Source organism: Mycolicibacter senuensis (genome assembly GCF_003284925.1).
Classification (GTDB): Bacteria; Actinomycetota; Actinomycetes; order Mycobacteriales; family Mycobacteriaceae; genus Mycobacterium; species Mycobacterium algericum_A.
The window spans coordinates 1-55,397 of record NZ_QMEX01000006.1; the positions used below are offsets into that span (position 1 = coordinate 1).

The following is a 55,397-nucleotide window of genomic DNA, read 5'->3' on the forward strand; positions in this document are numbered from 1 at the left end:
GCCCAGCCGGCTGGCCGTCGAGGCGCCGCGCGACACGGTTCAGCGATGGTCGACCGATCCGCGCTCCCGGGTGCCGGCGCTGCCGGTCCTGGAACCGGGCGACTCACCGCTGTGTCGGCGTACCGTGCACCGGGGCGTGGTGCTGCATGGCTGAGACCACCGCCCCTCCCGACACCGTGGTCGCTGCCGGCCCGAAGCGGTTGGAGCGCCTCGGTATCGCGGCAGCCGACCGCTGGGCCCAACTGGCGGCGTCGGTGTTCGCCGGGATGCTGCTTCGGGCCAGCTTCCCGCCGCTGAACTGGTGGTGGGCGGCGATCCTGGCCTTCGGACTGCTGAGTTGGGTGCTGATCCGCCGCGAGACCACCCTTGCCGGCGGTTTCGGTTACGGCCTGCTGTGCGGCCTGGCGTTCTATCTGCCGCTGCTGCCGTGGGTGGGCGGGCTGGTCGGTGCGCTGCCCTGGCTGATGCTGGCGGTGATGTGCGCGCTGTTTCCCGCCGTGTTCGGGGCGGCGGCGGTGGCGGTGCGCAATCTGGCGGGCTGGCCGGTGTGGTTCGCGCTGCTGTGGGCCGCGCAGGAATGGGCGAAGTCGGTGATCCCCTTCGGCGGATTCCCTTGGGGGGCTGTCGGATACGGCCAGACGGCGGGACCGCTGCTGCCGCTGGTCGCGCTGGGCGGGGTGCCGCTGCTGTCGCTAGCGGTGGCGCTAACCGGCGCTGCCGGGACCGCGCTTACCGTTGAGATCATCCGGTGGCTGCGGTCGGATACACCGCCGACAGCGGACAACGGCCGGCCGCCGGCGGTGCTGCTACCCGGCTTGTGCATCTGTCTGGTGCTGTTGTCGGCGGTCGCGGTGTGGCCCGGGGTGCGCCGCTCCGGCGCGGGCGCCGGTGACGACCCGGCGATCACGGTGGCGGCGGTGCAGGGCAACGTGCCGCGGCTCGGACTGGACTTCAACGCGCAGCGCCGCCAGGTGCTCGACTATCACGTCCGGGAAACGCTGCGGTTGGCCGACGACGTCGAGGCCGGGCGGGTGGCCGCGCCGCTGTTCGTGATCTGGCCGGAGAACGCGTCCGATATCGATCCGATGGCGAACGCCGATGCCGCGCGGGAGATCACCATGGCCGCCCAGGCGATCGATGCCCCAATCCTGGTGGGCACCGTCCGCGCGGCACCCGGCTGGACCCGGGAGAAGCCGGTGGCGACGAACTCGGTGCTGGTGTGGGATCCGCGGACCGGTCCGGGGGAGAGCCACGACAAGCGGATCGTGCAGCCGTTCGGGGAGTACCTGCCATGGCGCGGGTTCTTCCGTCACCTGTCCGGCTACGCCGACCGGGCAGGCTATTTCGTGCCGGGCGACGGCGACGGCGTGGTGCATGTCGCGGGCGTTCCGGTCGGCGTGGCCACCTGCTGGGAGGTGATCTTCGACCGGGCCCCCCGGGAATCGGTGTTGGCCGGTGCCCAGCTGCTGGCCGTGCCGTCGAACAACGCCACGTTCGACGAGGCCATGAGCGAGCAGCAGCTGGCGTTCGCCAAGGTGCGCGCGGTCGAGCATGACCGCTACGTCGTCGTCGCGGGAACCACCGGGATCAGCGCGGTGATCGCTCCCGACGGGCGCGAACTGGCCCGCACGGCATTCTTCGAGCCCGCCTACCTGGACACCCACGTGCGGCTCAAGACCGCGCTGACCCCGGCCACCCGGTGGGCGCCGATCCTGCAGTGGGTGCTGCTCGGCGCGGCTGTTGCGGGCCTGCTGGCGGCAGTACGGCAAAATAGTCGCTTCACATGGTTCAAGCGTCGTAGCACCGGCGCCGATGTTGACTCCGAGGAGCGGCGCCGATGAGTGATCGTCCCAGCCTGCACACGCTGGTGGTGGTTCCCACCTACAACGAGCTGGAGAATCTGCCGATCATCCTCGGCCGGCTGCAGCAGGCCCGCCCGGACGTGCACGTCCTGGTCGTCGACGACGGCAGCCCCGACGGCACCGGCCAGCTGGCCGACGAGCTGGCCGCCGCCGACCCGGACCGCATCCACGTGATGCACCGCACCGCCAAGGCCGGCCTGGGCGCGGCCTACCTCGCCGGTTTCGCCTGGGGGCTGTCCCGCCATTACGAGGTGATCGTCGAGATGGACGCCGACGGCAGCCATGCCCCCGAGCAGCTCTACCGGCTGCTGGAAGCGATCGATGCGGGAGCCGACGTGGCAATCGGTTCGCGCTACGTCGACGGCGGCGCGGTGCGCAACTGGCCGGTGCGCCGCCTGGTGCTGTCCAAGACCGCCAACACCTATGCCCGGCTACTGCTGGGGGTGGGTATCCACGACATCACCGCCGGGTACCGGGCCTACCGTCGCGGGGTGCTGGACAGGATCGGCCTGGACGCGGTGGACTCGAAGGGCTACTGCTTCCAGGTCGACCTCACCTGGCGGGCGGTCAACAACGGTTTCACCATCACCGAGGTGCCGATCACCTTTACCGAGCGCGAACTGGGCGTCTCCAAGATGAGCGGCTCCAACATCCGCGAAGCGATGGTCAAGGTCGCCCGCTGGGGTATCGGCGGCCGGATCAACCGGCTCCGGGGCCGGCGCGGCTGAGAAAACCCGCGAGTCAGCCGCGACGGCGGCTCTTGATCAGGTCCAGGCGCTCCTTGAGCAGCTCTTCGAGGTCCTCGATCGAACGGCGCTCCAACAGCATGTCCCAGTGCGTGCGCGGCGGCTTGACCTTCTTCGGCTCGGGCACGTCGCCCTCGAGCAGGGTGCCCTCCAGGCCGTTGCGGCACATCCAGGTGCCCGGGATCTCCGCGTCGTCGGCGAACGGAACCTCGAACTCTTCACCGTTTTCGGTGCGGTACCGCGCCATCCGGCGCGGCGCCAAGTCATGGTTGCGGTCGGTCTCGTAGCTCACGGCGCCCAGCCGACTGCCCCGCAGTACACGATCAGCCATGACCCACACTCCTTAGAACCTGTTTGTCTTCGAATTCGTCTCGCATTGACAACGCGAGCGGGCCCTGTGCAGTTCCCGGCGCACGCGGCACAGCCCCTAATGATACCGGGATCGGCGCAACGGCCGGACTAAGGTGTTCAGGCGTGCCGCGCAGTCCCCGCCCCCAACCTTGTCGATGGTGCGGCCGCGACGTGGGCGACGCCGGGATCGGCCGGCGCCGACAGTACTGCCGACAATCCTGCCGGCAGCGCGCCTACGAGCAGCGTGCCCTGATCAGCAGCGGTAAGACGACAGCGCTGGCGTCTGATTCGGTGGTGCTCTCCGCCGAGGAGGCGACGGCCTTATCCGACCGGGTGTATCAGGTGCGGTGCGCGGCCGAGGACATCGCGACCGCCCTGGCCGAGGGCGCGCCACGCGATGAGCTGCAGCAGCTGTGCGAGGCGTTGCTGCAGGCCGTCGAATCCGCCGACCGGTGGCGCTGAGGCGTCAGCTGGCGCAGCTGTACAGCTTGCCGGCGTCGGCGGGCGGCGGCACCGGACGCAGGCAGCCGAACACGCCGATGTCTTCCGGGCTGAACCGCACCGCCGAGCGGTGCGCGTAGTTGACGCAGAACAACCCAGCCCGGTCCGCGCGGCAGCGGTAGTCGCCGAACGACAGCACCGCTCCGTCGGGCAGTTCGGCCCCCTGCCCGTGCAGGAACCGGCCCGGGTCGCCGTGAGCCGACCCGACACGCAGCGTGTTGCCGGCGTAGTCGACCCGGCCGCCCTGCCACTGCCCGTAGATCTCCTCGGGCTGCCCCGGCGGGTTCACCAGATCCACCACGCAGGCCAGCGGGCTGTCGGGGGAGTCGGAATCGGTCATGCAATTGGTGGCCTGCCGCGGCGCGGCCGAGACGGTGAACGCGACTTCCTCGATCAGGTCGGTGGTGGCGCCGTCGCGGGACGCGCTGTGATAGCCGGCGGCGTCCACGGGCCGGCCGGCCTCGATCCAGGCGATGACATCGGCGATCGGCGCGCCGGGGGAGGGAGCGGCCGCCGGCTTCGGCGACGTCGAGGCCGGCGAAGGCGCGGATGACGGCGCGGTGGTAGCCGTGGCACTCGACCCGCTCGGGGCCGGCTCCGGCTCATCGACCGTCGCGCGGGAGCATCCGGCGAGCAACAGCAACACGACGATGAGGCCGGTGAGACGCATGCCGTTAGGCTAACCGCCGTGTTCAGGCGGCGGTCCAGCCTCACCTCTCCTTCGTCGAGGTTCGCTAACCGCCGTGCGGTTCGTTACCGTTCGGCTCATGCATGACAACCCTGTGCAGGCCAGTATCGCCACCGGCGTCGTGGAGGGTTTCGCCCGCGACGGGGTGCGCCGGTGGCGTTCCATCCCGTATGCCCGGCCGCCGGTGGGCCCGCTCCGCTTTCGGGCGCCCGAGCCTGCTGAGCCGTGGTCGGGGGTACGTCACTGCCACGGGTTCACCAACTGCGCACCCCAGGCGCGGATGTACACCATGCTGGGCCCGGGCCGCTTCCAGCCGACCAGTGAGGACTGCCTGACCCTCAACGTGGTGGCCCCCGAGGAAGCCGGTGACGGCCCGCTGCCGGTCATGGTGTTCATCCACGGTGGTGGCTACATCCTGGGCAGCTCGGCCACCCCGATCTACGACGGGGCGGCGCTGGCTCGCCGCGGCTGCGTGTACGTGTCGGTCAACTACCGGCTCGGTGCGCTCGGCTGCCTGGATCTGTCGTCGCTGTCGACCTCCGCGGTCACCGTGGACAGCAACCTGTATCTGCGTGATCTGGTGTTGGCGCTGCGCTGGGTCCGCGAGAACATCGCGGCGTTCGGCGGCGACCCCGACAATGTCACCATTTTCGGCGAGAGCGCCGGTGCGCACACCGTCGCCACGCTCCTGGCGGTGCCGCAAGCCGAGGGCCTGTTCGCCCGGGCGATCGCCGAGAGCCCGGCCGCCGGCATGGTTCGCAGTCCCGAGGTTGCCGCGGAGTTCGCCGACCGGTTCGCCGCGCTGCTGGGTGTGCGTTCCCCCGACGCCGCGCACACCCTGCTGCGGGTGTCGCCGGCCGAGCTGCTGGCGGCCCAGGACCGGTTGCTCGCCGACGGCACCCGCGACATGCTCGGCGCGTTCCCGATCGGGCCGATGTTCGGCGACGACCTGTTGCCGCTGGACCCGGTCGAGGCGATGCGGCGCGGTTCGGCCCACCGGGTACCGCTCATCGTCGGCAGCAACGCACACGAGGGCCGGTTGTTCACCCGGTTCTTGAAGATGTTGCCGACGACCGAGCCGATGGTCGAGGCGGTGCTGGCCAACACCGAGGCGGGCGTGCGCGACCGCATCATCGCCGCCTACCCCGATTACCCCGACCGGAAGGCCTGCATCCGCCTGGGCGGCGACTTCGCGTTCAATGCGGCGGTGTGGGAGATCGCCGAAGCGCACGGGGGGCATGCACCCACCTACGTCTACCGCTACGACTACGCGCCGCGGATGCTGCGCTGGTCGGGGATGGGCGCCACGCATGCCACCGAACTGTTCGCCGTGTTCGACGTCTACCGCAGCGGCGGCTTGGGCCGGCTGCTCACCGCTGGCGCGGACCGTCGGGCGGCGATCCGGGTCAGTGGCCAGGTGCAGCGGCGCTGGCTGGCGTTCAGCCGGGACGGGGTGCCCGGCGACGACTGGCCGGCCTACGACCGGTCCGACCGCGCCGTCATGGTGTTCGACCACACGACGCGGGTGGAGTTCGACCCGTCGCCGGAGCGCCGGATGGCCTGGGCGGGGTTCACCTTGGCGCGCTAGCGATCGGGCGCGTCGGCGATCAGGTGCGGATCACCCGGGTGCCGCCGGCCAACTCGTCGTGCTTGCCCTGCTTGGTCGCGCTGCCGCTGATCGTCAGCGCGATCACGACATAGGCGACGAAAGCCAGCAGCGGACCGAGGTAGGGCAGTACCGCCAGCAGCGTGAAGGCGTTGCGGACGGCCGATTGCCCCAGCGTGGGCTTGGACGCACCGTCGGGCCCGCGCACCGCCAGCCCGAGCAACCGTTTGGCCGGGGTGGACCCCTGGGTGACCTCGAACAAGATGAAGTAGCCGTAGGTCAGCACACCGGAGAACAGGCCGGTCACCAGGAACGGATAGTCGTCGGCGAACACGAACAGCGACAGCGCGAAGACCACGATGCTGACCAGCACACCGTCGATGAGCCGGGCCCAGAAGCGCCTGCCCAGTCCACCCGGCTTGTGCCCCCATGCGGGCTGCTGTCCCCAGCCCTGCGGGGGCGGATAGGAGCCGGGCTGGCCATAGCCGGGGCCGTTCGGGCCGAAATCGCCGGTTGCCATCAGATACGCTCCTGACCACGTTGGATGTCCGCCAATGTACCGTGGCGGACCGGGACGATACGGGATTCTGCGGACGGCGAAACGGCATGTACCAAACCGCGGTGGTGGTCATTGTCGCGCTGCACCTGGGGTTCGTCTGCTACGTCGCGGTCGGCGGTTTCCTGGCGGTGCGGTGGCCGCGCAGCATCTGGCTGCACGGCGCGGCGGTGCTGTGGGCGGTGCTCATCGTTGTCGCCCAGCTGGACTGCCCGCTGACCTGGCTGGAGCGTTACGCCCGCGCCCGGGCGGGAATGACACCGCTGCCTCCGGAGGGATTCATCGCCCACTATCTGACCGGCGTGCTCTACCCGGCCGGCTGGAGCGCAGCCATCGAGGCGGCGGTGCTGGCGGCAGTCGGCGTGTCGTGGGTGATCTACGGCCGCGCCGTGCCGCGGCGCCGGCGATACGGTGGTGATCATGCGGGCGCTGATCATCGTCGACGTGCAGAACGACTTCTGTGACGGCGGCGCGCTGCCGGTGACCGGCGCTGTCGAGGTCGCCCGCGACATCACCCGATACCTCGACAGCGAAACCGCACGCGACCACTACCACTACGTCGTGGCGACCAAAGACTGGCACATCGACCCCGGTGGGCACTTCTCGCAGCGTCCGGACTACGTGACGTCGTGGCCGCCGCATTGCCGCGCCGGAACACCCGGTGCGGATCTTCATCCCGCGCTACCCACCGACCGGATCGACGCCGTCTTCACCAAAGGTGACTACGACGCCGGCTACAGCGGATTCGGCGGCGTCGACGACACCGGCACCGCACTGGGCGACTGGCTGCACCGGCGCAACGTGGACCGTGTCGATGTGGTCGGCGTCGCGACCGACTACTGTGTGCGCCGCACCGCCGAGGACGCGGTCCGCGCCGGGTTCGCCACCGCGGTGCTGCCGCAACTGACCGCGGGGGTGGCCGTCGACTCGGCGGCAGCTGCGCTGACGGCGATGCGCAGCGCCGGTATCACCGTGGTGGAGGAAGCCTGATGACGGACGCGATAGCGCAACATCTGCTGGCCACCGTCGAGCAGTCGCCGGCCGCGGCCGCCGCCCACGACCGGGCCGGCTGGGTGGGTCTGTTCAGCGCCGAGGGCCAGGTGGAGGACCCGGTGGGCTCCCGCCCGCACGTCGGTGCCGAACAGATCGGCCGGTTCTACGACACGTTCATCGGTCCGCGCGACATCACCTTCCACCGCGACCTGGACATCGTGCGGGGCACGACGGTGGTGCGCGATCTGGAACTCGAGGTCGCAATGGGGCCGTCGGTGATCATGCACATCCCGGCGATCCTGCGCTATGACCTGACCGAAGATGACCTGACCGAAGACGACCTGACCGAAGACGACCTGACCAGTGCCGGCCGCCGATGGAAGCTGCGGCGGTTGCGCGCCTACTGGGAGCTGCCGGCGATGATGCGCCGGTTCCTCGGCAACGGTGTTGCGGCGGCGCCCGCCACGGTCCAGCTGTCGCGATCACTGCTGCGCAACCAACGCCTCGCCGGGGCCGCCGGGTTCGCCGCCGGATTTCGCCGGCCGGCCGGCCGGGGCAAAAGGCCGGTGCGGGCCTTCCTTGCCGCCGTCTCCTCCGGCGAGTTGTCCACTGTCACTGCGGCGCTATCACCCGCTGTGACAATGACTTATGGCGATGACACCGCCATCGATCTCGCCGAGCTCGCCGCCCGGCTGGTGGGCGCCCGCCCAACGAAGCTGCTGGCGGCCGGCCGCACCGTGGCGGTTTCCCTCAGCGCTGCGCAGCAGCGCGGGGTGCTGTTCGCCGACGTGGACCGCGGGGGCCGGGCGATCACCACGATCCGGTACTTCGCAGAAGACTGAGTCACCGGTCGGGGCGAGGATAAGCTCAACGGCGTGCCAAGCTTTCGAATCGCCGAAGTCGCCGAATTGCTCGGGGTCAGCGACGATACCGTGCGGCGCTGGATCGACTCCGGTCGCCTGTCGGCGTCCACGGGCAGTGGACCTCGGGTGGTCGACGGAGCCGAGCTGGCGCAGTTCGCCCAGGAGCGCGCGTCGGTGGAGCCGGTGTCGCGCAATCCGGTGGTGGGCCAGTCCGCCCGCAACCGGCTGGTCGGGCTGGTCACCAACGTGACTCGTGACACGGTGATGGCGCAGGTCGATGTGCAGGCCGGTCCCTTCCGGCTGGTGTCGCTGGTCAGCCGGGAGGCCGCCGACGAACTGCGGTTGCAGCCCGGCAGCCTGGTCGTCGCCTCGGTCAAAGCCACCAACGTCGTGCTGGAACTGCCGCGCCGGGCTGGTTCCGCCGGTCACACCGATCCGGCGGCCGAGTTCGGATAGCTCAGGCCAGCAGCATCACCAGCGACGCCGTCGACAGCAGTAGGTACACGGCGGGAAAGCCGATGTTGTACCACACGCCGGCCCGCATATGCGTCACGACGGCCCCGATGAAGAAGGCGACCAGCCCGGCCGCGGCGGCCGGACCGATGAGCGGGACGCCCGCCAGTCCGATGAGCAGACCGGCGCCGCCGGCCAGCTTCAGCCCGCCCAGCATCGGCAGCCACGATCGCGGCACCCCGACCTGGGCCGAATTGGCCAGAACGAACGGTGCCGGAATGAAGTCGGCGACGGCGATGGCGATCGTGATGACGGCCGTCACGGTGATGGTCACCAGGTAGAGGGTCGATACGCTCATGATGTTGGTCTTCCTTTCGTCGGCGGATGTGGCTATCCCTGTTCAAATGACGACTCCCGGCCGGCAAAGGTGACCCATGAGCGATGTGAAAGTCCTGGCGGAGCAGTTCGAAGACCTTCGCCACCGCCTGCACGCGGTGGCATTCCACCTGCTCGGATCGAGCGCCGACGCTGACGACGCCGTTCAGTCGGCCTGGCTGAAGGCCAGCGGCGCCGACTTCACCGCGGTGGACAACCTGCCCGGCTGGCTCACCACGATCACCGCCCGCACCGCGATGGACCAGGTGCGGGCGCGTGCCCGGCGCGGCGAGCGACCGTTGTCCGACGCACTCGGCACCGCCGCCGTTCCGGCCGCCGACGAAGCGGTATTGCGCTCCGATGCCGTCAGCCGGGCGCTGCTGGTGGTGCTGGATCGGTTGTCGCCGGCGCAGCGGGTCGCCTTCGTGTTGCACGACGTGTTCGACATACCGTTCGAGCAGATCGGTGAAGTGCTGGATCGGTCGGCGGATGCGGCCAAGAAGCTGGCCAGTCGGGCACGGGCACGATTACATGCCGGGCCGGCCGCCGAACCGCGGCGCCGTGCCGAGCACCTGCGGGTGGTGTCGGCCTTTTTGGCGGCCTCGCGCGGTGGCGACGTCCCGGCGCTGCTCGAGTTGCTGGCACCCGAGGCGGTGCGCCGGGTCGACCCGCTGCTGGTGCCCGCCGACGTGCCCGTCGAGCTGCGTGGTGCCGCCGACATCGCCACCGAGACCCGCCGCTTCACCCACCGGGCCCGCGCCGGTGCGGTGCTGTTGGTCGACGACGCACCCGGCATCGCGATCGCGCCCGGGGGCCGGCTGCTGGCCGTGCTGCGCATCGGCATCGGTGACGACGGGCGCATCGACGCCATCGACATCGTCGGCGATCCCGACCGGCTGCGCCCCTTGACGCTGCGGCTACCGGGAACCGGCCGGGCGTGAACTCCCGCGACGGCTCATCGCCGCGGCCCGGTTCTGCTTGGATGGGTCACGCGAACCGATTCGGCCGTCAATAGGGGGCATCCCATGCCAGAGGAAGTGAAGGCTCCGGCGGAAGCGAAGGCTCCCGCGGAGGCGCCGGTGGCGGTCAAGGCACGCGGCATCACCATGACCGGCCCGTGGGGGCGGGTTTTCGGCCCGCTCGACCTGGACGTCGCGGCCGGCGGGGTCAGCTTGCTGATCGGACCGCCCGGATCGGGACGCACCGCGTTGCTGATGAACCTGGCGGGCCGGATGAAGCCCTCGGCGGGATCGGTCACGGTGTTCGGGCACAGCAAGGCCCGCGACATCTTCGATGTCGCCGCCCTGGCCGGCGTGGAACACCTCGACGCGATCTTCGAGTCGGTCACGGTCCGCGACCTGATTACCGAGCAGATCCGCTGGGACGCAGCCTGGTACCGGCTGGTGCGGCGCGCCGGCGAAGCCGAACGCGACGCCGTGTGCGGGCCGGTCTTCGGTGACCTGCCGCCGCCCCGGCTGGACGACTACGTCGAGCAACTCGACGAACTGACCGGTCTGTTGTTGCGCATCGCGCTGGCCAATACCGCGCGTCCGCCGCTGCTGGTGGTCGGCAGCATCGACCAGGTCACCAGCGACCGCGACCGCCAGGTGCTGGTCGGCCGACTGGTCGAGTTGGGGGAACGCCAGACCGTGATCACCGCCTCGGCCAACGAGCTCCCGGAGGGCTCGGGGGTCGCCGCGCAGATCCACGTCGAACACCTGGGACCGGCCGAAGTCACTGGTCACGGCAGACACGAGAAGAGGGACTCCTGATCATGCTCGCCGGAATGTCGTTGGGCACCGACCTGAAACGCTATTCACGCGGCACCATGCCGCGGGTGGCGCTGCTCACCATCATCGTGCTGCCACTGCTCTACGGCGCCATGTACTTGTGGGCGTTCTGGAATCCATTCGCCGCCATCGACAAGATCCCGGTCGCGCTGGTCAACTCCGACACCGGCGCCACCGTCGAGGGACAGCAGCTGCGGGCCGGCGACGAGGTGACCCGCGGGTTGGTCGACTCCGGCCAGCTCGACCTACACGAGGTGTCGGAAAGTGAAGCCGCCAAAGGGGTTTCCGACGGCACCTATTACTTCTCGATCACGCTGCCGCCAGACTTCAGCGCGGCGGTGGTCTCACCGGCGGGCCCGCACCCGCAGAAGGCGCAGATCCAGTTCCGGTTCAACGACGCCAACAACTACCTGGCATCGGTCATGGGGCAGAACGCCGCCCGCGAGGTGCTCAACCAGGTCGGCGCCAAGGTCGGCCAGCAGGTGATCGGGACCGCGCTGACCCAGGTGACCGACGAGGTCAAACAGGCAGCCGACGGCGCCGGCCGGCTGTCGGAGGGCTCGAAGACGTTGGCCGACAATCTCGGTACGGCACGCGACGGATCTGCCGCGCTCGCCGATGGCAGCCGGCGGTTGTCGGCGGGCATCCAGCAGGCCACTGATCCACTGCTGAAGCTGACCGACGACCTCGACGCCATGGGCTTCGACCCTAACGCCGCCGGAGCCGCCGCGACCGCGTTGAGCGGCAACATCAAAACGGTGTCCGACCGGATCGCCTCGCTCAACGTCAACTACCAGCAGGCCGCCGGGATCGTCAACCAGGTGATGGACGCGTTGCGCGCCAACCCCGACCCGGCGGTGCGCGGGCTCGGGGACACCCTGGCCGGCGCTCAGCGGCTGCTCGCCGTCAAGGGGCTCGACCCGGCCACCGACGAGGGGCTGAACCAGTTGCGCGGCAACGCCCAGCAGCTGGCGGGCGACCTGGCCGACCCGGGTAGCGGGCTGCGCACGTTCATCACCCACGCCCTCGACGGCGGACTCAAGAACGATCTGGTCGCGCTGCGTGACGGCGCAACCGACCTCGACGCCGGGGCGCACCAGCTCAGCGATGGCCTGGTCCAACTCGCCGACGGCAGCAACCGACTCGAGGACGGTGCCAGGCAGTTGGCCGACGGGCTGGGACAGGCGGATCAGCGCGCCTCGACGATCACCGACCAGCAGCGCGTGGAGGTGTCGCAGATCCTGGCCAGCCCCGTCGGTGTCGACATGGACTTCACCCATCACGCCGCCACCTTCGGCACCGGATTCGCCCCGTTCTTTCTGCCGCTGGCATTGTTCATCGGTTCACTAATCATTTGGATGTTGCTGACTCCGTTGCAGACTCGTGCCATCGTCAATGGTCTCGGCGCGGTGCGGGTGGTGCTGGCCTCCTATTGGCCTGCGCTGCTGCTGGGTGTCTGCCAGGTGGTGCTGATGTATGCGGTGGTGCATTTCGGGGTCGGACTGCAGGCGAGCTACGCCGCGGGCACCGTCGCCTTCCTGGCGTTGATCGCCGCGTCGTTCCTGGCGATGATCCAGGCCTTCAACTCGGTGCTCGGCGTCGCGGTCGGTCGGGTGGTCGCGTTGGCGTTCCTGATGTTCCAGCTGGTGTCCTCCGGCGGGGTCTATCCCGTGGAGACGACTGCCAGGCCGTTCCAGATCCTGCACCCCTACGATCCGATGACATACGCCGTCAACGGTTTACGGCAGTTGACCGTCGGCGGTATCGACTCCAGGTTGTGGACGTCGGTGGCGGTGCTGGCCGGCATCCTCGTCGTATCACTGGCCGCCAGCGCCTGGGCCGCGCGCCGAGATCGCCAGTTCACCCTCGAACGTCTCTACCCGCCGATCGAAGTGTGACGGTCGCGCCGGTGCAGCCTTGGAGCGCAACACCGTTGCGGCGCCGCACCGTGCTTCGCGGCGCCGCGGCGCTGGGGCTGGCCGCCGCGGCGCCGTGGCCGTCGGCGTGCGGAGCCGATGACGACGCACTGCGGTTCTTCTTCGCGGCCAACCCGGAGGAGGCCGACGCCCGGATGCGCATCGTGGACGCCTTCCAGCGCCGGCACCCCGACATCCGGGTGCGCACCGTGCTGGCCGGGGGAGACCCCACCCAGCAGATCTCGACGTTCTGCGCCGGCGGCAGATGCCCGGATGTGCTGATGGCCTGGGAGTTCAACTACGCCGAGCTGGCCCAACGCGGCGTGCTGGCGGACCTGAACACGCTGCTGGACACCGACCGCGAGTTCGCCGCGGCGTTGCGCGCCGACAGCATCCCGGCACTGTATGAGACGTTCGGATTCAACGGCGGCCAGTACGCCTTTCCGGAGCAGTGGTCGGGGGCGTTCCTGTTCTACAACACCGCGATCTTCGCCGAGGCCGGCGTCCCGCCGCCGCCGGGACGCTGGGATGAGCCGTGGTCCTTCGGGGAATTCCTGGACACCGCAACCGCACTGACCCGGCGCGCCGCCAACGGCAGAGTCACCCGTTGGGGGTTCGTCGACACCTGGTCACCGCCGTATTCGGCGGCGTTGTTCGGCATGAACAACGGCACGCCCTGGGCGGTGCCGCGGTTCAACCCCACCCACCTCAATTACGACGACGACGGCTTCCTCGCCGGCATCCAGTTCTACGCCGACCTGGCAAACGTGCATCGCGTGGCGCCGGCCGCCTCCGACACCCAGGCGATGTCCACCATGGGCTTATTCACCGCGGGCAAGGCGGCGATGGCGCTGGGCGGGCATTGGCGCTACCAGACTTTCGCCCGGGCCGAGGATCTCCAGTTCGATGTGGCGGTGCTGCCGACGGGGCCGGCCGCGGCCGCCAAGGGCCTGGCCGCCCGCTCGGCCATCGGCAGCACCGGCCTGGCGATCGCCGCCGCCAGCCGCCACCGCCGGCAGGCGTGGGAGTTCGTCAAGTTCGCCGCGGGCCCGGTGGGCCAATCGCTGATCGGGGAGTCCGGGCTGTTCGTGCCGGTGCTGCGATCCGCGATCGCCGCGCCCGGGTTCACCGCCGCCCACCGCGGGATCACCAATCTGGCCGTGCTCACCGGCGGCCCGGCCCACTCCGAGGGACTGCCGGTCTCGCCGGACTGGCAGCGGGTACATGCCTTGATGGACCGCGCGATCGGGCCGGTGCTGCGCGGAAAGCGCCCGGCCGCCACCCTCAAGACCGGTCTGTCACCCCAGATCGACGAATTGTTGGCGTCCCAATGAATCCCACACGAGCATGAACCCGACACGCAGGCGGGCACGGGCGGGCCGGTGGTTCATCGCCCCGAATCTGGCGGCGGTCACGGTGTTCATGGCGTTTCCGCTGGCGTTCTCCCTCTATATGAGCTTTCAGCAGTGGGATCTGTTCACGCCACCGAAGTTCGTCGGCGTAACGAACTACTCCGATCTGTTGACCGGGGACCCGCTGTTCGGCATCGCGGTCCGCAACACCACGGTCTTCACCGTCGGCACGGTGGTGCCGACGGTGGTCATCAGTCTGGCGGTGGCCGGATTGCTGAACCGGGCGGTCAGGGGCATCGGGTTGTTCCGCGCGATCGCCTTCCTGCCGTTGGCGGTGTCCTCGGTGGTGATCGCGGTGGTGTGGCAGTTCGTGTTCAACACCGACAGTGGCCTGCTCAACATCATGCTCGGCTGGTCCGGTGTTTCGCCGGTGCCGTGGCTCACCGAGCCGCACTGGGCGATGGCATCGCTGTGCCTGGTCAGCGTGTGGAAGAGCGTGCCGTTCGCGACGGTGATCCTGTTGGCGGCCATGCAGGGTGTTCCCGAGTCGCTGCACGAGGCGGCCCGCATCGACGGCGCCGGGGAGGTCCGGCGCTTCGTGTCGATCACGGTGCCGATGATCCGGGGCGCACTCTGGTTCGTGGTGGTGATCTCGGTCATCAACGCATTTCAGGCGTTCGACCTGGTCTATGTGCTCACCGGCAGCAGCGGCGGCCCGGAGACCGGCACCTATGTGTTGGCCATCATGCTGTTTCAGCACGCGTTCGCGTTCCTGGACTTCGGTTACGCATCCGCGCTGGCGTGGCTGATGTTCGCCGTGCTGCTGGTGTTGACGATCATCCAACTGCGGTTGTCGCGGCTAAACACGGTGGACCAGTGACGGGGCGGCCGGTGCGGCACCGCATCACCGGACTGCTGGGCGTGTACGCCGGGTTGGCCGGCGTCGCGGCATGTGCGCTGTTCCCGATCCTGTGGGCACTGTCGGGGTCACTGAAACGCCAGGCCGAGATCAGCCTGCCGACGCTGTTGCCGGCGCATCCGCAGTGGTCGAACTACCTCGAGGTGTTCGCCCGGATGCCGTTCTGGCGGATGTTTTTCAACACCGTGCTCTACGCCGGTTGTGTGACGGTAGGGCAGGTCTTCTTCTGCTCGCTGGCCGGCTATGCCTTCGCCCGGCTGCCGTTCACCGGTCGCGACACCCTGTTTGTGCTGTACCTGGCCACGTTGATGGTGCCGCTGACGGTCACGGTGATTCCGCAGTTCATCTTGATGCGCGTGTTCGGCTGGACCGACACCGTGTGGGCGATGATCATCCCCGGACTGTTCGGCAGCGCGTTCGGCACCTATCTGATGCGGCAGTTCTTCGCGACGCTGCCCGTCGACCTCGAGGAGGCGGCCATTCTCGACGGCTGTTCGCCGTGGGGCGTCTACTGGCGGATTCTGCTGCCGCACGCCAAACCGGCGGTGATGGTGTTGGCGGTACTGACCTGGATCAACGTCTGGAACGATTTCTTGTGGCCGCTGTTGATGATCCAACGCGAGGAGATCGCCACCCTTACCCTCGGACTGGTGTGGATGCAGGGGGAGTACGTCGCGGAATGGCCGGTGCTGATGGCAGCGTCCATGCTGATGTTGGCGCCGTTGATCCTGATCTACGCCGTGGCGCAGCGCGCCTTCATCAGCGGGATCGCCGCCACCGGATTCGGTGGGCGGTAGCGCAGTGGCGGCGGTGACTTTCGATTCGGTGACCCGGCGCTATCCCGGTGCCGACCGGCCCGCGCTGGACAAGCTGAACCTATCGGTCGAGGACGGCGAGTTCATGGTGCTCGTCGGGCCGTCCGGCTGCGGCAAGACGACCACGCTGCGGGTGCTCGCCGGCCTGGAACCCGTTGACGCCGGCCATATCTTCATCGGCGACGACGAGGTGACCGAAACCGACCCCGGCCATCGCGACATCGCCATGGTGTTCCAGAACTACGCGCTGTATCCGCACATGACGGTGGCGCAGAACATGGGTTTTGCGCTCAAGGTAGCCAGGACCCCGAAAGCCGAGATCCGCGCCCGGGTGCTCGAGGTGGCCCGGCTGTTGGGGCTGCAGGACCACCTGCAGCGCAAGCCCAAGGACCTGTCCGGGGGTGAACGCCAGCGGGTCGCGATGGGCCGGGCGATCGTGCGGCGCCCGCAGGTGTTCCTGATGGACGAGCCGCTGTCGAATCTGGATGCCATGCTGCGGGTGCAGACCCGCAATCAGGTCGCCGAACTCCAACGCCGGCTGGGCATCACCACCGTCTACGTCACCCACGACCAGGTGGAGGCGATGACGATGGGTGACCGGGTGGCGGTGTTGCGCGGCGGGGTGCTGCAGCAGTGCGCAACGCCACGCGAGCTGTACCGCAAGCCGGCCAACGTGTTCGTCGCCGGATTCATCGGCTCGCCGGCGATGAACCTGTTCACCGTCCCGGTTGTCGAGGGCGGGTTCGCGCTGGGCGGCCACACCGTGGCTCTGCCGCGCGAAAGCGGTTCGGCCGCAGCCGACCTGATTGTCGGTGTCCGGCCGGAGCAGCTGCACCTCGCCGATCGTGGGATCGGGGTCGAGGTCGACTTCGTCGAGGAACTGGGTGCCGACGCCTACCTGTACGGTCGGACCGTCGGCCCGCAGCCACCACAGTCGGTGGTGGCCCGGGTTCCGGGCGGCACCGATGTGGGCCGGGGCTCCCGGTTGTCGCTGCAGCTCGACGTGGCGGACCTGCACTTGTTCACCGCCGACGGCGCCCGGCTGGATTAATGCGAGCCTGATCCGCGCCTGCGGCTAGCGTGCCCGCTTGGGCGCTTCGGGGACCAGCGTCACCGCGAGGTGGTGCAGCATCAGGACAAACGTTATGGCCCAGGCGGCCAGCGCGATCCAGCTCTGCACCGAGCCGATGTAATAGACGATCGGCAGGTGGTCGGCCTGCCCGAGATAGTGGCTGCCCACCCCGTACATTCCCAACGGGAAGATCACGCTCCACCACGGGGCCTCGTAGCGCAGGGAGATGCGGTGCACCACATGCCGCCATACGCCGGCGGCGATCAACGGCGGGATCAGCCAGGTGCCGAAGGCCCAGAACATCACCGACGTTCCGGCGATGAGGCCGCGGGTCGCGGTGACCATCGGCGCCTCGGCCATCTCGACGATCCGTGCGCCTGCCAGGACGGTGATCGCGGTGGCGCCCATCGCCACCCAGTACTGCGGGATGAGATCCCGTGGCAACAGCGGATAGAGCAGCAGGCGCAGCGCCACGAAGATCCCGGCGGCGCCGTAGAGGAACACCCCGATCGACCACGAGACCACCGCCAGCAGCGCCAGACTCTGACGCCAGGGCTCATCGATCTCCACCTCGAGGACCGCGGCCAGCACCGCGACGGATTGGCTGGCGACCACCCAGATGAACCAGGTGCCGTTGGCGCGCCGCACGACCGGCCGCTCCGAGGTGCCCAGCACGGCGGTCCAGGGAATGAGATAGCCGAGCACCAGCCAGGCCAGCGTGCTGACCGACAGCAGGCCGACCGCAACACCGGTGTGACCGTCGATGACGAGCCGGGCCCCCAGCACGTTGGTCGCCGACACGAAGGTGAACAACCCGAACGCGCGACCGGAGTCCGACAGGTCGGCCCGGAATTCGTGGCGAAAGGCGATGAGCCGCACCGCCGATACCGCCACCAGCACCAGATAGGACAGCACCGTCACCCACAGCAGCGGGACCGACAACCAGTAGGCGTCCTGGTGGTACATGGCCATCGACACCATTCCACTGGCCATCACCAGCGCGAAATAGCCCGGGTTGAGGGTCCGTACCGCCTCCCGGGTGCCGGCCGTCGGCCCTGTCATCGTTGCGCCCACCCGGCTCCCGCCCCTTTCCTCGCGTAGTGAAAGCGTGTCTGGGTATACCACCGGGCCGCATTCCGCGATGGCGGGTTAGGGGCAATCGACACCGATCTCTACGCTGTCGCCCACCCCGCCGGAAGTAGATCGCGCAACGATGTTCTTGCGATTCAGTCGAGCAGCTGCCGCAGCACGTACTGCATGATGCCGCCGTGCCGGTAGTAGTCGGCCTCACCGGGGGTGTCGATGCGCACCTTGGCGTCGAACTCCACCGATCCCGCCTTCACGTGCACCGTGTCGGGGATGGCGTCGTCCAGGGCGGTCACGCCGGTGATGTCGAAGGTCTCCTCACCGGTCAGGCCGAGCGAGTCGGCGTCGGCGCCGTCGGGGAACTGCAGCGGCAGGACCCCCATCCCGATCAGGTTGGAGCGGTGGATGCGCTCGTAGGACACCGCCAGCACCGCTCGCACGCCAAGCAGCACGGTGCCCTTGGCGGCCCAGTCGCGGGACGAGCCGGACCCGTATTCCTTGCCGGCCAGGATCACCAACGGCACCCCGGCGTCGAGGTAGTTGACCGACGCGTCGTAGATGGTGCTGACCGGAGCGTCCGGTTGGGTGAAGTCGCGGGTGAAGCCGCCCTCGGTGCCGGGCGCCAGCTCGTTGCGCAGCCGGACGTTAGCGAACGTGCCGCGGATCATCACCTCGTGATTGCCGCGCCGGGAGCCGTAGGAGTTGAAATCCTTGCGCTCAATACCGTGCGCGGACAAGTACTTTCCCGCGGGTGAGTCATACCGGATCGACCCGGCCGGGCTGATGTGGTCGGTGGTGACCGAGTCGCCGAGTTTGGCCAGCACCCGGGCCCCGGTGATGTCGGTGACGGGTTGCGGTTCGCGGGTCATGCCGTCGAAGTACGGCGGCTGGCGCACATAGGTGGAGTCGGGATCCCAGGAGAACGTGTCGCCCTCCGGCACCGTCATTCCGCGCCAGCGCTCGTCGCCGGTGAAGACATCGGCGTAGCTGGCGGTGAACATCTCGGCCTGCAGATTGTCGTCCACCACCGCGGCGATCTCCTCGGTGGTGGGCCAGATGTCACGCAGATACACCGGCTCGCCGTCGCTGCCGGTTCCGATCGGGTCGGTGAGCAGATTGATCCGCAGCGTGCCGGCCAGTGCATAGGCGACCACCAGCGGCGGCGAAGCCAGGAAGTTCATCCGGGTGTCCGGGTGGATACGGCCCTCGAAGTTTCGGTTGCCGGACAGCACCGAACACACGGTCAGATCGTTGTCGACGACGGCCTTGCCCACCTCGGGGATCAGCGGGCCGGAGTTGCCGATGCAGGTGGTGCAGCCGTAGCCGACCAGGTTGAAGCCCAGCTTGTCCAGGTACGGGGTCAGGCCGGCGCGGTCGTAGTAGTCGGTTACCACCCGCGATCCGGGTGCCAGGGTGGTCTTCACCCACGGCTTGCGCGACAGCCCCTTCTCGACGGCGTTGCGCGCCAGCAGCGCCGCACCCACCATCACCGACGGGTTGGAAGTATTGGTGCACGAGGTGATGGCGGCGATCACCACATCGCCGTTGCCGATGTCGGTGCGGGTGCCGTCGGCGAGCTCGACGGCCACCGACTCCGACGGCCAGTCCAGGGCGGCGCAGTCGCTGTCAGGCAGGCGTGGTTTGCCCTCGGGCTGCGACCGGTCACCGAAGGCGATGGGGTCGCTGGCGGGGAATGAGTCCGCGGACGCTTCGTCGAGGTCTGACAGCGCCTGTTCGGTGGTTTCGGTGCCGCCGAGCAGTGCGCAGACCGTCTGCGGAGCCAACCGCAGCGGGATGCGGTCCTGCGGACGTTTGGGCCCGGCGATCGACGGCTCGACGGTGCTGAGGTCCAGCTCCAGGATCTGCGAGTAGGTGGGCTCACGGTCGGGCTCGTGCCACATGCCCTGTTCTTTGGCGTAGGCCTCGACCAGCTTGATCTGGTGCTCCGAGCGCCCGGTCAGGCGCAGGTAGTCGCAGGTAACGCCGTCGATCGGGAAGATCGCGCAGGTAGCCCCGTACTCCGGGCTCATGTTGCCGATGGTGGCCCGGTTCGCCAACGGCACATTGGCCACGCCGGGGCCGAAGAACTCGACGAACTTGCCCACCACGCCGGTGCGCCGCAACAGTTCGGCGACGGTAAGTACCAGGTCGGTGGCGGTGGTGCCGGGCTGCAGTTCGCCGCTGAGCTTCAGACCGACCACCTGGGGGATCAGCATGCTCATCGGTTGCCCCAGCATGGCCGCCTCGGCTTCGATGCCGCCGACACCCCAGCCCAGCACGCCGAGGCCGTTGATCATCGGGGTGTGCGAGTCGGTGCCGACCAGCGTGTCCGGGTAGGCCTGCGGCCCTTCGTCGGTGTCACGGGTGAACACCACGCGGGCCAGGTATTCCAGGTTGACCTGGTGGCAGATGCCGGTGTCGGGCGGCACCACCGAGAAGTCGTCGAAGGCCTGCTGGCCCCAGCGCAGCAGTTGGTAACGCTCGGCGTTGCGCTCGAACTCCAGTTCGGCGTTGATGGCGAACGCGTCGGCGCGGCCGAAGACGTCGGCGATCACCGAGTGGTCGATCACCAGCTCGGTCGGGCACAGCGGGTTGATGCGTTTGGTGTCGCCGCCCAGCTCCGCGATCGCGTCGCGCATCGCCACCAGGTCGACGACGCACGGGACGCCGGTGAAGTCCTGCATCAGCACGCGGGCCGGGGTGTAGGCGATCTCCCGGCCGTGCTCGGCTTTCGGGTCCCAGGCGGCCAGCGCGTTGATCTGATCGGCGGTCACCAGCCGGCCGTCCTCGTTGCGCAGCAGATCCTCCAGCAGCACCTTGAGGCTGTAGGGCAATCGCGCCGAGCCGTCGATGCGGTCGAGCCGCCGAATCTGATAGCTGGTGTCGTCGACGGACAGCTGGTCTTTGGTTCCGAAGCTGTCCAGAATGGTCTGCGCGGCCATGGTGGCCCCTCTCGCTGGGCGAATCGGGATACCACCGACCTTAGTCCGCATCAGCGGCGCGGCCAGCAGAAAATCGGCTCTACTATTTGTGGACGGCGAAATGGGTGATCGCGCCGGAACATTCGAGCTCGTCGATCGTAAGACCGGCGTCGGTGAACCACCGCCGGGCGTCGGCCAGGGTGCCGCCGGGCCCGAAGGTGCCGCTGGCCCGCATCAGCACCATGTAGGCGTCAGCGCGGGGAACCTGCCCGCGGGTGGCGAAATCGCCGACCAGCCGGCCGCCCGGTTTGAGGCAACGGGCGATCTCGCGGATGGCGGCGGCCGGGTCGGGTAGACAGTGCAGCCCGTTGAAGCTCACGCACAGGTCGAATTCGTCGTCGGCGAACGGGATCGCCTCGATGCTCGCCTCGACGAATTCGACGGGGCTATGCGGCAGTCGCCGGCGGGCGAGGTCGAGCATGCCCGCCGAGATGTCCATCGCCACGTAGCGCACGTGTTTGCCGGGAACCAGGCGGGCGATGGTGATGCCGCCGCCGCAGGGCACATCGAGTACAGCTGAGCCGTCAGGCAGCTCCGCGACGACGTCCATGGCCTGATAGATGCGGTCGACGTCGGTGCCGAAGAGCAGCCGGCCGAAGACGCGGGCCAACGCGGGGCGTTCGATCGCGCGGGCATAGGCCGCGCCCACGGTCGCGGCGAAGAGCCTGTTCTGCCAGAGCCGGCTGACGTTCATCAGCCTTGCTGGGCGGCGGCCTGTTCCAGCACCGGCCGCTTGTCCGGGCAGTAGGTGTGGATGGCCGCGCCCAGGAACTGCCAGACCTGCGGCTGGGTGGTGCCCTTCTGCAGGTTCGGGGTGATGAAGCGGACCGACTTGGCCGCGTCGCCGTCCACGCCCTTGTCGAGGCGCTCGCAGACGATCTTGCCCAGCCACGCGTTGTAGTCCCGCGGGCCGTAGATGCCGTAGGTGTGCAGTTCGTGGGCGAAATCAATGTCGGGGTCGGCCTGCGCCGGTGCGGCCAGCGCCACCGCCAAGCCCAGCACCGCCGCGGCGATGGTCGTCGACTTCATGAGTTGCAGTGTAGACCCGGCTGGTTAGGTGGGCTTCCTTTGCGGTCACCGGTGCGCTCGGGCACGCCGCGCCCACCTGGGTGAATGGCGAATTCGGGGCGGCGGGAAACCCATTCCGGTGTGACGAGTCAGACATAAGGAATTTATGAGGTTTATAAATTTGTGACTATTAGCCGAATTTCTCGTATCCTGGCTTCCCGTGGGCCGACATGAGTTAGCCAGGAAGCGCCAACGGTCATCGGTTTGGATGGCTGCGCTCATCGCACCAGCAGCAATGTTCTTTGCTGTGGGAGGCAGCGCCAATACTACGGTCGCGAAAGACGCCGATCCGGTGGTTGCTGTGGACGATTCACCGGGCGGATTGCAGTTGGTTGCGGCTCCGGCCGATTACCTGCGGCAGGGCAGTCCGGAAGGCGTTGCCGCGGCCTCGCGAATGCGGATGGTGTCGCGCTTTCTGCCCGCCGGCGTCGCCTCCGAACGCGGCCTCCAGGTCAAGACGATCCTGGCCGCCCGCAGCATCAGTGACGCCTTTCCGCAGATTCACCAGATCGGTGGTGTGCGCGCCGACGCCTTGCGCTGGCACCCCAATGGCCTGGCGCTCGATGTCATGATCCCCAACCCCGGCAGCGCCGACGGCATCGCGCTCGGCGACGCGATCGTGGCCTACGTGATGGAGAACGCCGATCGGTTCGGCCTGCAGGACGCCATCTGGCGGGGGATGTACTACACGCCCGGCGGCGGGGCGCAGCGCGGCGGCTACGGCCACTACGACCATGTCCACGTCACCACCACCGGTGGCGGATATCCCAGCGGCAGCGAGGTCTACCTGCGCTGAGGCTGCCGGTCGACGAAGAAATCCATCAGCGGCTCGGGCCCGCCGCCGTAAACCGAGAAATCCGTCACGCCGGCCTCGGCCAGCACATCGGCATCGATGAAGCACTGTCCGCTGGCTTCTGCGGCCGAGCGGCGCAGGATCGCCACGGCGGCGTCCGCCATGATCTGTGGGCTGCGTGCCTTCTCCAGCAGCTCGCCGCCGTCGGGGGAGTTGGCCACCGCCGATGTCGCGATGTAGGTCTCCGGCCACAGGCAGTTGGCCGCGATGCCGGCGTCGGCGTATTCAGCAGCCCAGCCCAGGGTCAACAACGTCATGCCGTACTTGGACAGCGTGTAGGACGGATGCACGCCCAGCCAGTACGGGTTCATGTTGATCGGGGGAGCGATCGTCAACACGTGCGGTGCAGCAGAGCGCTGCAGGTGCGGCAGGCACGCCTTGGTCAGTAGGAACGTCCCGCGGACGTTGATGTCCTGCATCAGGTCGAACTTCTTGGCGGACAGCTTGTCCGTCGGTTCGGTGGCGATCGAGCTGGCGTTGTTCACGCAGACGTCGATGCCGCCGAACCGGTCCACTGCGGCATCGACGGCGCGCTGCACGTCCTCTTCGCTGCGCACGTCTCCGACGACGGCCAGGGCTTTGCCGCCGGCCGCTTCGATCTCGGCCGCGGCGGTGTGCACCGTGCCGGGCAGTCGCGGGTGCGGTTGGGCGGTCTTGGCCAACAGCACCACGTTGGCGCCCAACCGAGCGGCGCCCAAACCGATCGCCAATCCGATACCACGGCTGCCGCCGGACACCACCATGGTGCGGCCGGAGAATTCGCTGCCTGCCACCCGCTGACTCCTCGCTTGTCGATGCATTGCCGCAGGGTTTATCCGAGCGGATTCGCCCGCCCCGCGCCCGACCGCAAGAGTGACAGTTTGGTGCGAAATTGTAAAGTTCGTCAGCTGTCTGCCGCAGCCTTGAGCACGGCGACCGACACCCGGTTGCGCGCCGGGCCGGTGCTCACCAGATCAGTCCTTTGACCATGGCGACCTGGGGGATGTCCTCGACGGCGATCAGCCCGGCCGGAGCATCACAGACCCAGTCGATCACGTTGACGATGCGCGCCGCCGTGGAGATACAGCCGGCGTCGGTCGGGTCGTAGGCGGGGTGCGAGAGCGCGGTGTTGATCTCCACCCGCGGCTCACCTTCGACGACGACCCGGTGTACTCCGATCTGGCCGTCCGGTGGGTACTCCCAGTCGGGCGCCGACGCCGGAGTGAGGCGGGTGATGTGCTCCATGGTGATGACCGGTGCACCGTTGATCACTCCCTCGACGGCGAACCGGGCGGCGGCCAGCTGCCCGGGCTCCACCGTGGTCATGGCGCATTCGATGCGATCGGTGGCGTACCAGGCATCGGCGCGTTGCCGCACCTCGTCCAGCTCGATTCCCAGATGTCGGGCAAGATTTCGCACCGGACCACCCCACATGGAGGTGATCACGCCGGGTAAGAACAGTGCCGGCGTCGCATCGCTGTCGCGGGGCAGTCCGAAACCCATGGTCTTTCCGGTGAATTCGAAGTCGTCGTAGTTGCCGTAGTCGAAGATCTCTTGCACCGTCACGGATGTGATGCGGGTGGCCAAGCTCATGGCCGCCAGCGCCTCGGTGTCGCCGGAATACCCGGGATCCACTCCGTTGACGTAGAGGGAGGAGTTTCCGGCCTTGCAGGCCTGCGCCAGCGGTTCGCGCAGCCAGTCGTCGGCCTCGTGCGGCGTGACCATCCAGACCAGCGACGAGGCGACGACGTTGACGCCGGCGGACAAGAACGCCGCCAGCTGTTCGATCGCTTCGAGCGGACGCGTCTCGGCCTGCGCCGTGTACACCACGCAGTCGGCGCCGAGCGCCAGCAGCGCATCGATGTCGTCGGTGGCGAGCACACCGGTGGGTTCACGGCGGCCGCAGAGTTCGGCCGCATCGCGACCGATCTTGTCCGGACTCGAGGCGTGCACGCCCACCAGCTCCAGATCCGGCCGGCCGATGATCGCCCACAACGAATGGCGTCCGACGTTGCCGGTGGAGAACTGAACTACTCTGCGCATCCTCAGTCCGTTCAATTCGGGGGCCCGGATGATGGACGGTAACCAGGTTGACTGACTTGAGTCAACAAATGCGCGGCCGCCCCGACTCCCGCGCCGGATCGGTACTGACCGGTACCGACGGTTGGTCGGTGGTCGGCGGTCTCACGACCTCTATCCTCGGCGGAGTGCCCGAGCCCTCCGTAGCAGCCTTGCGCAGCCGGCTCGACGGGCTGACCATTCGCGACGCCGCGCATTTCGGCAGGCGCCTCAAGCAGCTGCGTGATGGCCGGCCGCAGCAGCTGCGGCAACTGGGCGAGCAGCTCACCGCCGCCGAAGCAGTCGTCGCCGCACGGCGAGCCGCCGTACCGGCGATCAGCTATCCCGACCTGCCGGTCAGCGACCGGCGCGACGAGATCGCCGAGGCGATCCGGGCGCACCAAGTGGTGGTGGTGGCCGGGGCAACCGGGTCGGGCAAGACGACGCAGCTCCCCAAGATCTGCCTCGAGATCGGCCGGGGCATCCGCGGCATGATCGGCCACACCCAGCCGCGCCGGCTCGCCGCACGCACGGTCGGCCAGCGCATCGCCGACGAACTGTCGGTGCCGCTCGGCGACGCCGTCGGATACAGCGTGCGTTTCACCGACCGAGTCAGTGACCGCACCCTGGTCAAGCTGATGACCGACGGAATCCTGCTCGCCGAGATCCAGCGGGATCGGCGGTTGCTGCGCTACGACACAGTGATTCTCGACGAGGCCCACGAACGCAGCCTCAACATCGACTTCCTGCTCGGCTACCTGCGACAGCTGCTGCCCCGGCGACCCGACCTGAAACTGATCATCACCTCGGCGACCATCGAGCCGCAGCGCTTCGCGGCGCACTTCGGGGACGGGGCCCCCATCATCGAGGTGTCCGGCCGGACCTATCCGGTGGAGATCCGTTACCGCCCACTGGAAATCGCGGTCACGACGAACGCAGCCGATGATCCTGACGATCCCGATCAGGAGATCGTACGCACCGAGACGCGCGACGAGATCGAGGCGATCGTCGACGCGATCGGGGAGCTCACGGCGGAGCCGCCCGGCGACATCCTGGTTTTTTTATCCGGTGAACGCGAAATCCGCGATACCGCCGACGCATTGCAAGGACTGCGTCCGGGCGGCCACCCCCTTGAGGTATTGCCGCTGTATGCCCGGCTGCCGACCGCCGAACAACAGAAGGTGTTCAACCGGCGGGCCGCATCGAACATCACCCGGCGCGTGGTCCTGGCCACCAATGTGGCCGAGACCTCGCTCACCGTACCCGGCATCCGCTATGTCATCGACCCGGGCAACGCCCGCATCTCGCGCTACAGCAGGCGATTGAAGGTGCAGCGGCTGCCGATCGAGCCGATCTCGCAGGCGTCGGCCGCCCAGCGGTCCGGACGCTGTGGACGCACCGCCCCGGGGGTGTGTATCCGGCTGTACTCGCAGGCCGACTTCGAGGCCCGGCCGGCCTACACCAACCCGGAGGTGCTGCGCACCAATCTCGCCGCGGTGCTGCTGCAGATGGCGGCGCTGCGACTCGGCGAGGTGGCGGACTTCCCGTTTCTGGATCCACCGGATGCGCGCAGCATCCGCGACGGGGTGGCGCTGCTGGTCGAACTCGGCGCGTTCGACGCGCACGGGCAGATCACCGATCTGGGTCGCCGGTTGGCCCGACTGCCCGTCGACCCGCGGCTGGGCCGGATGATCCTGGCGGCCGGCGCCGAGGGGTGTGTGCGCGAGGTGTTGGTGGTAGCGGCGGCGCTGACGATCCCCGATCCGCGGGAACGCCCCACCGACCGGCAGGAGGCCGCCCGCGCCCAGCACGCCCGCTTTGCCGATGACGAATCGGACTTCATGTCCTACCTGAATCTGTGGCGGTATCTCAATGAACAGCGAAAGGCGCTGAGCGGCAGTGCGTTCCGGAGGATGTGCCGGAACGAGTTCCTGCATTATCTGCGCATCCGCGAGTGGCAGGATCTGGTGGGGCAGCTGCGCAGCGTCGCGCGGGATCTGGGCCTGGATGAATCCGGGGTCGATGTCGACGAGCCGGCCGGCCGGGCCCGGGTACACGCGGCACTGCTGGCCGGGTTGCTGTCGCACGTGGGTATGCGCCGCGTGGACGGGCGCGACTATCTGGGGGCGCGCAACTCCCGGTTCGTGTTGGCGCCCGGATCGGTGCTGGCCAAACGACCACCGCGGTGGGTGGTGGTGGCCGAGCTGGTTGAGACCAGCCGGCTCTACGGCCGCACCGCGGCGCGCATCCAGCCCGACGTCATCGAGCGGGTGGCGGGGGAGTTGGTGCAGCGCAGCTACAGCGAACCGCACTGGGATGCGCAGCGCGGTGAGGTACTGGCCTACGAACGGGTGACGCTGTACGGCTTGCCGCTGGTGGCGCGGCGCCGGGTCGGCTATTCCCGGGTCGAGCCGGCCCTGGCGCGCGAGCTGTTCATCCGGCACGCGCTGGTGGAGGACGACTGGCAGAGCCGCCACGGTTTCTCGGCCGACAATGCGCGGCTGCGCGCCGAGCTCGACGAGTTGCAGGACCGGGCCCGCCGTCGCGATCTGATCGTCGACGACGACGAGATCTACGCGTTCTATGATGCCCGGATACCGGCCGATGTCGTCTCCGCCCGGCACTTCGACGGCTGGTGGAAGAAGCAACGGCGTCAGACCCCGGACCTGTTGACGTTGCGCCGTGACGACCTACTGCGTGCCGATAGCGAGGTTGTCGCCGGCCGGCCCGACAGCTGGCAGACCGGTGATGCCAGTCTGCCGCTGAGCTACCGGTTCGAGCCCGACGCCGCCGACGACGGTGTCACGGTGCACGTGCCGATCGACGTGCTGGCCCGGCTCGGCGGTGACGCCTTCACCTGGCAGGTGCCGGCGCTGCGCGAGGAGTTGGTGACCGCGCTGATCCGCTCGTTGCCGAAGGAGCTGCGGCGGAACTTCGTGCCCGCTCCCGACACCGCCCGCGCGGTGCTGCCGGCGCTCGATCCCGACAGCGGCTCGCTGCTGGTCGCGCTGCAACGCGAGCTGCGCCGGCGTACCGGTGTCCTGGTGCCGATCGAGTCGTTCGATCTGACCAGGCTGCCCGCCCATCTGCGGGTGACGTTCAGCGTTGAAGCTGCCGACGGCTCGGAGTTGGCACGCGGGGAGAACCTGGGCGCCCTGCAGGAGCGCTTCGCCGCGTCGGCGCGGGACGCCGTTGCCGGAGTGGTCGCCGGTGAGCTGCAGCGGAGCGGACTGCGCGACTGGCCCGCCGACCTCGAGGAATTGCCGCGGGTGGTCGAACACGTGGTGGACGGGCGCGTGGTCCGCGGCTATCCGGCGTTCGTCGACACCGGAGCCGCCACCGACCTACGAGTCTTCGCCACCGCGGGCGAACAGGCTGCGGCCATGACGGCCGGCATCAGGCGGCTGCTGCGCTGCTGCGTCCCATCTCCGGTCAAAGCGATCGAGCGGCAGCTGGATGCGGGCACCCGGTTGGCGCTGAAGGCCAATCCGGACGGGTCACTGACCGCCCTGCTCGATGACTGCACCGACGCGGCGGTCGAGTCGCTGATGAACGGTCCGGTGTGGACGCGCGAGGCGTTCGCCACGCTGCGGGCCGCGGTGGGCGAAGCCCTGATGACAACGACGCAGGACATCCTGCGGCGTGTCGAGAAGCTGCTCGCCGCCGCGCGCGACGTCGATCTGCTGGTGCCCGCGCAGCCGCCGGCTGCCCATCGCGACGCCGTCACCGATATTCGCGACCAGGTGCACCGGCTGTTGGCGCCCGGCTTCGTCACCGCCACGGGTCGCGCACGACTGGCCGACCTCACCCGCTATCTGGCCGCGATCCGGCGGCGCCTGGACCAGCTGCCGCACGCCGGCAGCGCCGACCGGCAGCGGATGGCCCAGGTACACGCCGTGCAGGACGCTTATGAGGAACTGCTCGCCGGCTTGACCCCGGCTCGCCGCACCGCCGCCGATGTGCGCGACATCGGTTGGCAGATCGAAGAACTGCGCGTCAGCCTGTGGGCGCAACAGCTCGGCACTCCGCGTCCGGTGAGTCAGCAGCGGATCTACCGGGCGATTGATGCCGCCGGCGGCACCGGTTGAGCTGTGACCGGGACAGTCCTGCGGTTATGGTGCTAGCTGTGAGCACCGTCGCGCTTCCTCCGCCGCTCGTCGACCGCCACGACATGAGCGCAGAATGGTTCACCCAGGTACTGCGACACTGCGGGGCCCTAACCGATGCCACGGTGACCGCCGTGACCGCCGCGCCGATCGGCACCGGCCAGGTCGCGGACACCTTGGTGTTCGCCCTCAGCTACGACCGCGCCGATTCGGACGGGCCGGCCAGTGTGGTGGCCAAACTACCGGCCGAGGACCCCAACAGCCGCCAGGCCGCCGTTATGCAGCGACTCTACGAACGTGAGGTGCGCTTCTACCAGCACCTGCGCGACCGGACCACCGTGGCGACACCGGGCTACCTCTACAGTGACATCGACCCCACCACAGGCCAGTTCGTGTTGCTGCTGGAGAACATGACGCCGGTGGCCGCGGTCGACCAGCTCAGCGGATTCACCGTCGAGCACGCCCGCTGCGCGCTGGCTCAGGCGGCGGCATTGCACGCGCCGTTCTGGGGTCGCTCGGAGTTCGACAACCACGACTGGCTCAACCACGGCCGCAACACAGCCGATATCCTCGCCGAGGTCGTTCCGCTGTTGATCGAGCAGTTCTGCGAGCGCTACGCCGCCGAACTGGGACCCGACATCACCGGGCGGATGCGCCGGCTCAGCGTCCACGCGCAACAACCCGCCGAACCGCAAGGCCCGGTCACCGTCGTACACGGCGACTTCCGAACCGACAACATGCTCTTCGACGCCAAGGGCGGCGAGGTGCCGGTGGCGGTAGTCGATTGGCAGACCATCGACCGGGGCAACGGATTGATCGATGTGGCGTTCCTGCTGGGCACCGCACTGGATCCGGAACTGCGGGCGGCCCACGAGCAGGAACTGGTCCGCTGCTACTTCGACGCGCTGACCGCCGCGGGCGTGTCCGGCTACGACTGGACGCAGTGCTGGAACGACTATCGACGCCAGGCAGCCTACGCGGTGTTCTTCCTGGCGCCGGCCGCCATGCTGGTCGAACGCACCGAGCGTGGCGACCAGATGTTCCTGACGATGATTCGCCGGGCCTGTGCGCAGATCAGTGATCTGGACACCGAGGCACTGCTGGACGGCTAGGACACCGCCGTGTTGACACCGTTCGACGACTACCCCGTCCATCAGACACCGGTGGCGCTGGCACACGCCGGCGACGGCAACCCCGACCACTACGACAGGTTCTGGTTCAACGGCTACACCGAAGACTTCTATTTCGCTGTGGCACTGGGTATCTACCCAAATCGAGGCGTCATCGACGCCGCACTCAGTGTGGTCAGCGACGGGGTGCAGCGCTCGGTGTTCGCCTCGGGCCGTGCGCCGTTGGATCGGACCCGGACGGCGATCGGGCCCATCAGAATCGAGATCGTCGAACCGATGCGCATCAGCCGTGTTGTCGTCGACGCGCCCGAGTACGGGCTGGGCGCCGATATGACGTTCACGGCGCGCACCGCCGGTTACGAGGAACCGCGCCAGACCCGTTATGTGGGCACGCGGTTGGCCATCGACATGACCCGTGCCTCCCAGCTGGGCCGGTGGTCGGGATCGGTGACCGTCGATGGCGCCACCAATGACTTCGACACCCAGACCGTCTACGGCACCAAGGACCGCTCCTGGGGTCTGCGTCCGGTGGGGCTGCCGGCGTCGGCGGCGCCCGAACCGTCGGCGGGCCAGATATTTTTTCTCTGGGCCCCGTTGAATTTCGACGACGTCGCGTTGCACTACCTGACCTTCGAAGATCAGACCGGGGCATCGTGGGCTCAAAGCGGAGCCGTGTTGCCCATTCTGCGGCCCGGTGATCCGGTCTACGGCCCCCAGGACCGAGTGGAGCACCTCGATATCAGCCACACCATCGATTGGGCGCCCGGGCTGCGCCGCTCTCGGGGGGCGCGCCTGGACTTCCGCCGCGGTGAGGCCGCGGAAAGCGTTGAGCTACAGCCGTTGCTGACCTTCCGGATGAAGGGCGCAGGATATTTCCATCCACGGTGGTCGCACGGCCGGTGGCACGAGGAGCTGGCCGTCGGCGGCGAGCAGACCCCGGTCGCCGAGCTCGACAACCTCGCACTGGACAACATCCACGTCCAGCAGGTGATGCGGGCGCGATGGGGGGAGCGGACCGGGATCGGGGTGCTCGAGCAACTGGCGATCGGGCCGCACGATCCCAGCGGGTTCACCGGCCTGGTGGATGTGCCCGCGGTCGGGTGATCCGCCGTCCAGCGTGGGCGGTCAAAGGCCGGCCAGCAGTGCGCCGATTTCACGCGTCTGCCACAGGTTGAGCACGTTGACCAACATCTGCAGCGGGGCGCGGACGCTTTCGTCGTGTTTGATTGGTGCGTCGTACCTGGTCATCGCCCGGGCTGATTCGCCCAGGCGAGAGGAGATCAGTGCCGGCACGTCAAGCAGCCAGCTGACCCCCATGATGCCCGCATAGATCAGGACCTGGCGGGTCAGTTCGCCCGGGTCGATCAGCGGGCCACCGGCTGCGGCCAACTCGGTGACGAACAGCGTCACCAGTGCATCGAAATGTTCATTCCATAAGGTGATCTCGGCCGCCGACATCGCACCCCACAGCGCCATCGCCACATTCATCTGACTGACGCATCCCCAGTCCATCAAGCCGCACTGCAGAACATCGTCGGCGTCACGCCAGAACCACGCGTTATCGACGTTGGCGTTCCAATGGCACAGCGCGATGTGGTTCGGATCAGCTGCCAGGTGCCGCCACACCGCCGCTTCGGCCTGAACGATCATCGGTACCTGCTCGGCGAAGTCGGACAGGAAGTGCGAGGCGCGGACCCCGGCCGGGAACAGCCCGGGATGGGTGCTGGTGAAGTCGGTGAGGCGTGCCAGCTGCCGCGCCAATCTGTTTTCGCTGAGCGGACGCCGCTCACCGACGGTGGCCGCCTGAAGATCGACGGGGAAGGCGTCGATCGCACCGCCGGCGGCACCGCTACGGTGCCAGCCGGCCAGCCTGGCCAGCGAGACCGTCATGGCCCGGTAGTGATCCAGCGGATCGGGCATCTCATAGTCCAGGCACTTGTGGTGTTGTTGTTCGATTCCGTTGTCACCAAACATGATCCGCTCGCTGATCAGCAGCCCGGTGCCGGACTCGCCGTGATAGTCGGCGAACAGTGTGGCCGGCACGGTGATCGGAAATCCGGGTGTGCGCGCCAACTCGGCAAAGCGAACCTCGGCCTTCATCTGGGTTCTGCCGACATCGCGAACGGGGTCATCGAGGTCGCGGGAGAACTTCACGAACAGTTCGGTGGGCAGCTGGGGATCACAACCGGCGTACTCGATCGACAGCCGGGCCTTGCGGCCGGTGCTTCCGCCGCCGACCTCCGCGAAATCGGTGATGTTCGCTACCGCACTGTCGGCCGCCAGAGTTCCGTACCCGCGCAGCGCGCGGGTGAGAAATCCGCTCCCACGGCTCAACATCTCTTCGGGATCGACCGGCAACGCGATGCCGGTGTCATCGCCGGGTACCGCGCTAACACCGGTGGCCGATACCGGGCGAGAAGGTGTCATGGCTGGTGACCGCGAGTCCTCTTGCATCGAGCGAAATCAACCCGTCCATCGTTTCACACGGCGCCATGGTGGCGTGCCCAGCGTGCCGCACAGCGACTGTCACGTGCCCTGCTTCGGGGCTTCAATTCGTCACCGTGACGTATCAGTGTCCCGCCGCACCCGGTGGAATTCGTGATTGCGCCTCCGCCGGAGGGGGTAGTGCTAATGAATCGACATCCAGATCGGGGATCTGGACACTTCCGAGGGGAGGCAATCATGGGAAAGTTCGTTTTTCGCATGGCATGCGCCGCGGCCGTGGCGTTCGCACCGGGCGTGTATGTGGCAGCGGTAGCGCCCAGCGTTGGCTCGGCTCAACCGCCTGATTGCGGACCGGGCAACTTCTGGAACCCGGGTGCCAATGCCTGCCAGCCGTCAGCGCCGCCCAATTGCGGTCCTGGCAACTGGTGGAACCCGGGCGCCAATGCATGTCAGCCGGTAGCGCCGCCGCCGCCGCAGCGGTAAAGCGGTGGCGCTGCAGCGTCGACGACGCTGAGCATGACGGGTTGGCCGCGATATGGAGCGGATCGCGGCGACCCGTCACGCTCACGCAGGCATACTGAGCAGCGTGCCAACAATCACCGCGGTCCACGGCGACATCACCGAGCAGCAAGTCGACGCCGTAGTCAACCCAGCCAACACCGCTATGCGCGGCGGTGGCGGCGCGGATGGCGCGATCCATCGCGCCGGTGGCGCCGCCATTCTGCGCGACTGCATCAACAAGTTCCCCAACGGACTGGCCACCGGTGACGCAGGATGGACGACCGCAGGCGACCTGCCTGCCCGGTGGGTCATTCACACGGTCGGCCCGAATTTCAACGCCGGCCAGACAGACCGTTCACTGCTGGAGTCCTGCTACCGACGGGCGTTGGAGGTTGCCGACGAACTCGGCGCGCGAGTCATCGCCTTTCCGCTCATCAGCGCCGGCGCCTACGGCTGGCCGGAGCACGACGCCATCGCCGCCGCCATCGACACCATTGCCGCCGTCGACACTCGCGTCGACGAGGTGCGACTGGTGGCTTTCGACGCCGGGATGCACAAGCAGGTGCTGGCGCAGTTGGCTACCCCGGACTGATCCGCAGCGCCAGAACGATGTCGGCGGATCTTCGGAGTGCGGCTTCCTGTTCTTCGGAAGCCGCACGCGGGGAAGATAACTCGTCACCGCACAGTTGGCCGTGGGGCGACACCCGAACAGTTCGTCGCCGTGACGTATATCAGGCAGGCGCAACGCCGGTACCGGTGCGTGCTCGACAGGTGATCTGAGGGCAAGTATCCGACATCGTCTTGACTATCGACCAAAGCCGCAGCTTCAAAAGCCCGCCACGCCTACATGATTCGTCACCGTGACGTATTACGGGCGGCCCTGCGGCAGGGTGGCGCGGGTGATGGGACTGCCGGCTACGGCGCCAGGCGGCCGGGGCTCGCTCATGATTTCACCGAACACCGAATTATTCGCTAAGCGATTGCAGGATGCGTCAACCTACCGCAGCGGCTCGTTCGCGACCGGAGACGTCGGACCAGTGCCGAGAAGTGCGCACCAATCATCACGGGCGCGAGCACATTCATCTGATGCAACTCGCAACAGTTTGCTGGTGCCGGTGAGTGCTCGACAGGTGCGGGTTGCCGCGGGTGGCGGCGCGAGGAACATAGGCTTTAATTCAAGCCGATCCTCGGCCGTGATTTCGGCTAATATAAGTGACATGCGGATAGTGGCCATCTCGAAGATGAAGGACAAGCTCAACGAGTACGTCGATGCGGTCGCCCACACGCAGGATCAGATCACGATCACCAAGAACGGTGCACCGGCGGCGGTGCTCGTCGGCGCCGACGAGTGGGAATCGCTGCAGGAGACGCTCTATTGGCTTTCCCAGCCCAGGATCCAGGAATCGATTGCTGAGGCCGACGCCGATATTGACGCTGGGCGCACGTACGGCGAGGACGAAATTCGCACCGAATTCGGTGCACCTCGGCGTGCCGGCTAACGTAGCCGATGGGTTACACGGTTAGGTTCACCGGCACCGCGCGACGCGACCTGCGCAAGCTGCCGCCGCGGGTGCTCTCGGCCGTGATTGAGTTCGCGTTCGGCGACCTGGCACATGAACCGCACCGCGTTGGCAAGCCGCTCCGGCGCGAACTGACCGGGCTGTATAGCGCCCGGCGCGGACCGTACCGCCTGTTGTACCGGATCGACGAGGTTTGCTCACTGGTGCTGATTCAGCGTGTCGATCATCGCGCGGATGTTTACCGACGCTGAAGATCGCAGCCCCGCACAACTGGTCGGATCTCACGGACACAACTCGAACGAAAAGCCATGCACTGCAAGCGCCACTCGTATTGGTTTAACGCCGATAACGTACATTATGTCAACTGAAGTACGCCGTATTGCACTGTCGGGCAACGGCTCTCGCCTACCGCGCAAGGCCGAGGAATGCCATCATCGCTCGCTCGACCTCGACGAGTTGTTCAGCGGTCAACCGACCGACTCGGGCGTGGACACTCGATCTTTTGACGGTTGTGAGCTTGTCGATCATGACGTCACTGTCGTGCTCAAGTCCGGACAACAGTCCGTCTCCGCCGGCTATCCGGATGCGCATCAACGGCGCATCCAACAGCGTGCTGGACATCGGAGCAACGGTCACTGAACTCGTGGCATCAAAGAGATCGTCCTGAACAATCACTGCTGGACGCGGTTTGGTCGCGTACACACCCCCCGCTACGGTCCAGACCTCCCCCCTGTTCACTCCTCGTCCCATGGCGTCGAGATGGCCTCAATGAAGTCCTGGTCATCGGCGTTTTCGTCCGCTCGTGCGACCAACGAAGCCTGACGATGCGCCTCGGCGGCAAAACTCTCAGTGCGCACATCAGGCACCCAGACCTGCAGCGGTCGCAGGCCCCGCTCGCGCATCCGCCGCCGGTACTCACTGACCCTTTCCCGCACTGCCATGCCAGTATGTTACATGTAACGCTGAGTCTGCGCAGCCGGCGGTCGGACCGACCCTGACTCCATCTTGCGCCCCGGCAAGAATACGGCGGAATCGAATATGGCGGGTTACCAGTAAAGCTCGTCGTATTACACCTCGCCTTATACCTCGCCCCAACGGTTTCCATCCCCGTCGGTGAAGGGATTCACAACTTCATCGCCGGCGCTCGTCCTCGGCGGCAGCGCGACGCGCGGCCTCGATCACCTCAGGCGGTACTGGCCTACGCAACCACGCCCGCAGTCGCATCAGCCCGCCGGCGACTGTCCCGATAGCGAGCATGGCAACGATGATCCAGAGCGCGGTCGACATGTGGCAATTCTCCCCGTGTCCAGGCGGCATGAGGCCATATTCCCAGCTCTAATGTTGTGCGGCCCGGGCGGTGATCCTTTCAACCTGACCGGTGGCGCGACCCCCGTAAGCTCACCGCATGCCCAAAGCGACACTGGCCGGCACCGGGGAAGCGGTGATGCTGACAGTGGGACTGTCGGCCTATGCGGCGTTGACCCTCGCCAGCATCGCGGTGGCGATCGGCAGCGCCCACCGACGCCGGCGACGCCGCGCGATCTGTGCCTCGGTGATGGTCGGGGTGCTGATCCTGGGCGGGCTCGTTGCGGCGATTTGCAGCAGCGTCGCGTGAACCCTCACAAAGCGGGAGGGGCAACACAGGATGATTGGCGACGTCGGCTCAGCGCCTCTCCCTGGCGGGATCGAATACGGCGAGTTACCAGTAAAGGTTTGAGGCGGTCCGCCCACAGCAAGAGTCAGCAACACCGATCAGAAGCGGGCGGTTGCTAGCCTCGGCTTATGACCGACAGTGACACTCAGCAGCAGCGGATCATCGAAGACCTGGAGACCGTCTCCGCCTTCGACGCCGCCCGCGAGACCGAGCGTCGCATCCGGTTCCTCGCGGAGTACGTCCTCCACACCGGCACCCAGGGCTTGGTGCTCGGCATCTCCGGTGGCGTCGACTCCACGGTGGCTGGGCGCCTGTGCCAGCTGGCGTGCGAGCGGGTGCGGGCCGAGGGCGGCGATGCCGCGTTCGTGGCGATCCGACTGCCCTACGGCGTCCAGAAGGACGAGGCGGACGCCATCCGAGCCGTGGCGGCGATCGGGGCGGACGAGGTGTACACGGTCAACATCAAAGACGCGGTCGACGGCATGTGGGATGCCTGCCTCGCGGCCGGCATCTCGATCGCCGACGCGCGGGCCGACTTCGTCAAGGGCAACGTCAAGGCGCGCGAGCGGATGATCGCCCAGTACACCGTCGCCGGGGCCCGCAACATGCTCGTCGTCGGCACGGACCAGGCGGCAGAGGCGGTCGTCGGCTTCTTCACCAAGCACGGCGACGGCGCCGCCGACCTCACGCCGCTGTACGGCCTCCCGAAGCGCCGCGTCCGCGAGATCGGCCGACATCTCGGCATGCCGGAGAACCTCATCGAGAAGGTGCCCACCGCCGATCTGGAAGAGGACAAGCCGCTCATCTCCGACGAGGTGGCCCTCGGCGTTCGCTACGCCGTCATCGACGACTACCTCGAGGGCGGCGACGTCTCCCCTGCCGACGAGGCGACGATCCTGGGCTGGTACCGGCGCACCGGCCACAAGCGCGCGCTGCCCGTCACCCCGGCGGGCTGGGATGCCTCACGCGGCGCCTGATGCGACGTCGCTGAAGAAAAACAGCTCCCGACTCACTCGATATTCGTCTCGCTGTCTCCCAACTGAACGGCTGAACACCGGACCTCAAAGCGACACCCCTGACCCAGCGTTACAGCCCGGCGGGTACGGCCTTCCCGTTGACCGTCACCTCGACCTGGCCGGTCTTGGTGTCGTAGGCGATCTTTCCGTGCTCGAACGTCGACACCAGCTGATCGCCCACGGCGGTCTGGTCACTGGTTGGGACACCTAACGGAAGCCGCCTTCACCACGGCATGCCACCGCTCTCCGGCCCAGCGCATGTAGCCATCGCGCCGACCGTGACCGGCCTTAATACCCGTGGACGACTTTGCTTCTGCGCAACAACTTTGAGTGCCCCAACGGTCGAGTCCAACCCACCCGGTCTGCCTAACCGGCGACGCTACCCCGCAGCCAGCGACACGGTGTCGGTGTAGAACTGCAGGCGTTCGCGCAGCGCCCGCGGGTCGATCCCGAAGTCGGCGGCCACGTACCGGTGTTGACCCTTTCCGTGGCGGGGTTGGGCACTGTGGTGCTCAGCGATCATCGCCGTGGTGTCCGGGGCGTCCAGGTCGGCGGCGGCGTAGATCCGGCGCAGCGTCGCGTCCGGATCGGACACCAGATCCGGGTAGTGGATGTCCAGCCATGTAACATTCTGTGCCGCTGAGGATTTGCGAACTGTGACCGCGCGCCGCAGCCACAGCTCGGTCTGCTCGGTCTGGAACCGCCCGACATCGTGACCGTCGACATCATCGCTGTAGGTGGACCGGTAGGTGGCGAACAAACTCGCACCGGAGGCCACCGTCTCGACGATGTCGCGGTGTAACCAGATCACGCAGGCACCGGGATAGGTGGCGATCAGATGTTCGAGCTCGGCGGTGTGTGCCGGCGCCTTGAGGACCCATCGTCGTCCGTCGTCGGCATCGAGAATCTGCAAGATGCGCCGGTGCTGACGGTATTCCGTGGCAAACGACTCCCCGGCCAGCCAGCGGGCATACCCGTCCAGCCGGGTGGTGGCGGTGAAGCCCCAGTTACGCAGGGTGGTGCCCATCGCCAGGACGCATTCTTCGGCCAGGTCCGGACCGGAATCGTGGACGGCCGCCATGGTCGGGTTCAAGATGTGCAGCATCTGATGGCCGGACTCAGCGGCAGCCAATCGTTCTGTTCGCTGCTGCGGCTCCAGATCGCCGGCCAGCAGCCAGGGCGCGCCGAGTTCGGCGGGCAGCGGTGCCCGCAGTCGGGAGTCGCGACCCAGCAGCCGGAACAAGAAGGTAGTCCCGGTGCGCCAGCCGCCGGTAATGATGACCGGTGCGCTCAGCGGCCGCTGCGCCAGGTCGGGACGCTCGCCCAGGTAGGTGTCGATCGCCGCTCGGGCACGTAGCCGTCCCACCGCGGTGCTCTGCGCGTTCTTGGCGCCCAGGGCGTTGAGCCGACCGTCTTCGGCCGCCGACCCCAGATAGTGCTCCAGGCCGGGTTTCCAGTCCGCCACCTCGCCGAACAATGCATCGCCACGTCCCCGCGAGGCCCGGTCGATCACCAGGTCTACGGCGTCGACGCCGAGCCGATACCGCTCGGGCCGCACGGCCCGGTCCTCTTCGGCCGACCGGTAGATCTGCTGCGCCGCGGCAGTCCGCTCCGGCGCATGCCACAGGGTCATCGTCGCGCCCGGATGTCGCTGCGCCGCAAACGCGTGACGGTGGGAAGCTGCGGCGTGCGGGCAGGCTGCAAGAACCGGATCACCACGATGCCCTCCGGCCGGCCCTCGGTGTCGATCCAGTCGGCGTCACTTAATTCGGGATCCTCGGTAGCCAGCACGAACCGATACCGGTTGCCGACGACGGTGGCGGTGGCTCCGGTGTAGGAGACGCGGCGATGACGGTGGTCGAGGGAATTGAGAAATCGGCTGTAGGCCAGAATGTTCCAGTAGCGACAGTCCACCGCCTCCCCCTCGATCAACAGTGCCTCGTCTGGTGCCAGTTGCCATCCCCCGCGCAGGTAATGGATGTCGGGCTCGGTGTACACCGCCCCGCCGGTCATCTCCTCCCAGTGCCGCACCTGGTTGGGTTGGGCAAGGTCTGCCGCGGTGGCGGCGGCCCAGATTTGGGGCAGATACGTTGTCGCCGTTGCGAGTTTGGTCAGCTGGCGGGAGAACCTCTCCGGGTCGATCGGCGCCGGTACCGGAGGTTGGGCGGCCGGTTCGATGGCACACCATCCGATGGCGTCCTGATGGACGTCATTGTGAAAGTGCCGGACCCACACCACGGTGGCGCCCGCGGGTAGATCCAGCCAATCCCCCGTCGTCGGCCGCTGACCGCCGAGACTGACCTGATAGCCGCCGGCTTCATCGAAAGTCAAGGCATCACTGTCTATCCGCGCGGCGGCCTGGGCATCGGTACCGCCGGCACCGGCATAGACCGTGATCGAGACATAGGCGGCGTCGCCACGGTTCCCGCGAATCCGGTACCGCCCGCCGGAGCGGATGTCGGCGACCCAGTAGCGAAAATCCGGGTTGTCCATCAGGAACTTCTGCCGCCACCCGTTGAACGCGACCAACTCTGGTTTGTCCCGGTCGACCTCGAAGCGGCCCAATTGATTCGCGAACGACCGCAACAGCGCCCGGAGTCCGTCGGCGCGCTCTACCCGAGATAGCCCCGCGGTATCGGCGACCACCTGCTCCCCCGCAGCACGCATGGCGTCGACCAGGCGGCGCCAGGCGACGGCCTCGGGGCTTGGCGGTTCGGTAAGTCCGTCGTGCGCTGACGCGCGGGCTTCATCGCCTGACACCGTGAAACACTATCGTGCTGGAGTGTCACCGGCGCCATGTTTCAGACCACAGCGCTATCGCGCCCCTCGGCACCGCCGGAGCCGGCTCACTGTGGCTGACACTTGGTCAGCACCAGTACGGCCTCGTTGTACGGGAACAGCAGGTATAGCGGCCGCGAAAGCGGTTTGACGGTGTGAGCGGCTTGGGCCTTGCTGAGTATGCGCGGCTTGGCGACCTGGTGGGTGCGGCCGTGCTTCCGGATGGCGGCCGAGCCATGGACCAGAACGTTGCGGACCCAGTGCGTCGTAGGTCCGTAGCCGATGAGCAGGGCGTACCCGTCGGCGGTATCGAAAACGAGCAGCGGTGTGCGGTAACGGTTTCCGGTTCGATGCCCGGTATGTTCCAGTATTCCCAGGGCGGGCATGCGACCTACGACACGCAGCGCCGCCCGGTTGGTGAAGCGGCGATTGAATCGAGCAACCGAGCGCCCAACGCGCATCGTCACCTCCTGTTCGGCCGGTCAGTGGCGCGGTGAGCGCACAACCCAGACCCCATCAGCGTGCCCGCAGGCCATCCAGCAGTGCGTTCAATGCCTTGGCGCCTTCGTCGCGTGCGCCGCGCTGATCGGTTGCGTTGGCGACGAACAGTGCCGTCTCGTTGGCGGCGACCAGCAGGATGTGAGCCAAAACCGCTACCGGTAGGCCCGCTGTCAGCTCACCTTCGTCGATCGCGCGTTCGAGCATCATGCGGAGCGCCCCGACACCGTAGCGATTTTCCAGCTCCCGCCACCTGGCCCAGCCCAGCACAGCCGGACCATCGATCAGCAGGATGCGTTGCACGTGCGGAGCCAAGGATGCGTCCAGGAACCCGGCCAGTCCCTGGCGCAGCTGGTTCAACACCCCGTCAGCAGGGTCGTTCAGGCTGGTGGCGCCCGCCAACACCAGCTCCTCCTCGACGGCGATGAACACCGCCTCGAACAGCGCCCGTTTGTCGGCGAAATGGTGGTACAGGGCACCCCGGGTGCCCACACCGGCAGCGTGCGCGATCTCCTCGGTGCCGGTTCGGTGATAGCCCTTCTCGACGAACAACTGCCGAGCGGCATCCACGAGCGCCGCGCGGGTCGCCTCGGCTTGCGCCGCACGTCGTGCCTTGGAATCCAATGGTTCCCGCTCGTGCACGGCCCACATCCTATTGCACACCGCCAACCGGTGACCTACAGTCTGCATGTCACATGCAGCTGTATGTGACGGTGCCGAGCGCTACCGGTAGATCCCTTGGAGGTCCACGATGCCCCGGCCTTGCGATGTGGTCCGCGACATCAATTGCTTTCAACGCCACGGTATTTCCGCATTCATACCCGCTCCACCCGTCGCACAATGAGCTCACCGACCACGACACGCGGCGATCAGAAACCGCCGGTCTCCCCCGATCGCCCGGATCCGCCCCCGGCCATCTCGAGGCGGGCCCGGCTTTGGCTGCTGACCGTCTGCTGCCTGGGCGTGCTCATGGTCATGTCGTCGATGGTGGCCCTCAACGCCGCGCTCGGCGCCATCGCGACCGAGACCATGGCCACGCAACACCAACTCACCTGGATCGTCGACGCCTACACCCTGGTGATGGCATGCCTGCTGCTGCCGGCCGGCGCACTGGGCGACCGGTACGGGCGTCGTGGCGCACTGCTCATCGGCTTGGCGATCTTCGGCACAGCCTCGCTGGCACCGATCTTCATCGACACCCCCACCGCACTGATCGCCGCCCGGGCGGTCACCGGAGTCGGCGCCGCAGCCATCCTCCCCGCCACATTGTCACTACTGACCTCGGCGTACCCGGCCGACGAACGCAACAAGGCGATCGGTATCTGGGCCGGCGCATGCGCAGCCAGTGCGCTGGTCGGAGTCACGGGCTGCGATCCTCACCCAGTTCGGGCCCTGGCAGCTCATCTTCTGGTCCTTCGTCGGAGCCTCGGCGCTGCTGTTCGTGCTTGGTTTCACGATCACATCCTCCAAGGACGCCGAGTCGACGCCGCTCGACTACCGGGGCGCGGTTCTCATCGCCACCGCGGTGGCGGCGTTTGTCTATGGCGTGATCGAGGCCCCACTTTTGGGCTGGGGCCACCCGCTGGTCTCCTGCTGCCTGGGCGGCGGCGTTGTGCTGGCACTGCTCTTCGGCGTAGTCGAACTGCGCCGGCCGCACCCGCTGCTCGACATCCGAGTGTTCGTACGGCCCGAAATGCTCACCGGCTCAATCACAATGACCACACTGTTCTTTGCGATCTTCGGCTTCTTCTTCCTGTCCATGCAACATCTACAACTCGTCATGGGCTACAGCCCGCTGCGCACCGCGATGGCGTTGACTCCCCTGGCCGTACCGCTGCTCACCCTTTCGGTGCTGACAAGCTGGTACCTGCCCCGGCTCGGGCTACGGGTGTCGCTCGCGGGCGGCCTGGCGATCCTGGGTTTCGGGCTGCTGTCCATGCGCAACCTCGAAGTCGGATCACCCTACGTCGACCTGGCCTGGCCGATATGCGTCATCGCCACCGGCCTGGGCCTGTGCAACGCCCCCGGGACCTCCGCGATCACCGGCTCCGTCCCGCTGAACAAGCAAGGCGTCGCCTCAGCTATCAACGACACCACCCGCGAGCTCGGCGGGGCGCTCGGCATCGCGCTGGCAGGCTCAGTGCTGGCAGCCGGATACAGCAGCGCACTGGCACCCAGCACCGTGGCGCTGCCACCGCGCATCAGCGAGTCCGCCGGCGGTTCGCTGGCCCAGGCTCTGGTCATCGCCGAACAGCTCGGGCCCGCCGGACGCGACCTGGCAACCCACGCCAAGATCGCCTTCCTGCACGCCATGGACGCCTCCCTACTCATGCTCGGCATCGTCGTGCTGATCGTCGCATCCTTCACCGCCATCTGGGCACCCGGTCGCGATGGACGGCAACTCGCCGCACTTCGCCCGACAACCGGTAGACACCGGCTCAAGTCGAACCACCGGTGTAGGTGACGACGCCCAGCGGTTTCAGTGTGCGCCAAGCGGTTCCGCTGCCGCGGGGATGGCGTTGTCGATGAGGACAGCGGCGATGGCGGCAGCAGTGGCGAAGCTCTCGGAGTTGAGGACGCGGTTGCGTGCTGAGGCGCCGTCGAGCAGCAGTGCCAGCTGCTCGCCGAGTTGGTCGGGGTCGGTGGCGCCGGCCTCGCGCGCGGTTTCGCTGAGCCGAGCGGCAAAGGGTTTCTTGTAGTCGCGGGCGTGCAGGCGGGCCGGGTGATCGGCCGGAACGTGACCGGCGGGTGTTTTTGTCGGCCCCGCCATGAATGCAGTCGACGAAGTACTCCAAGGTTTCGCGATGTGGGGCGAACGCGGTCATGAATCCTCCTGGGAATAGGTGTGATCGGCCGCGCGGCTATGCCGTCAGCCGGCCGGGGAAGTAGTTCCCGTTGTCCAGATCGGCGAGCAGCCTGCGTTGAGTGGGTTCCCAGCCGAGGGTTCGGCGCGTAATGAGGTTGGAGGCCGGAAGGTCCAGTGTGACCAGATTCGTGAACGTGCCGAAGTATCCCGGCAGCATCAGTTCATCCACCGGAACGCTCACGACGGGCAGGCCCAGCCGGCCGCCAATGGCCTCGGCAATCTCCCGGAACGGGATACCCGCGTCTTCCACCGCGTGCCAGTAGCTGCCGGCCGGGCCCTTTTCCAGCGCCAAGCGGAACAGGCTGGCGACGTCGCAGATATGCACGGCCCCCCAGAGGTTCTCGCCGTCGCCGGGGTAGCCGACGATGCCCTTCTCTTTCGCGAGCGCGATCACCCCCGGCAGGAAGCCGGAGCGATCTGTCGTGCTGTGCGCGATGGTGGGCAATCGCACGATCGAAGACCTCACTCCCCGATCGGCGAGGCCGATTACGGCAAGTTCCACAGCGTTGCGGAAACGCAGGGTGCCGCGGTATTCGTCCCCACCGGGTAAGGCCGGGTCCGCCTCGGTGGCCGGACGCCCCAGGTGCCCGGGCGAAGCCATGCTGCCCGCCGCGACCAGTGGCTTCCCGGTTCCCGCAAGTGCCTCGCCGTAGGCGAGGATGACCGGTACCTCCGCGGCGGTCACGGCGTCGATCCCGCCGAACGGCAGCAGGTCTTGGCGGTGCGCGACGTGGATCACCCCGTCGGAGCTCGCGGCCGCCTCCTTGAGCCCGTCGAGATCTTCAAGGCTGCCGCGGCGGACCTTCGCGCCGAGCGCGGTCAGGGCCGCGGCTGCCGTGTCCGACCGGGCCAGGCCGGTGACCTCGTGCCCGGCGGCGACGAGTTCGGGGATGATGTACGAACCGGAGTGGCCGGTCCCGCCGGCGACGAAAATACGCATGTGACTGTCCTTTTCAATGGAGGTGCAAGGGGTGGTTGTGCTCGGGCGGTCGCTCAGCTGAGAACGTTGGCGCCGACGAAGAAGTCGGTGTGCTTGATGGAGTGGTTGAGAAGGCTTAGCTCCAGCAGGCCGACATTCTCAAGTGCCCGCGCCATCGACAGCGGCCCGGCGTCCAGCGGACGCAGTCCCAGGCTCTCGATGAAGTCCGACACGCGCGCCTTGGCCGACGCGTCGTCGCCGGCAATGAACACGTCAGCCCGGCGACCGTGAGCTGGGCTGTCCGCCACAACGTTGGCGAACAAAGTGTTGAACGCCTTGACGACATCCGCGCCGGCGGGGGCGGCCTCGGCGATCTCCTGCGCGCCGGAACTGCCTTCGGGGGTGACAAAGCCCGTCAGATCGGGGGTGACGGGGTTGGTGATGTCGACGACGACCTTGCCGCGCAAAGCATCCCCGTACTCGCTGACCACCGCTGCTGCGCTGGCGTACGGCACGGCCAGGATGACGATATCGCCGGCCGGGGCGGTCGCAGCCGTCCCGACGGTGGCGCCGAGCGCGGCGGCCAATTCCTTGGTTTTGACCGGGTCGCGGCCGATGATCTCGACTTCGTTGCCGCCGGCGAGCGCCCGGCCGGCCAGCGCGCCGGCCATGTTCCCCAGGCCGATGATGCTGATGCTGTTCATGAGATATCCCGTCTTGGCCGACGAATCAAAAGGTTGATTCATCAACTTTAGACGCACTTTGGATGATTCGTCAACCAACTGGGGTAGCATCTGTGGATGGAACCGAACTGGCTGAAACCTCGTGAAAGCCGCGCCTGGCGAGCGTTCATAGACGCCAACCAACAGATCGAAGCCCACTTGAGCCGGCGCTTGCTGGAGGCCGGCCTGTCCGGGGCCGACTACTCGGTCCTGGCGGCGCTCTCTGCTGTCGACGAAGATCGCATGTCCGCCCGCCAGTTGAGCCAGACGCTGGGCTGGGAGAAGAGCCGTCTCTCCCATCAGGTACGGCGCATGCAGAAAGACGGGCTGGTCGGCCGCGAGCCCAACCCCGACGACGCCCGCAGCACCATGGTCTGTCTGCTGCCGGCCGGCCGCGCCGCGATCGAGAAGGCCGCACCCGGACACGTGCACGACGTCCGCCGGAACTTCATCGACCTGTTCACCCCGGCTGAGCTCGACACGCTCGCCGCCCTCAACGAACGAATCCTGCACCACCTGGCCACACACCGCGACTCCCCCATCGCCGCGAAGCCTTCATAAGTCCTGCCGATGGCGGCCCTGCATCTGGGCCCCGCGCTGTCAGCCTCCGAGCGGCAGTACCTGACGTGCGACGCCACCTGTGAGGTCTGGTTCGAACGCGAGGGTGAGGTCATCGGTTGCGGTCGCTCGACCCGCACCGTCGGCCGACGGCTCCGCCGCGCCCTGGAGCACCGTCACCGCACGTGCGCTGTTCCTGGTTGTGGCGCCGGCCGCGGTCTGCACGCCCATCACATCCGGCACTGGGAGGACGGTGGCGCGACCGAACTGAGCAACCTGGTGCCGCAGGCGCCACCGACGGTCAACTGAAGTCCGGCTACCGACGGGACCTGATCCGGCCGTCACCCGCGACATCAACTGCACAGATATTGTCTGTTGAGCACACAGTTCACCGGTGGCGAGTACGTCCCGGACAGCACACCCCGGAAACCACCGGTGGCCGAACCACCCGGCGCGATGATGCGATTCCAATTGGCGGGGCCGACAACATAGTGCGTACCCGAGCGTGCAAAGGTGCTGCTCCAGCTGTGCGAGATGGACTGTCCCACCGGCAGGTCGAATTCAAGCCGCCAATCGGCGAGCGGCGCGGCGCTCCTGTTCGTGATGACGAAGCGGGCAATGAAACCGGTCTGCCACGTCGAGGTCACCGACAGCGTCGCGCTGGCGGCGGCCGCATGCGCCACAGCGGTGGCGGCCAGTCCCAGGATGACAACCAGCAATACCGACGCGCCGACGTGAAGCGCAGTACGTAAGCGCTTCGTGCGCCTGTCCAGCCGGCCCATAGCAGCAGACCGTAGATCCGCACAGCCGATCTCGGCCGTCGCGGCACGGCGAAGCTGCCGGACGTTATCTGAACCGACATCGTCACGAAATCTTCGCCCCATAGCCGGCAACTGGTCTGACCACTTGACCTCTGGCCAACAATCGGGCAAGTTGGCGGTATGGCTCTGCGGCAGGTGACTCGACGCTCGGTACCCGAACACGTCTTCGAGCAGATCATGTCCGAGGTGCTCAGCGGCGAAATGGCGCCCGGCGAGGTGCTGCCCAACGAGCGCCGGCTCGCCGAAGTGCTCGGCGTGTCCCGGCCGGCCGTTCGGGAGGCACTCACTCGGCTCAACGCTGCCGGCCTGATCGAGGTCCGGCACGGCGACGCCACCACCGTGCGGGACTATCGCCATCACGCGGGCCTGGACCTGCTGCCCCGCCTGCTGCTCCGCGGTGAGGAACTGGACCTGGAGGTCGTGCGCAGCATCTTGGAGGCCCGGCTGCACAACGGGCCCAAAGTCGCCGAGTTGGCGGCCCAACGCAGCGGCCCGCAGGCCGCCGCGGTGCTCGACGGCGCCGTGGACGCCCTTGCCGCCGAGGCCGACCCGGTGCAGCGCCAGCGTGCCGCACTGACGTTCTGGGACCACGTCGTCGACGCCGCCGACTCCATCGTCTTCCGGCTGATGTTCAACACGCTGCGTGTCACCTACGAGCCGGCCCTGGAAGCCCTGGCGACCGTGATGGCCGTCGAGGTCAGCCATCCCGAGCCGTACCAACAGGTGGCGCAGGCTATCGCCGCCGGCGACCCGGCGGGCGCCCGGCGCGCCGCGATCGAACTACTGGAACCGGCCACCGGCGCCCTGCTCACCGCCCTGTCCGGCTTGGACGAACAGCGATGACCACCCGTGCGCGAAGCGGCCTCACGCTGTCCGAGGCGGGCCGGGAGTTCTGGCGCCACCCCTCCCCCTGGTGCCTTGCGCTGACGTTCATCGCGGCGCTGACCGCCCGGATCGCCGTCGGCGACTGGCAAGTCAGCGATGCTGTGCTGCCGGCGCTCATGATCGTCGCTTTTCCGGTGTTCGAGTGGGTCATCCATGTCGGCATCCTGCATTGGCGGCCCCGCTCCGCCGGCCGCTTCACTCTGGATCCGTTGCTGGCGCGCAAACACCGTGAGCATCACCGTGACCCGCGGCAGATCGAGCTGATCTTCATACCCCACCAGACTCTGCTCTGGTTGATCCCCACGGCCGTCGCGGTGCCGTTGCTCGTCTCCAGCCGGCTCGGCCTGGGACTGACATCGGTGGTCGTGTTGACCGGCCTCGGATTGGTCTACGAGTGGACCCATTACCTCATCCACACCGACTACAAGCCGAAAACCCGTGCCTACCGGTTGATCTGGCGCAATCACCGACAGCACCACTTCAAGAATGAGAACTACTGGTTCACGATCACCACCACCGGCACCGCCGATCGGCTGCTCGGCACCAACCCGGATCAGTCGACGGTACCGACATCTCCGACCGCCAGGAATCTGCACGGCGCGACCCGCTGACGCCGCGACTCACACCGCCCAACCCGCGAACCCGGGCACCGCGGGAACGCTACGGTTGCCTCACATCGACATCGCCGCCGGCCGCGAAGGAGCACCGCCATGCTGAAGTACGAGATCCACGGCACCGGTGCGCCGCTGGTGCTCGTCCACGGGATCACCCACCGCAGGCAGGCGTGGTATCCGGTGCTCGAGCACCTCACCGACCACCGCACCGTGGTGCTATTCGACCTGCCCGGGCACGGCGAGTCCCACGACCTGGTGGTCCGCGACGGTGACGTGCAAGGAACCCTGCGTACCGAGCTGGTCGCGATGCTGGACCAGTTGGGTCTGGAGCGCCCGCACATCGCCGGAAATTCGCTCGGCGGCCGGATCGCGCTGGAGGCCGCCGCAGATGATCTGGTAGCCAGCGCGACCGTGCTGTCCCCCGCCGCGTACTGGCACAACGCCCTCGATTTCGCCTACATCCGGTTCGTCTTCTGGTGTCTGACCACTAGCGCCCGCGCACTGGCGCCCGTGATCCCCACGCTCGCGCGGTCGGCGCGGGCCAGGCGGATGATGGGCGCGGTGGTGTCGGCCCACCCCGACCGGATCCCGGCCGACGAGTTCGTGGCCGACCTCCACGGCATGCGGCGGGCCGTTCCCGCGATGAAGAAGATCTTCCCGGCCGCCGAAGTGTTCGACCGAGAGATCCCGGCCGACATCCCGGTGACCGTCGCCTGGGCCGCGCGTGACCGGATCCTGCTGCCCTATCAGGCGCGGATCGCCGAGCGACGACTCCCCCAAGCACGCCACATCCGGCTGTCGGGGTGCGGCCATGTGCCGATGGCCGACGATCCCGAACTCGTCGCACGCGTACTGCTCGAGGGCAGCGCCCCCGACCGGCGGGCCGAGGCCTCATAACAAGTCCGGTGAATCTCGGCCTCGTTTGGCGGCTTCACGGCGCGCCGCGAGTGCTTGAATGAGCCGTGGCCAACCGCATTGAGGCGCTGCTCGGGGTCGACTACCCCACGGCCTCGATCTGCTCGCGGGCCCGCATCTCGGTGGCCAGGCCGGCCGAGGCACGACCTCGGGTTAGGCCGTGACCTCACCGGGTTCGCGGCGCGGCTCCGCAACCTCATCGGCTCAGTTGTTGGCTGCGCTCGGAGTGATCGCCGTGCCGGCTTTCGGCTGGTTCGGTCAGCATTGGTCCGGCGCAACGACTCTGGTGGTGTACTGGTTCGAGAACGTCGCGATGTGCCTGTTGATGATGGTCCGCATCGCCGTGCACCAACGTCTCTCACCCAAATCCGGTCATTTCCGCTATCACGGCCCGGGAACCGGCGGCCCGGCGACTTCTTCCTTCTTGTGGGGCTTCACTTCGGTCAGTCTGGCCTTCTGTATTGCCCACGGGGTCTTCCTCGGAACCATTCTCGCGCTGCTGACTTACAACCGGGCGCCGCAGCTTCAGCTGATCGACCTCGACTGGCGCAGCGTCGGATGGGGATGTCTGTCCGTATTGCTGTTTCTGGCGGTGGGGTTCCTGCTGGATCTGGTCGATCTGCGCCGCTGGTCCTTCCGCGACCTCGAACGCGCCGCCGATGTCGGTCTGGGCCGAGTGATGGTCGTGCATCTGACGTTGCTGCTCGGCTTCGCCGGGATCGCCGCCACGGACGCTCCGGGCACGCTGTTCGGGATTTTCGTCGTCCTCAAGACCCTGGCCGCGCTCAGCGCCGTCATTCCCCAATGGGAGCCCGACCGCCCGCCACGCTGGCTGAGCAACCTGATGAACCGAATGCCCAATGTGCACCCGGGAGAACGCTTCGAGGACTTCTGGGCCCACGATCAAGACCGCGAGCGGGAGCGGCAGCGACGCAACGAGCAGCCCTGGCGGGCGAGGCGATGATGGGCGAAAACCAGGCTTTGGCGCGCCGCCTCGGCACCGGCGACGCCGTCGTGATCGGCCTGGGTTCCATGATCGGCGCCGGAATCTTCGTCGTGCTGGGCCCGGCGGCGCGGGTGGCTGGGACCGGGCTGTTGATCGGGCTGGCGGTGGCCGCGTTGGTTGCCTACTGCAACGCCACGTCGTCGGCGCGGTTGGCGGCCCGCTACCCGACCTCTGGCGGCGCCTACCTCTACGGGCGCAAGCGGCTCGGTGATTTCTGGGGCTACCTGGCCGGGTGGGCGTTCGTGGCGGGCAAGACGGCCTCATGTGCGGCGATGGCGCTGACCGTCGGCGTCTATCTGTGGCCGGCGCACAGCCATGCGGTCGCAGTGGCGGCGGTGCTCGCCTTGACGGCGCTGAGTTACACCGGGGTGCAGCGATCAGCCCGACTTACCCGTGTGATTGTCGCCGTCGTGGTGGTGGTGCTGGCCGCGGTGGTCGTCACATCGTTGCGCGCCGAGCCTGCGGCGGTGCCCCGCATCGATCTGACGGACGTCACGGTGGATGGGGTGCTGCAGTCGGCGGGACTGCTGTTCTTCGCGTTCGCCGGGTATGCGCGCATCGCCACGCTCGGAGAGGAAGTCCGTGCGCCCGCTCGGGTCATCCCCCGCGCGATCCCCCTCGCGTTGGGCATCGCGTTGGCGGTCTACGCCGTCGTGGCGGTGGCCGTGCTAGCGGTCTTGGGTGCGCCGCGGCTGGCGAATGCGGTGTCACCGCTGTCGGAGGCGGTGCAAGCCGCGGGGGCGAATTGGCTGGTGCCCGTCGTGCAGGCAGCTGCGGCGGTGGCGGCGCTGGGTTCGCTGTTGGGGTTGTTGTTGGGGGTGTCCCGCACCACGTTGGCCATGGCGCGGGATCGCCATCTGCCGCACGTACTGGCCGCGGTGCACCCGAGGTTTCAGGTGCCGCACCGGGCCGAACTGCTGATGGGTGTGGTGGTGGCGGCGTTGGCAGCCACCGCGGATCTGCGAAATACCATCGGCTTCTCGTCGTTCGGGGTGTTGATCTACTACGCGGTCGCGAACGCATCGGCGTTGACGCTGCGCCGCGACGAAGGGCGCCCGGCTCCGCTGCTACCGATTCTCGGGGTCCTGGGGTGCGGGACACTGGCGTTCGCCCTGCCGTCGGCATCGGTGGTGTCCGGCGCCGCAGTGATCGGCGGCGGCGCAGCGGTATACGGACTGCGCCGAGCTCGAAGCGCCTGGCGTCGGCGGCGCGCCACGCCCACCCGGTGACGCCCGGGGCTACCCGGAGATCCGGCGCGCGATCTGGCCGTACCGCTCAAAGCGTTCGGGATCGCCGAGAGCGTTGTACAAGACCAGCCGAGTCGCCACTGCGCCATACTTGTCGATCAGCTTGTCAGCCAATTCATCCCAGGTCGACTCGGTTGCAAAGGTGGCCAAGTGCTCGTCGGTGATCTGTGCCGCCATGCCCGCGAAGTCGCCCGCCTTCTGCTTTTCGCGGAGTCGGGCGGTGGTGCCTTCGAAGCCGGCCTCATCCCAGATGAACGCGTAGTTCGGGGTGCTGCCGTAGAAGCTCATGCTGGCGCGCACCAACTCTCGTTCCCGGTGCCGCTCTTCGTCGCTGTCGCCGACGATCGTCATCGCGGGCACGATGATGGCGACCTCCGACGGTGAGCGTCCCGCCCTGCGGGCGCCTTCTGCCACCTTGGGCACCACGTGACGTGCGAGGTAGCCGGGTTCTCCGAGCGGATGGACGTGCACACCGTCGGCCACTTCGCCTGCCATGCGCAGCATCCACGGATTCACCGCTGCGATATCGACTTTGGGATCGGGCGCCTCGATGGGGCCGGGACTCCACTGCGGAGTGATGAAATCGAGCTCGTAGAACTGTCCGTGATGGTCCAACCTTCCCGTCCGGAACGCGGCGAAACACGCCTTCACGGCGAGCACGTAGTCACGCAGCCGAGGGCCGGGACGATCGAACGCTGCGCCGTAGCGCCGCACGACATGGGTACGAACCTGGGTGCCCAGACCGAGTCGAAACCTCCCGGCGGTCGCCTCCTGCAACTCCCAGGCCGTTGCCGCGGTGACGAACGGGCTGCGCGGAAAGGCAACCGCGACCCCGGTCGAAAGCTCCAGTCCGGGAGCGGACTGAGATGCCATGGCGGCGTTCAGATATGCGGTACGACCGGCTTCGGTGAACAGCAGCCCCGAGAAGCCTGCGGCCTGGGTGCGCCGGGCCAATGCACCGACCTCTCCCAAGGGCTGCGGAACGGTCATGACGTCAGTCTGCACGGTGCGATCTTACGTGCCGGTGCGCTGTCGGGAGGTGGTCTGAGCGTGAGCGTCTAACCTGCGACAGCAACCACCACGGCCGCGGCCAGGAACACGATCTCCTCGCCGGTGCGCACCGACAGTCGCGTCGTCATCGACTTGGGCGGAGCCGGCATCCGCGCTGCGTAGATGTTGGCCGGGAACATCGCCAGCATCAGCAGCACGAGACCGGCTGCCGCCGCGCCCCGGGTGACGGGGATCAGCAGGCCGACCGCCCCGGCGAGTTCCAGCACACCGGTCACGCTCACCAGCAGGCCCGGAGCGGGCAGCGCCGGCGGAACGATCGCGATCAGGTCGCGTCGCAGCGGCGGTGCGAAATGCGCCACCCCGGTGACCACGAACATCGCGGCCAGGCCGACGGCGATCGCCCGGATCCAGCCGTCGACGTAGTCGATACCGCACCATCCGGCGATCCGGGCGACCACGCTGCCGACCAGCAGTGCGATCAATGGCGCCACGACCATCCCCCGATCTAGACGTTGCCAAGTTACCGGGGCCGACTTTACGGGTCATATCTAGCCATTGTCAAGACTCCGGGTATGCTGGTCGTCATGGCTCGCTCGACGTATCACCACGGCGATCTACGCGCGGCGATCCTGGCCGAGGCCGCCCGCATGGTGGCCGAACAGGGCGCGGACCGGGTGTCGCTGCGGGAGCTGGCGCGGGCCGCCGGGGTGTCACATGCGGCCCCGGCGCATCACTTCACCGATCGGCGGGGGTTGTTCACCGCGTTGGCCGCGGAAGGCTTTCGGCTGCTGGCCGACGCACTCACCGCGGCTCGGCCACGGTTCATCGACGCCGCCCTGGCCTACGTGCGGTTCGCCCTCGCCCATCCGGGTCACTACCAGGTGATGTTCGACAAGTCGCTGCTGGACAGCGCGGATCCCGGCCTGAGTGCGGCCGAAGCGGCGGCCGCCGCCGAGTTGTCTCGCGGCGTGGCCGGTCTGGCCGACGCGCACGCCCGTGACGACCCGACCGGCGCCGAGCTGGCGGCCTGGTCGCTGGTGCACGGCTTCGCCACGTTGTGGCTCAACGACGCCGTCGACGCGGCGGTGAAGGCCACCGACCCCATGCGCACCGTCGAACGCATCGCCCGCATGCTGTTCGACGACTAGTTTCATCGGCGGAGGTCCCTGGCCGCGGGAGCTCCGAACCTGGTGCGCTGGTTGGCCGGGTGCCGACCGCCGACCGGCATCACCATGACCGGCGGCGGCCCCGGGTGCAGACGCTTCGGGCGTTTCGGGCCCAGGTCTGACATCACCGGCCCCCGCCCCGAGCCGTTGTCGCGCAACCACTGGTCAAGCGCGTTTCACCCTGGTGCCACGGCTGCTGTTTACCGCCGGGAAAAGATCCCCGAATCGGCGTTTGGGGCGCCGTTCCCCGGGGAAATCTGCGCGGCAGCGCGCCTCGGTTCTCAACAGGCAATCCGCCGAGCTGAGACCGCTGACCGTTGTGCAGCGGGGAACAGGTGGGCTCAGCGTTGCGCCCACCGTTCGGTGTCTGGCGGGGCTGCGGCGGCCCACCTGGCGGGAGAGACCTCATGACCGACACCGAACTCAAGCCGGACGTGGCGCACGTCCAATCGCATTACGACCGGTCCAACGAGTTCTTTCGGCTGTGGCTGGATCCCACCATGACCTACAGCTGCGCGTATTTCGAGCGCGAGGACATGACCCTCGAAGAGGCGCAAATGGCGAAGGTGGACCTGGCGCTGGGAAAGCTGGGGCTGCGGCCCGGGATGACGCTGCTCGACATCGGCTCGGGGTGGGGGTCGACGATGCGGCGCGCCATCGAGAAGTACGACGTCAACGTGATCGGGCTGACGTTGAGCGATAACCAGGTGGCGCACTGCGAACGCAAGTTCGCCGAGATGCACAGCCCACGATCCAAGGAGGTGCGGTTACAAGGCTGGGAGCACTTCGACGAACCGGTGGATCGCATCGTGTCGCTGGGCGCCTTCGAGCATTTCGCCGACGGTGTGGGCACCTACGAGCGCTACGACGACTTCTTCAAGATGTGCTATCAGGTACTCCCCGATGACGGGGTGATGCTGCTGCATTCGATCGTGGTGCCTTCCGAAGCGGAAGCCGAGCAGATGGGGCTCAAGCGCACGATGTCGCTGATGCGCTTCATCAGCTTCATCCGCAAGGAGATCTATCCGGGCGGCCGGCTGCCGATGATCTCCGTGGTCGACGAACACGCCACCCGGTGCGGCTTCGAGATCACCCGTCACCACATGATCGGAACGAATTACGTTCGCACGCTGGACACCTGGGCCAAGGCCTTGGAAGCGCACCGGGATGAAGCGATTGAGCTCAAAGGTGAGCAGATGTACGACACCTTCCTGAAATACCTGACCGGCTGTCGGGAGCTTTTCCGCGACGGCTACACCGACGTCTGCCAATTCACGATGGAGAAGCCGACCAGGTAAGGACACCGGAGGTGACGACGATGACCGATTTGAAGCCGTTCTACGAAGAATCCCAGGCGGCTTACGACATCTCGGATGAGTTCTTCGCGCTGTTCTTGGACCCGAGCATGGCCTATACCTGTGCGTACTTCGAGCGCGACGACATGAGCCTGGAAGAAGCCCAGAACGCCAAATACGATCTGGCATTGCGCAAATTGAACCTGGAACCCGGCATGACTGTGCTCGATATCGGGTGCGGCTGGGGTGCCGGGCTGGTTCGCGCCGTGACCATGTTCGACGTCAACGTCATAGGCATCACGCTCAGCCGCAACCACTGCGCCTACAGTGCCGCTAGTTTGGCGAGGTTGCCGACCGACCGTCATGTCGAGGCCCGCCTACAAGGCTGGGAGGAGTTCGACGAACACGTCGACCGTATCGTCACCGTGGAGGCGTTCGACGCGTTCAAGAAGTCCCGCTACGCCGCATTCTTCGAGCGCGCCCACGATTTGTTGCCCGACGACGGCCGGCTGTTGCTGCACAGCATCTTCACCCGCCCGCAGACCTATTGGCGCGAGCACGGTATCCGAATCACGATGAACGATCTGCGGTTCGTCCGGTTCCTGGGAAAGGAGATCTTCCCAGGCGGCCAGATGGCGGGCCTCGACGACATCTATGACTACTCGAAGGCCGCGGGTTTCCGCCTCGAGCACACCGAGTTCCTGCCCGAACACTACGTGCGGACCCTGGAGATCTGGGCGGCCAACCTGTCGGCCAACCGCGAACGCGCGATCACGCTGCAGTCCGAAGAGGTTTACCAGCGCTACATGCGTTACCTCACCGGCTGTGCGGATCTGTTCCG

Annotated in this window: 60 protein-coding genes and 3 pseudogenes (1 of these 63 running past the window's edge); 37 read left to right on the forward strand and 26 right to left on the reverse strand. The window is 67.6% G+C overall.

All coding sequences use genetic code 11. The features are described from left to right. The 3 genes from DQP56_RS25155 to DQP56_RS03740 form a co-directional block, all read left to right on the forward strand. Positions 1–154: hypothetical protein (locus tag DQP56_RS25155; RefSeq protein WP_234825503.1), on the forward strand; the 154-nt coding region annotated here is incomplete at its 5' end. Beyond that, the gene (gene lnt / locus DQP56_RS03735) at positions 147–1,841 is read left to right on the forward strand and encodes an apolipoprotein N-acyltransferase (RefSeq protein ID WP_112683644.1); all 1,695 of its coding nucleotides are present in this window, start codon (positions 147–149) and stop codon (positions 1,839–1,841) included. The genes DQP56_RS25155 and lnt, both read left to right, overlap by 8 nt. Continuing rightward, on the forward strand, positions 1,838–2,590 hold the full coding sequence (locus tag DQP56_RS03740) for a polyprenol monophosphomannose synthase (protein ID WP_112683645.1): 753 nt from the start codon (positions 1,838–1,840) through the stop codon (positions 2,588–2,590). Before lnt ends, DQP56_RS03740 begins: the two co-directional genes overlap by 4 nt. 13 nt (positions 2,591–2,603) lie before the next feature. Here the strand turns inward: DQP56_RS03740 and DQP56_RS03745 are convergent, their stop codons facing one another. Further along, positions 2,604–2,939: an RNA polymerase-binding protein RbpA gene (locus DQP56_RS03745; RefSeq protein ID WP_112683718.1), complete on the reverse strand. Its 336-nt coding sequence runs from the start codon at positions 2,937–2,939 to the stop codon at positions 2,604–2,606. A 143-nt stretch (positions 2,940–3,082) separates the two neighbouring features. Here DQP56_RS03745 and DQP56_RS03750 point away from each other — a divergent pair, with 143 nt between their 5' ends. Then, positions 3,083–3,421, forward strand: a complete 339-nt coding sequence (locus DQP56_RS03750; protein WP_112683646.1) for a hypothetical protein — start codon at positions 3,083–3,085, stop codon at positions 3,419–3,421. Positions 3,422–3,425: 4 nt separating this feature from the next. Here the strand turns inward: DQP56_RS03750 and DQP56_RS03755 are convergent, their stop codons facing one another. Then, positions 3,426–4,130 (reverse strand): hypothetical protein, encoded by a 705-nt coding sequence (locus tag DQP56_RS03755; protein ID WP_112683647.1) that lies wholly within the window; start codon positions 4,128–4,130, stop codon positions 3,426–3,428. 97 nt (positions 4,131–4,227) lie between these two features. Between DQP56_RS03755 and DQP56_RS03760 the strand changes: the two genes are divergently transcribed. Continuing rightward, positions 4,228–5,736: a carboxylesterase/lipase family protein gene (locus tag DQP56_RS03760; RefSeq protein ID WP_112683648.1), complete on the forward strand. Its 1,509-nt coding sequence runs from the start codon at positions 4,228–4,230 to the stop codon at positions 5,734–5,736. Positions 5,737–5,755: 19 nt separating this feature from the next. Here DQP56_RS03760 and DQP56_RS03765 read toward each other — a convergent pair whose 3' ends face one another. After that, positions 5,756–6,274 (reverse strand): RDD family protein, encoded by a 519-nt coding sequence (locus DQP56_RS03765; RefSeq protein ID WP_112683649.1) that lies wholly within the window; start codon positions 6,272–6,274, stop codon positions 5,756–5,758. A gap of 86 nt (positions 6,275–6,360) precedes the next feature. Here DQP56_RS03765 and DQP56_RS03770 point away from each other — a divergent pair, with 86 nt between their 5' ends. The 4 genes from DQP56_RS03770 to DQP56_RS03785 are packed head-to-tail and all read left to right on the forward strand — an operon-like array spanning position 6,361 to position 8,622. Beyond that, entirely contained in the window at positions 6,361–6,774 is a 414-nt protein-coding gene (locus tag DQP56_RS03770; protein WP_112683650.1) for a DUF2784 domain-containing protein, read from the forward strand. Beyond that, the gene (locus DQP56_RS03775; protein ID WP_112683651.1) at positions 6,731–7,300 is read left to right on the forward strand and encodes an isochorismatase family protein; all 570 of its coding nucleotides are present in this window, start codon (positions 6,731–6,733) and stop codon (positions 7,298–7,300) included. Before DQP56_RS03770 ends, DQP56_RS03775 begins: the two co-directional genes overlap by 44 nt. Further along, positions 7,300–8,145 (forward strand): ketosteroid isomerase family protein, encoded by an 846-nt coding sequence (locus tag DQP56_RS03780; RefSeq protein WP_112683652.1) that lies wholly within the window; start codon positions 7,300–7,302, stop codon positions 8,143–8,145. The genes DQP56_RS03775 and DQP56_RS03780 overlap by 1 nt, the downstream gene beginning before the upstream one ends. A gap of 33 nt (positions 8,146–8,178) precedes the next feature. After that, on the forward strand, positions 8,179–8,622 hold the full coding sequence (locus DQP56_RS03785; protein ID WP_112683653.1) for a TOBE domain-containing protein: 444 nt from the start codon (positions 8,179–8,181) through the stop codon (positions 8,620–8,622). Position 8,623: 1 nt separating this feature from the next. Here DQP56_RS03785 and DQP56_RS03790 read toward each other — a convergent pair whose 3' ends face one another. Continuing rightward, positions 8,624–8,977 carry a DoxX family protein gene (locus tag DQP56_RS03790; protein WP_112683654.1) on the reverse strand — a complete coding sequence of 118 codons (354 nt, stop codon included), beginning with the start codon at positions 8,975–8,977 and terminating at the stop codon, positions 8,624–8,626. A 76-nt stretch (positions 8,978–9,053) separates the two neighbouring features. Between DQP56_RS03790 and DQP56_RS03795 the strand changes: the two genes are divergently transcribed. The 7 genes from DQP56_RS03795 to DQP56_RS03825 all read left to right on the forward strand — a co-directional run bounded on the left by DQP56_RS03795 (position 9,054) and on the right by DQP56_RS03825 (position 16,837). Then, positions 9,054–9,935, forward strand: coding sequence for a sigma-70 family RNA polymerase sigma factor (locus tag DQP56_RS03795; protein WP_112683655.1), 882 nt, complete (start codon positions 9,054–9,056; stop codon positions 9,933–9,935). 84 nt (positions 9,936–10,019) lie between these two features. Next, complete coding sequence (locus DQP56_RS03800; protein WP_112683656.1) at positions 10,020–10,766, forward strand: ATP-binding cassette domain-containing protein; 747 nt, start codon at positions 10,020–10,022, stop codon at positions 10,764–10,766. Between the two features lie 2 nt (positions 10,767–10,768). Continuing rightward, positions 10,769–12,682, forward strand: coding sequence for a YhgE/Pip domain-containing protein (locus DQP56_RS03805; protein WP_112683657.1), 1,914 nt, complete (start codon positions 10,769–10,771; stop codon positions 12,680–12,682). An 11-nt stretch (positions 12,683–12,693) separates the two neighbouring features. Beyond that, positions 12,694–14,034, forward strand: coding sequence for an ABC transporter substrate-binding protein (locus DQP56_RS03810; protein WP_234825495.1), 1,341 nt, complete (start codon positions 12,694–12,696; stop codon positions 14,032–14,034). 13 nt (positions 14,035–14,047) lie between these two features. Further along, positions 14,048–14,932 carry a carbohydrate ABC transporter permease gene (locus tag DQP56_RS03815; RefSeq protein ID WP_112683658.1) on the forward strand — a complete coding sequence of 295 codons (885 nt, stop codon included), beginning with the start codon at positions 14,048–14,050 and terminating at the stop codon, positions 14,930–14,932. Then, on the forward strand, positions 14,929–15,768 hold the full coding sequence (locus DQP56_RS03820) for a carbohydrate ABC transporter permease (protein WP_112683659.1): 840 nt from the start codon (positions 14,929–14,931) through the stop codon (positions 15,766–15,768). The genes DQP56_RS03815 and DQP56_RS03820 overlap by 4 nt, the downstream gene beginning before the upstream one ends. A gap of 4 nt (positions 15,769–15,772) precedes the next feature. Beyond that, positions 15,773–16,837 (forward strand): ABC transporter ATP-binding protein, encoded by a 1,065-nt coding sequence (locus DQP56_RS03825; RefSeq protein ID WP_112683720.1) that lies wholly within the window; start codon positions 15,773–15,775, stop codon positions 16,835–16,837. Between the two features lie 24 nt (positions 16,838–16,861). On the opposite strand, the gene DQP56_RS03830 is transcribed toward DQP56_RS03825, so the two are convergent. The 4 genes from DQP56_RS03830 to DQP56_RS03845 form a co-directional block, all read right to left on the reverse strand. Continuing rightward, positions 16,862–17,920 (reverse strand): tellurite resistance/C4-dicarboxylate transporter family protein, encoded by a 1,059-nt coding sequence (locus DQP56_RS03830; protein ID WP_112683721.1) that lies wholly within the window; start codon positions 17,918–17,920, stop codon positions 16,862–16,864. 164 nt (positions 17,921–18,084) lie between these two features. Beyond that, positions 18,085–20,886: an aconitate hydratase gene (locus tag DQP56_RS03835; protein ID WP_112683660.1), complete on the reverse strand. Its 2,802-nt coding sequence runs from the start codon at positions 20,884–20,886 to the stop codon at positions 18,085–18,087. A gap of 82 nt (positions 20,887–20,968) precedes the next feature. Continuing rightward, complete coding sequence (locus DQP56_RS03840) at positions 20,969–21,619, reverse strand: class I SAM-dependent methyltransferase (protein WP_112683661.1); 651 nt, start codon at positions 21,617–21,619, stop codon at positions 20,969–20,971. Continuing rightward, a complete protein-coding gene (locus DQP56_RS03845; protein ID WP_112683662.1) occupies positions 21,619–21,954 on the reverse strand; it encodes a DUF732 domain-containing protein in 336 nt (111 codons plus the stop codon). Before DQP56_RS03845 ends, DQP56_RS03840 begins: the two co-directional genes overlap by 1 nt. A 199-nt stretch (positions 21,955–22,153) precedes the next feature. Between DQP56_RS03845 and DQP56_RS03850 the strand changes: the two genes are divergently transcribed. After that, positions 22,154–22,789 (forward strand): VldE C-terminal domain-containing protein, encoded by a 636-nt coding sequence (locus DQP56_RS03850; RefSeq protein ID WP_112683663.1) that lies wholly within the window; start codon positions 22,154–22,156, stop codon positions 22,787–22,789. Here DQP56_RS03850 and DQP56_RS03855 read toward each other — a convergent pair. Beyond that, positions 22,777–23,619, reverse strand: coding sequence for an SDR family oxidoreductase (locus DQP56_RS03855; protein ID WP_286167701.1), 843 nt, complete (start codon positions 23,617–23,619; stop codon positions 22,777–22,779). The two genes, DQP56_RS03850 and DQP56_RS03855, sit on opposite strands and share 13 nt — an antisense overlap. Positions 23,620–23,791: 172 nt before the next feature. Further along, positions 23,792–24,868 (reverse strand): NAD(P)H-dependent amine dehydrogenase family protein, encoded by a 1,077-nt coding sequence (locus tag DQP56_RS03860; protein WP_112683665.1) that lies wholly within the window; start codon positions 24,866–24,868, stop codon positions 23,792–23,794. Between the two features lie 164 nt (positions 24,869–25,032). Here DQP56_RS03860 and hrpA point away from each other — a divergent pair, with 164 nt between their 5' ends. From hrpA to DQP56_RS03875, 3 genes are read left to right on the forward strand one after another with little or no spacing between them, the layout of a single operon-like run. Further along, positions 25,033–28,971, forward strand: a complete 3,939-nt coding sequence (gene hrpA / locus DQP56_RS03865) for an ATP-dependent RNA helicase HrpA (RefSeq protein ID WP_112683722.1) — start codon at positions 25,033–25,035, stop codon at positions 28,969–28,971. 38 nt (positions 28,972–29,009) lie between these two features. Further along, a complete protein-coding gene (locus DQP56_RS03870) occupies positions 29,010–30,101 on the forward strand; it encodes a phosphotransferase (protein WP_165824893.1) in 1,092 nt (363 codons plus the stop codon). Between the two features lie 9 nt (positions 30,102–30,110). After that, complete coding sequence (locus tag DQP56_RS03875) at positions 30,111–31,223, forward strand: Rv3169 family protein (RefSeq protein ID WP_112683667.1); 1,113 nt, start codon at positions 30,111–30,113, stop codon at positions 31,221–31,223. Positions 31,224–31,244: 21 nt separating this feature from the next. Here the strand turns inward: DQP56_RS03875 and DQP56_RS03880 are convergent, their stop codons facing one another. Further along, positions 31,245–32,546, reverse strand: a complete 1,302-nt coding sequence (locus DQP56_RS03880; RefSeq protein WP_112683668.1) for a hypothetical protein — start codon at positions 32,544–32,546, stop codon at positions 31,245–31,247. A 604-nt stretch (positions 32,547–33,150) separates the two neighbouring features. Here DQP56_RS03880 and DQP56_RS03885 point away from each other — a divergent pair. The 3 genes from DQP56_RS03885 (at position 33,151) to DQP56_RS03895 (ending at position 34,836) form a co-directional block, all read left to right on the forward strand. Then, positions 33,151–33,657, forward strand: coding sequence for a macro domain-containing protein (locus tag DQP56_RS03885; RefSeq protein WP_112683723.1), 507 nt, complete (start codon positions 33,151–33,153; stop codon positions 33,655–33,657). Between the two features lie 625 nt (positions 33,658–34,282). Then, on the forward strand, positions 34,283–34,564 hold the full coding sequence (locus DQP56_RS03890; RefSeq protein WP_112683669.1) for a type II toxin-antitoxin system Phd/YefM family antitoxin: 282 nt from the start codon (positions 34,283–34,285) through the stop codon (positions 34,562–34,564). Between the two features lie 8 nt (positions 34,565–34,572). Then, positions 34,573–34,836, forward strand: coding sequence for a type II toxin-antitoxin system RelE family toxin (locus DQP56_RS03895; protein ID WP_112683670.1), 264 nt, complete (start codon positions 34,573–34,575; stop codon positions 34,834–34,836). 154 nt (positions 34,837–34,990) lie between these two features. Here DQP56_RS03895 and DQP56_RS03900 read toward each other — a convergent pair whose 3' ends face one another. The 3 genes from DQP56_RS03900 to DQP56_RS03910 all read right to left on the reverse strand — a co-directional run bounded on the left by DQP56_RS03900 (position 34,991) and on the right by DQP56_RS03910 (position 35,872). Continuing rightward, complete coding sequence (locus DQP56_RS03900; RefSeq protein WP_112683671.1) at positions 34,991–35,323, reverse strand: type II toxin-antitoxin system PemK/MazF family toxin; 333 nt, start codon at positions 35,321–35,323, stop codon at positions 34,991–34,993. Further along, entirely contained in the window at positions 35,320–35,526 is a 207-nt protein-coding gene (locus DQP56_RS03905) for an antitoxin MazE-like protein (protein WP_112683672.1), read from the reverse strand. Before DQP56_RS03905 ends, DQP56_RS03900 begins: the two co-directional genes overlap by 4 nt. A 190-nt stretch (positions 35,527–35,716) precedes the next feature. Then, positions 35,717–35,872, reverse strand: coding sequence for a hypothetical protein (locus tag DQP56_RS03910; protein ID WP_112683673.1), 156 nt, complete (start codon positions 35,870–35,872; stop codon positions 35,717–35,719). Between the two features lie 118 nt (positions 35,873–35,990). Between DQP56_RS03910 and DQP56_RS03915 the strand changes: the two genes are divergently transcribed. Further along, a complete protein-coding gene (locus DQP56_RS03915; protein WP_112683674.1) occupies positions 35,991–36,200 on the forward strand; it encodes a hypothetical protein in 210 nt (69 codons plus the stop codon). Between the two features lie 167 nt (positions 36,201–36,367). Next, complete coding sequence (gene nadE / locus DQP56_RS03920; RefSeq protein WP_112683675.1) at positions 36,368–37,216, forward strand: NAD(+) synthase; 849 nt, start codon at positions 36,368–36,370, stop codon at positions 37,214–37,216. Between the two features lie 109 nt (positions 37,217–37,325). Here nadE and DQP56_RS03925 read toward each other — a convergent pair. The 6 genes and pseudogenes from DQP56_RS03925 to DQP56_RS25160 form a co-directional block, all read right to left on the reverse strand. Next, positions 37,326–37,469, reverse strand: a pseudogene (locus DQP56_RS03925) (hypothetical protein); the annotation flags it as partial. Positions 37,470–37,634: 165 nt separating this feature from the next. Then, on the reverse strand, positions 37,635–38,888 hold the full coding sequence (locus DQP56_RS03930; RefSeq protein ID WP_112683676.1) for a sulfotransferase family protein: 1,254 nt from the start codon (positions 38,886–38,888) through the stop codon (positions 37,635–37,637). After that, positions 38,885–39,922 carry a DUF1214 domain-containing protein gene (locus DQP56_RS03935; RefSeq protein ID WP_112683677.1) on the reverse strand — a complete coding sequence of 346 codons (1,038 nt, stop codon included), beginning with the start codon at positions 39,920–39,922 and terminating at the stop codon, positions 38,885–38,887. The genes DQP56_RS03930 and DQP56_RS03935 overlap by 4 nt, the downstream gene beginning before the upstream one ends. 179 nt (positions 39,923–40,101) lie before the next feature. After that, positions 40,102–40,494: a nitroreductase family deazaflavin-dependent oxidoreductase gene (locus DQP56_RS03940; RefSeq protein WP_112683678.1), complete on the reverse strand. Its 393-nt coding sequence runs from the start codon at positions 40,492–40,494 to the stop codon at positions 40,102–40,104. 55 nt (positions 40,495–40,549) lie between these two features. Next, a complete protein-coding gene (locus DQP56_RS03945) occupies positions 40,550–41,173 on the reverse strand; it encodes a TetR/AcrR family transcriptional regulator (protein ID WP_234825496.1) in 624 nt (207 codons plus the stop codon). Positions 41,174–41,400: 227 nt separating this feature from the next. After that, positions 41,401–41,568 carry a hypothetical protein gene (locus DQP56_RS25160; protein WP_234825505.1) on the reverse strand — a complete coding sequence of 56 codons (168 nt, stop codon included), beginning with the start codon at positions 41,566–41,568 and terminating at the stop codon, positions 41,401–41,403. Between DQP56_RS25160 and DQP56_RS25545 the strand changes: the two are divergent. Then, a pseudogene (locus DQP56_RS25545) lies at positions 41,516–41,830 on the forward strand (MFS transporter); the annotation flags it as partial. The gene DQP56_RS25160 and the pseudogene DQP56_RS25545 sit on opposite strands and share 53 nt — an antisense overlap. A 46-nt stretch (positions 41,831–41,876) precedes the next feature. Next, the gene (locus tag DQP56_RS03950; protein WP_286167702.1) at positions 41,877–42,995 is read left to right on the forward strand and encodes an MFS transporter; all 1,119 of its coding nucleotides are present in this window, start codon (positions 41,877–41,879) and stop codon (positions 42,993–42,995) included. 15 nt (positions 42,996–43,010) lie between these two features. On the opposite strand, the gene DQP56_RS03955 is transcribed toward DQP56_RS03950, so the two are convergent. The 3 genes from DQP56_RS03955 to DQP56_RS03965 form a co-directional block, all read right to left on the reverse strand. Next, on the reverse strand, positions 43,011–43,301 hold the full coding sequence (locus tag DQP56_RS03955) for a hypothetical protein (protein WP_205868791.1): 291 nt from the start codon (positions 43,299–43,301) through the stop codon (positions 43,011–43,013). Positions 43,302–43,392: 91 nt separating this feature from the next. Further along, positions 43,393–44,337: an SDR family oxidoreductase gene (locus DQP56_RS03960; RefSeq protein WP_112683680.1), complete on the reverse strand. Its 945-nt coding sequence runs from the start codon at positions 44,335–44,337 to the stop codon at positions 43,393–43,395. Between the two features lie 53 nt (positions 44,338–44,390). Then, positions 44,391–45,020, reverse strand: coding sequence for an NADPH-dependent F420 reductase (locus DQP56_RS03965; RefSeq protein ID WP_112683681.1), 630 nt, complete (start codon positions 45,018–45,020; stop codon positions 44,391–44,393). 96 nt (positions 45,021–45,116) lie between these two features. Here DQP56_RS03965 and DQP56_RS03970 point away from each other — a divergent pair, with 96 nt between their 5' ends. Together DQP56_RS03970 and DQP56_RS03975 are read left to right on the forward strand one after the other, a co-directional pair. Beyond that, positions 45,117–45,599: a MarR family winged helix-turn-helix transcriptional regulator gene (locus DQP56_RS03970; RefSeq protein ID WP_112683682.1), complete on the forward strand. Its 483-nt coding sequence runs from the start codon at positions 45,117–45,119 to the stop codon at positions 45,597–45,599. A gap of 9 nt (positions 45,600–45,608) precedes the next feature. Beyond that, positions 45,609–45,890: pseudogene (locus DQP56_RS03975) on the forward strand (HNH endonuclease signature motif containing protein); the annotation flags it as partial. Between the two features lie 59 nt (positions 45,891–45,949). Here the strand turns inward: DQP56_RS03975 and DQP56_RS03980 are convergent. Then, positions 45,950–46,378, reverse strand: coding sequence for a cellulose-binding domain-containing protein (locus DQP56_RS03980; RefSeq protein WP_112683683.1), 429 nt, complete (start codon positions 46,376–46,378; stop codon positions 45,950–45,952). Between the two features lie 159 nt (positions 46,379–46,537). Here DQP56_RS03980 and DQP56_RS03985 point away from each other — a divergent pair, with 159 nt between their 5' ends. The 5 genes from DQP56_RS03985 to DQP56_RS04005 all read left to right on the forward strand — a co-directional run bounded on the left by DQP56_RS03985 (position 46,538) and on the right by DQP56_RS04005 (position 51,066). Then, on the forward strand, positions 46,538–47,260 hold the full coding sequence (locus DQP56_RS03985; RefSeq protein WP_112683684.1) for a FadR/GntR family transcriptional regulator: 723 nt from the start codon (positions 46,538–46,540) through the stop codon (positions 47,258–47,260). Continuing rightward, positions 47,257–47,913, forward strand: coding sequence for a sterol desaturase family protein (locus DQP56_RS03990; protein ID WP_112683685.1), 657 nt, complete (start codon positions 47,257–47,259; stop codon positions 47,911–47,913). Before DQP56_RS03985 ends, DQP56_RS03990 begins: the two co-directional genes overlap by 4 nt. Before the next feature lie 99 nt (positions 47,914–48,012). Further along, positions 48,013–48,813, forward strand: a complete 801-nt coding sequence (locus DQP56_RS03995; protein ID WP_112683686.1) for an alpha/beta fold hydrolase — start codon at positions 48,013–48,015, stop codon at positions 48,811–48,813. 178 nt (positions 48,814–48,991) lie between these two features. Further along, positions 48,992–49,795, forward strand: coding sequence for a DUF6498-containing protein (locus DQP56_RS04000; RefSeq protein ID WP_286167703.1), 804 nt, complete (start codon positions 48,992–48,994; stop codon positions 49,793–49,795). Beyond that, the gene (locus DQP56_RS04005) at positions 49,795–51,066 is read left to right on the forward strand and encodes an APC family permease (protein ID WP_234825499.1); all 1,272 of its coding nucleotides are present in this window, start codon (positions 49,795–49,797) and stop codon (positions 51,064–51,066) included. The genes DQP56_RS04000 and DQP56_RS04005 overlap by 1 nt, the downstream gene beginning before the upstream one ends. A 9-nt stretch (positions 51,067–51,075) precedes the next feature. Here the strand turns inward: DQP56_RS04005 and DQP56_RS04010 are convergent, their stop codons facing one another. Next, positions 51,076–52,089, reverse strand: a complete 1,014-nt coding sequence (locus DQP56_RS04010; protein ID WP_112683689.1) for a TIGR03617 family F420-dependent LLM class oxidoreductase — start codon at positions 52,087–52,089, stop codon at positions 51,076–51,078. A gap of 53 nt (positions 52,090–52,142) precedes the next feature. Next, positions 52,143–52,586 (reverse strand): DoxX family protein, encoded by a 444-nt coding sequence (locus DQP56_RS04015; RefSeq protein ID WP_165824894.1) that lies wholly within the window; start codon positions 52,584–52,586, stop codon positions 52,143–52,145. 93 nt (positions 52,587–52,679) lie between these two features. Between DQP56_RS04015 and DQP56_RS04020 the strand changes: the two genes are divergently transcribed. From DQP56_RS04020 to DQP56_RS04030, 3 genes are all read left to right on the forward strand, one after another. Further along, positions 52,680–53,243: a TetR/AcrR family transcriptional regulator gene (locus DQP56_RS04020; RefSeq protein ID WP_112683724.1), complete on the forward strand. Its 564-nt coding sequence runs from the start codon at positions 52,680–52,682 to the stop codon at positions 53,241–53,243. Between the two features lie 425 nt (positions 53,244–53,668). Continuing rightward, complete coding sequence (locus DQP56_RS04025) at positions 53,669–54,559, forward strand: cyclopropane mycolic acid synthase family methyltransferase (protein WP_112683691.1); 891 nt, start codon at positions 53,669–53,671, stop codon at positions 54,557–54,559. A gap of 20 nt (positions 54,560–54,579) precedes the next feature. Continuing rightward, positions 54,580–55,397: the 5' portion of a cyclopropane mycolic acid synthase family methyltransferase gene (locus tag DQP56_RS04030; RefSeq protein ID WP_112683725.1), read on the forward strand. 43 nt of this gene lie beyond the right edge of the window; 818 of the gene's 861 nt are visible here — the first part of the coding sequence; its start codon is at positions 54,580–54,582; its stop codon lies off the right edge, out of view.

Coding starts and splice junctions, on each gene's coding strand:
- lnt (WP_112683644.1), top strand. CDS start 147: ATGGCTGAGACCACCGCCCCTCCCGACACCGTGGTCGCTGCCGGCCCG.
- DQP56_RS03740 (WP_112683645.1), top strand. CDS start 1,838: ATGAGTGATCGTCCCAGCCTGCACACGCTGGTGGTGGTTCCCACCTAC.
- DQP56_RS03745 (WP_112683718.1), bottom strand. CDS start 2,939: ATGGCTGATCGTGTACTGCGGGGCAGTCGGCTGGGCGCCGTGAGCTAC.
- DQP56_RS03755 (WP_112683647.1), bottom strand. CDS start 4,130: ATGCGTCTCACCGGCCTCATCGTCGTGTTGCTGTTGCTCGCCGGATGC.
- DQP56_RS03760 (WP_112683648.1), top strand. CDS start 4,228: ATGCATGACAACCCTGTGCAGGCCAGTATCGCCACCGGCGTCGTGGAG.
- DQP56_RS03765 (WP_112683649.1), bottom strand. CDS start 6,274: ATGGCAACCGGCGATTTCGGCCCGAACGGCCCCGGCTATGGCCAGCCC.
- DQP56_RS03770 (WP_112683650.1), top strand. CDS start 6,361: ATGTACCAAACCGCGGTGGTGGTCATTGTCGCGCTGCACCTGGGGTTC.
- DQP56_RS03775 (WP_112683651.1), top strand. CDS start 6,731: ATGCGGGCGCTGATCATCGTCGACGTGCAGAACGACTTCTGTGACGGC.
- DQP56_RS03780 (WP_112683652.1), top strand. CDS start 7,300: ATGACGGACGCGATAGCGCAACATCTGCTGGCCACCGTCGAGCAGTCG.
- DQP56_RS03790 (WP_112683654.1), bottom strand. CDS start 8,977: ATGAGCGTATCGACCCTCTACCTGGTGACCATCACCGTGACGGCCGTC.
- DQP56_RS03795 (WP_112683655.1), top strand. CDS start 9,054: ATGAGCGATGTGAAAGTCCTGGCGGAGCAGTTCGAAGACCTTCGCCAC.
- DQP56_RS03800 (WP_112683656.1), top strand. CDS start 10,020: ATGCCAGAGGAAGTGAAGGCTCCGGCGGAAGCGAAGGCTCCCGCGGAG.
- DQP56_RS03805 (WP_112683657.1), top strand. CDS start 10,769: ATGCTCGCCGGAATGTCGTTGGGCACCGACCTGAAACGCTATTCACGC.
- DQP56_RS03815 (WP_112683658.1), top strand. CDS start 14,048: ATGAACCCGACACGCAGGCGGGCACGGGCGGGCCGGTGGTTCATCGCC.
- DQP56_RS03830 (WP_112683721.1), bottom strand. CDS start 17,920: ATGACAGGGCCGACGGCCGGCACCCGGGAGGCGGTACGGACCCTCAAC.
- DQP56_RS03835 (WP_112683660.1), bottom strand. CDS start 20,886: ATGGCCGCGCAGACCATTCTGGACAGCTTCGGAACCAAAGACCAGCTG.
- DQP56_RS03840 (WP_112683661.1), bottom strand. CDS start 21,619: ATGAACGTCAGCCGGCTCTGGCAGAACAGGCTCTTCGCCGCGACCGTG.
- DQP56_RS03845 (WP_112683662.1), bottom strand. CDS start 21,954: ATGAAGTCGACGACCATCGCCGCGGCGGTGCTGGGCTTGGCGGTGGCG.
- DQP56_RS03860 (WP_112683665.1), bottom strand. CDS start 24,868: ATGCGCAGAGTAGTTCAGTTCTCCACCGGCAACGTCGGACGCCATTCG.
- DQP56_RS03880 (WP_112683668.1), bottom strand. CDS start 32,546: ATGACACCTTCTCGCCCGGTATCGGCCACCGGTGTTAGCGCGGTACCC.
- DQP56_RS03890 (WP_112683669.1), top strand. CDS start 34,283: ATGCGGATAGTGGCCATCTCGAAGATGAAGGACAAGCTCAACGAGTAC.
- DQP56_RS03895 (WP_112683670.1), top strand. CDS start 34,573: ATGGGTTACACGGTTAGGTTCACCGGCACCGCGCGACGCGACCTGCGC.
- DQP56_RS03905 (WP_112683672.1), bottom strand. CDS start 35,526: ATGGCAGTGCGGGAAAGGGTCAGTGAGTACCGGCGGCGGATGCGCGAG.
- DQP56_RS03910 (WP_112683673.1), bottom strand. CDS start 35,872: ATGTCGACCGCGCTCTGGATCATCGTTGCCATGCTCGCTATCGGGACA.
- DQP56_RS03915 (WP_112683674.1), top strand. CDS start 35,991: ATGCCCAAAGCGACACTGGCCGGCACCGGGGAAGCGGTGATGCTGACA.
- nadE (WP_112683675.1), top strand. CDS start 36,368: ATGACCGACAGTGACACTCAGCAGCAGCGGATCATCGAAGACCTGGAG.
- DQP56_RS03930 (WP_112683676.1), bottom strand. CDS start 38,888: ATGACCCTGTGGCATGCGCCGGAGCGGACTGCCGCGGCGCAGCAGATC.
- DQP56_RS03935 (WP_112683677.1), bottom strand. CDS start 39,922: ATGCGTGCTGCGGGGGAGCAGGTGGTCGCCGATACCGCGGGGCTATCT.
- DQP56_RS03940 (WP_112683678.1), bottom strand. CDS start 40,494: ATGCGCGTTGGGCGCTCGGTTGCTCGATTCAATCGCCGCTTCACCAAC.
- DQP56_RS03955 (WP_205868791.1), bottom strand. CDS start 43,301: ATGGCGGGGCCGACAAAAACACCCGCCGGTCACGTTCCGGCCGATCAC.
- DQP56_RS03960 (WP_112683680.1), bottom strand. CDS start 44,337: ATGCGTATTTTCGTCGCCGGCGGGACCGGCCACTCCGGTTCGTACATC.
- DQP56_RS03965 (WP_112683681.1), bottom strand. CDS start 45,020: ATGAACAGCATCAGCATCATCGGCCTGGGGAACATGGCCGGCGCGCTG.
- DQP56_RS03970 (WP_112683682.1), top strand. CDS start 45,117: ATGGAACCGAACTGGCTGAAACCTCGTGAAAGCCGCGCCTGGCGAGCG.
- DQP56_RS03980 (WP_112683683.1), bottom strand. CDS start 46,378: ATGGGCCGGCTGGACAGGCGCACGAAGCGCTTACGTACTGCGCTTCAC.
- DQP56_RS03985 (WP_112683684.1), top strand. CDS start 46,538: ATGGCTCTGCGGCAGGTGACTCGACGCTCGGTACCCGAACACGTCTTC.
- DQP56_RS03990 (WP_112683685.1), top strand. CDS start 47,257: ATGACCACCCGTGCGCGAAGCGGCCTCACGCTGTCCGAGGCGGGCCGG.
- DQP56_RS03995 (WP_112683686.1), top strand. CDS start 48,013: ATGCTGAAGTACGAGATCCACGGCACCGGTGCGCCGCTGGTGCTCGTC.
- DQP56_RS04005 (WP_234825499.1), top strand. CDS start 49,795: ATGGGCGAAAACCAGGCTTTGGCGCGCCGCCTCGGCACCGGCGACGCC.
- DQP56_RS04020 (WP_112683724.1), top strand. CDS start 52,680: ATGGCTCGCTCGACGTATCACCACGGCGATCTACGCGCGGCGATCCTG.
- DQP56_RS04025 (WP_112683691.1), top strand. CDS start 53,669: ATGACCGACACCGAACTCAAGCCGGACGTGGCGCACGTCCAATCGCAT.